Here is a 42,427-nt window from a genome sequence, read left to right on the forward strand (position 1 = left end):
TATTGTACATTATTTTCAGTATAGTCCAGCATATCATTGACTAGAGTCATGCTCTATCAGTTCTGGATCGGCTCTGGGATCCCTTCTGCAACCAGGACGGCAGCGGTCTCGGGTTTTGGTGAAGTAAACCTAGCTTCCGTTCCGGGGTGCCCTGGGCTCGCCTCCAGCTTCGCCCTTGGGCTGGGCAGCGGATCCCGCTTTGCGGGCGCTTTTGCAGCAAACGGTGGCCGGCCCGATGGCCATAGCCAATCCCATGCTGTTTCCTCCGCCCAGGGATCCCTTGCCTTAGAATCAGGCTGGAAGGCCTCCCCAGCAAGGTCTGGTTTCCCCTTGGTTTGGACAGGCTGAGGGGAGTTGCTGTCAACCTCGCTCCTTTCCCCATGCAAGCCTGTACCCTGATTGCCCGCGCCAAGATCAATCTCTACCTAGAAATCCTCGGCTCCCGCCCCGATGGCTATTCCGAGGTGGCCATGATCCTACAGAGCATCACTTTGGCGGATCGCGTGCATCTCCAGCGCCGTCCCCACGGGATCCTCTTGATTTGCGATCACCCGGAAGTGCCGGCAGATGCCCGCAACCTGGCCTACCGCGCGGCTGAGCTGCTGCAAAGGGAATGTCGGGCTGAGCTGGGAGTGGAGATCCAGCTGGAAAAACAGATCCCAGTAGCAGCGGGCTTGGCGGGCGGCTCAGCGGATGCGGCGGCAGTTTTGGTGGGTCTGAACCAGCTTTGGGGCCTGGGCCTGACGGTAGGAGAACTGCAGAGCTTGGCGGCCCGTTTGGGATCCGATATTCCCTTTTGTGTGCAGGGGGGGACGCAGTTGGCTACGGGACGGGGAGAAGTTTTACAGCCGCTGGCCGACTGGGAAGGGATCCCGCTGCTGTTGGCCAAGCCCCGGCATCTAGGGGTTTCCACCGCCTGGGCCTATCAGGCCTTTCGGGCTCGCCACGCCGCTGCCTCGCCTTCTGGCGCGCCCTCCCGGCCCACCTTGCCTCAGGTGCTGGCTGCTCTGGAGCGTCGGGATCTGCTGGGCTTGGCCCGCAGTTTGCGCAACGATCTGGAGCAACCAGTTTTGGCCGAGCACGCTATCGTGGGAAAATTGCGCCAGGCCTTGCTCGAGGCAGGAGCGCTGGGATCCCTGATGTCGGGCTCAGGGCCGACGGTGTTTGGGATCATGGCCAGCCTGGAGAGGGCCGCCCAAGCCCGTGACAGTCTGTGCCACCACTTTCCAGAGGTGGATTTCTGGGTAACCCAGTTTGCTCCCACCGGTATTCTGCTGGAGCCGGATCCCCAGGCCCTCCGTCTCCCCTAGGGCCGGTCAGCTCAACTGGGCTAGCCCGGCCTTGGGAAAGGTGCTTTGCCCGCCCCGACCTCTGACTTGACAAGCTTTGGTAACAAGTAGGACATTGAAGCTCTACGGAAAGCAGCTCAAAACTGGCTTGGCCGCAGGCCGGAGAGGAAGATGAGCGAGAGGACGTTGTTCGACAAAGTCTGGGACGCCCATACGGTGCGGGTTTTGCCCTCGGGGCAGACGCAGTTGTTCATCGGCCTGCACCTCATCCACGAGGTCACCAGCCCCCAGGCTTTTGCCATGCTGCGGGAGCGCCATCTGCCGGTTCTCTTTCCGGAGCGGACGGTGGCTACGGTAGATCACATTATCCCCACCGACAACCGGGCGCGACCTTTTGCGGATCCCTTGGCAGAGGAGATGATCCAGGAGCTGGAGCGCAACTGTCGCCAATATGGCATCCGCTTCTACAACAGCGGCTCCGGCCAGCAGGGGATCGTGCATGTGATTGCGCCGGAGCAGGGGCTGACGCAGCCGGGGATGACCATTGCCTGCGGCGATAGCCACACGTCTACCCATGGGGCCTTTGGGGCCATTGCCTTCGGCATCGGCACCAGCCAGGTGCGGGACGTGCTGGCCACCCAAACTCTGGCCTTGTCCAAGCTCAAAGTGCGCCGCATCGAGGTGCACGGCAGGTTGGGGCCGGGGGTTTACGCCAAGGATGTGATCCTCCACATCATCCGCAAGCTGGGGGTCAAAGGCGGGGTGGGCTACGCCTACGAGTACGGCGGCAGCACTGTCGAGGCGATGAGCATGGAAGAACGCATGACCCTCTGCAACATGTCCATCGAAGGAGGAGCCCGCTGCGGCTACGTCAATCCCGACGCGGTAACCTTTGAGTATCTAAAGGGACGGGAGTTTGCTCCTCAGGGATCCGACTGGGAGGAGGCAGTGGCCTGGTGGCAAAGCCTGGCCAGCGGCCCCGACGCCGTCTACGACGACGTGGTGGTGTTTCAGGCCGCAGAGATCGCCCCCACCGTAACCTGGGGAATCACCCCTGGTCAGAGCATTGGGGTGGACGAGCGGATCCCGGCACCGGAAGAGCTGCCGGAAAGCGAGCGGGAGCTGGCCAAGGAAGCCTATGCCTACATGGGCTTGCGGCCGGGGGATCCCATCGTGGGCACGCCAGTGGATGTCTGCTTCATTGGCAGTTGCACCAACGGCCGCTTGAGCGATTTGCGGGAGGCGGCCAAGATTGCCAAAGGACGGCGAGTAGCGCCTGGAGTGAAGGCGTTTGTCGTGCCCGGCTCGGAGCGGGTCAAGCAGGAGGCGGAACGCGAGGGCCTGCGCGAGATCTTTGAGGCGGCAGGGTTTGAGTGGCGGGATCCCGGCTGCTCCATGTGTTTGGCCATGAACCCAGACCGCCTCGTAGGCCGGCAGATTAGCGCCTCTTCTTCCAACCGCAACTTTAAGGGTCGCCAGGGATCCCCCAGTGGGCGCACCCTGCTCATGAGCCCGGCCATGGTGGCGGCGGCGGCCGTGAGCGGCAAAGTGGTGGACGTGCGGGAACTGCTCTAGCCAGCGGGGCCGTTCAACCTCCCCCGGCAGCCTGAGCGGCTGCCGGCTGCGAAGAAGGGGACTAAGACTGGAGAAGCGGGTAGAAGTGCCCCACCGGCCCTTGTCCTGCGCCGATGGCCAGAGGATGCCGCAGGGCTTCGGTAACATAGGCCTTGGCTGCTAGCGTCGCCGCCAAGGGATCCTTGCCCCAAGCCAGTTGCGCCGCAATGGCTGCCGAGAGGGTACAGCCGGTGCCGTGGGTGTGGCGGGTGGGGATGCGCTCGCTTTTGAGGATCTCCAGCCGCTCGCCGTCAAACCACACATCCACCCCCTGCAGTTCCCCTGGCATACCTCCCCCCTTGACCAAAACCGCCTTACAGCCCAGGGCGTAGATGCGGCGGCCCGCCTCCTCCATATCCGCCAATGACTGCAGCTCCATCCCTGCCAAAATCTGGGCCTCGTAGCGGTTGGGGGTAACGACCTGGGCCAGCGGGATCAGCCGCTCGCGGATGGCCTGGATGGCGTCTTCTGCCAGCAGCTTGGCCCCGGTGCGGGAGACCATCACCGGATCCACCACCAGCGGCTGCAGGGCCCACCGCTCCACTTGGCGGGCCACCTCCCGCACGATCTCGACATTGAGCAACATGCCGGTTTTGATCCCTTGCACCCCGATATCCTGCACCACCGCCTCAATCTGGGCGGCCACCGCCTCCGGCGGCAGCGCATCCACGCGGTTGACCCCGAGGGTGTTTTGGGCAGTTACGCAGGTGAGGGCGGAAGTGCCGTGGACGCGCTGGAAGGCAAAGGTGCGCAGATCCGCTTGAATGCCCGCTCCGCCGCCGCTATCGGATCCGGCAATGGTGAGGGCAACAGGGGGATGCTGCTCGGCCAACATTGGAGCCGACATTGGTTCAGATGTGGGGACAGACATTGGCCAAAGGACAAAAACTGCCGAGGGTACCGCTAGCCATTTCTGTCCTTCAGCGTAGCAACGAAATGATTCCCGCTAGCCTCTGAGGTCTTGGGAAAACTCTTTCAGACCCGATAGGCAACGCAGTTGCGAACGCGCCGGCGGCGCGGGCGCTATCCCCAACTCCCCTCTTCCTAAGGAGAGGGGTGGGCTGTCTTCAATCGGAATGGCCATCGTCGGTAGTAGCTACTACCTCCACCCAAGCCCTATCCCCCTCCACCGCCGTCAGGCTCCAGCGCAGAAGCTGAGCTGGCTGTCCTAGCTCCTGGGCCACCTGCTCGGTAAGGGATCCCTCCAGTCGAGCAGCAGAAACCGGCAGGCTTAGGGGCAGGGAAAGGCGGAGAAAGTGCAGCTTCACAGGCCGTTAGAACTCCTTTGAGTAACCCGCACAGAATTGCCCTCAACGGGGGTGGATATCCAAGCAGGGCTAGGAGCCAAACTGGAGACGATAGACCTCCTCCTCTTGGTCCGTCTCCACCTCTAGATCGGAAGTAGGATAGGCTACACACAGCAGCACAAAGCCCTGAGCCTTGAGTTCCGGCCCGATCCCCATGGCGTCAGGCTGGGCCACGGATCCCGACTTCAGCCTCCCTGCACAGGTGGTACAGACTCCCGCCTGGCAGGAAGAGGGCAGCTCTAGGCCGTGTTCGAGAGCCGCCTGTAAAACTGTCTGATCTGCCGCCGCGGTAAACCGGTAGGTTTGGCCCCGGTGATGAACGGTTACCTGGTAAACCATAGCCGTCATCAGGAACGAACCCGCGAAGGAGTGCGGACCACCGTCAGCGACTGCGGCTGGCGCATTTTCTTTATCTGAGCCTCGATCTTCTCAGCTCCCTCCGCCTTCAGGTCGGCGATGTAGCGACCTTTATGCGCCTCTGCTTCTTTCTCGCTGGCGAAGGGGCCGTAGTAATAGGTGCAGTCGTCGGTGGTGATCTCAACCCAGACTGCTAGGCCCCGCAGCCTATCCAACAGCCAGACCAAAGGGTTGCCCACGGGATCCATCCCCCCTATTAAGCACAAACGATGACTCAGGATCTTTTGCAATCACCTAGATTCTACTGCCTTCGTTGAGGATTTGTTGAGAAATGTTTCGACCTCGGTGGGGGGAGCGCTGCCGGTGGATCTCGTAGAGGGCGATGCCCGCCGCCACCGAAGCATTCAAACTTTCCGTGCGGCCCGCCAAGGGGATCGACAGCAGTTGGTCGCAGTGGCGCTGGGTGAGCAAGCTGATGCCTTCCCCTTCGGATCCCACCACCAAGGCAATAGGTCGGCGAAAGTCGGCGCTGTAGATAGGGGCAGCCCCCTGGCTAGTGGTGCCATAGACCCAAAACCCCTGCCCTTTAAGATATTCCAGGGCGCGATTTAAGTTCACCACCCGCGCCACCGGCAAAGTAGAGAGGGCCCCCGCTGCCACCTTCATCACCGTCGCAGTGACGCCTGCCGCCCGCCGCTGTGGGATCACCATCCCCTGCATGCCAAACGCCTCCACGCTGCGGGCAATAGCCCCCAGGTTGTGGGGATCCTGGATCCCGTCCAGCACCACCAGCACCGGATGGGGGCCGGACTGGCGGCTCTGTTCCACCAGCTCTTCCAGATCCACATAGCGGTAAGGGGTGGCCTGGGCGGCGATCCCCTGGTGGTTGGCTCCAGCGGTGAGAAGGTTTAGCCGCTGGAGAGACACCTCATCGATGACGGTACCCCGTGCTTTGGCTTCTTCCAACAAAGACCAAAATTGGGGGCTGTAGCGCAACCGCGGCAGCACCCACACTCGGTTAAGGGTGGCCTGGCTTCTCAGCGCAGCCAACACGGTTTGGCGACCGTAGATGATCTCTTGTTCAGGTTCGGCTTCGGGATCCCGGTTAACCTGCAGCTCCCCGTCTTCTGGACTGGCAACGGGAGGGCTGGGATTTGGCTGGGGGCGCTCCTGCTCAGCCTTGCGACGAAGCGGCTTTACGGGCGGCTCTTGCGCCGCCGGCTGGAGATGGAGCGGGGAGCCCCCCTCGCGCCGTTTGGTCTGCTTGGGCTTGTTGAAGGGTTGCCCCGCCCCTTGCCGCTGCAGCTTGCTCCGGCGAGACAGCCGTAAGGGAGGTTTGCATTGGGAAGGCTTGGGCATGGGCAGAGAACGGTGCAGAGTAAAAGCCGATCTTAACCTTCCCCCTCGCCTATCGTCTTGGCCAAAACATCGGTGAGAGCGAGAATGTGGCGTAGCCGCTCGGGATCGGTGAGGTAAAGGTAGCCCAAGATGGTTTCCAGGCCACTGGCATTCTGGTAGTCGGCCAAGGGCAAGTGGCGGGGTGGACGACCGCAGCCGTTGCGGCCCCAGCGGACGATCTCCCGCTCTTCAGGGCTGAGATAGGGCAAAAGCGCCAACAACAATCTGGCCTGAGCAGATCCGCGTACCCGCCTTACCACCTGCCGATGGTAAAGCTCTGGCCGAGTGGGAGGAAACAACTGCTGCCGTCGCACGTGCAGTTCGTAAATGGCATCTCCCAGGTAGGCCAGGGCTGCAGGCGACAGGCGACCGATCTCAGCCAAAGAGAAGCTTGCAGAAGTGGGATCGGACAGGAGATCGCTCACGACAGCTTACAAAAACTATTTGGCTATTTGGAAAAATGCCTAGAACCGCTGCCGTCGGTTCATAGCAAATTCGAGACTCCACTGGCTGGCTCAGTCTATGCTAGGGCAAGCTTCCTGCCTTCTGCCAGTCTCACTGCTGCCCTGAACTTTTCCCTCGCCTGCTCAGGTTATTGGATCACAAAGACGCTGCAAGCCTTGAAAAGCCAGCTGAAACCCCGTCAAGAAGCTGGAGAGCAAAATCCAGGGAAGCTGTGGGCAAGCGGGCCGGCATCAACGCGAAAAGCTGGAAAGCAGAGCCCATCTGGCCAAGCCGCCGCTCAGCAGAGGATGGAGAGACTCGCAAGGCCGTCCAAGACAAGGGGATGGATGGAGAGGGGAAGCCGCTTAACCAAAATTGGGAAACAACAGATCTCCATTGAGCAGAAGCAGGTAGGCGACGATTGCCCCGCCCATGCCCCCTACCAAAAAGCCGGCGGCCAGTTCGCTCCAAGATTGGGATCCCTGCACCGGCCCGTCGTTGCGCTGCGGGGAGACGGTGCCGTAGAGAGAGAGAGCTGCCGTCATGATTAAGATCAGGCCACAGGCTCCCAGGAAACCGCTCAGCAGGCCGATGGGCTCGCTGCGCAGCGGCCCCAGCTTGGCAAAAGGCCCCACCAACCAATAGCCGTGGGCCATGCCAATTTCCAAACCCCGCCAAATGGAGCTCAATCCCGGCCGGTTGATGGGCAACCAGTCTATCAACAGACGGACAACAGGCGCGTGGTTGATCGGCGTCCAGAAATCGCCAATCTGCGGATCCCCTTCCGGGACGGCGATATATCCCCTATTAGGAGAAACGGTATCGGCAGTGGGTTCAACCATGTCGGCAACTCTGGTTCCAGTGCAAAAAGGGTTAGAAAAACCTCAAATTCCAAAAAGTCTGGCTTAAAAGACCAGGGATCCCTGTGGGTGTTGCTGGCGCGGCTGGGGATCCCTGGCTTGCGAGTTCAGAACGTCAAAATGTCGGGGAAGAAGCGGTTGATCTCGATGAACAGCGCAAAAACGAAGCTGGAAAACAAGATAAAGGCCACTGGAGCCGTGGTGAGAAACTTGGTGAAATCAGACATACATACCTCTCAAGTTGGATGGGTGAAGCTGAGCCAAAAGCCGAGGAGAAGCCCCTTCTTCAGCGAGGAGAGATGGGCACGGCCTCTTCCGGCTCCTGAATTTCGCCGCTGGCAATTTCCTTGAAAGCAGCGGCAGGCCAGGCCAAAGCCGTGAGGAAACAGCGCAGCGCCAAGGGGACGTCGATGATGCTTTCTTTCATCTCCGGCTCGTCGCTATTCCGGACAGCAATCAGATAGGAGCGCCCAGCCCAGCCCAGCCAGCCGGCGATGTAGAGGAAAAGCAGGCCAGGGATGAGAAACTCGCCTGCATGGCTCCAGCGGCCATCGGTAACCAGGTGGGGCAAGCCTTCTTCGCCACAGAGCAGCTTGCTGTAGCGCTCAAAGCGCTTCTCGGTTTGGGCCAACTTTTGCTGGTAGAGAGGAGCCAGGTTAGGGCTGGCATTGAGGATCTTCTCTTCGAGGCTGCTCAGCCGTTCGTTCATCAGGGCCTGAAAAGCGGGAACTTCGCTGCAAGGCTTCAGACCGATCAAGGGCTCTGCCTGCACAGCCTGGGCGAGGCCAAGCGCCAGGCAAAGGGCTAAAAGGAGACTCAAAAGGGTTCGCATAGCAGGATGTGTCCTTAAGCTAGGGGTCTAGGTCTGTTAAATGTGCAGGAATGCTAAGTGCAGCAACGGGCACTAAACGGTTAGTATCATACTCCCGAGTACCTCGCTCCAACGGATTGCGAGTTTTAGCTCACACAATTCTTAAGGAAACTCCCGCCTTTCCTCTATGCCCCGCCTCCTCGCCATTGAAACCAGTTGTGATGAAACAGCTGTGGCTGTGGTGGAGGCAGATGCGGCCTGGCCGACCTTTGCCCCACGGCAGCTCAGCTCTGTGGTGGCTAGCCAGATCGACCTCCATGCAGCCTACGGGGGCGTGGTGCCGGAGGTGGCTGCCCGCCGCCATGTGGAAACTCTGCCCTTTGTGCTGGAGTCCGCCCTGCAGCAGGCTGGGCTGGGCATGGCCGAGGTGGATGCTGTTGCCGTCACCTGTGCGCCGGGCCTGGTGGGATCCTTACTGGTGGGGCTGATGGCGGCCAAGACCTTGGCGCTGCTCTACAACAAACCTTTGATCGGGGTGCACCACCTGGAGGGCCACCTGTTCAGCGGCTTTTTGGCAGCAGCCGACTTGCGTCCCCCCTGCCTGGGCCTTTTGGTTTCAGGAGGCCACACCAGCCTGATCTGGATGAAGGACTACGGGGAGTACCAGACGATGGGCCGCACCCGCGACGACGCCGCCGGCGAAGCCTTTGACAAGGTGGCGCGGCTGTTGGGGCTGGGCTATCCGGGCGGGCCCCAGATCGACCGCTGGGCGCAACAAGGGGATCCCGATCGCTTCCCTTTGCCCGAGGGCAAACTGGATCACCCCTACGACACCAGCTTCAGCGGCCTGAAGACAGCGGTGCTGCGCCTGGTCCAACAGTTGCAGCAGGAAGGCCAGGAGCTGCCTGTGGCCGATATTGCCGCCAGCTTCCAGGCCTGCCTCACCCGCGTGCTCACAGAAAAAGCCGTGGCCTGTGCCGAGGCGCTGGGCCTCTCGACGCTGCTGGTTACAGGGGGGGTGGCCGCCAACCGGGAGCTGCGCGCTCGCCTGCTGGAAGCGGGCCGCCAAAAGGGCCTGCGGGTGGTGATCCCGCCCCCAAACCTCTGTACCGACAACGCCGCCATGATTGGGGCAGCTGGCCTTTGCCACTGGCTGCGGGGAGAGACCTCGCCCCTGGAGCTGGGGGTGGCCTCGCGCCTGACCCTGGAAGAGATCCCTGCCCTCTACGGCCAGGGGAGCGGCGGCTGCGGTCAGGCCCCGACGGGAGCTGCAGCAGCCGTCTTCTGACGTTGTCTCACCTCTAGGTAGATGAGCAGGGCATTGATGTCGGCGGGGTTGACGCCGCCAATGCGGGCCGCCTGGCCCACGGTCAGAGGCCGGACTGCCGCCAGTTTCTCCCGCGACTCTTTGGAGAGGGTGGGGATGGAGTGGTAGTCCAGATCGGGGGGCAGGGGGCGGTGGTACTGCTTGCTCACCTGCTCGATTTGGCTCTGTTGCCGCTGGATGTAGCCGCTGTATTTGACAGCAATTTCTGCTGCCTCCTGCTCAAAGGGATCCAGCTCCTCATTTCCCAACCCCAGCTCTAGCAGGTCGGCGTAGTGGATCGGGTTGCGGCGCAGGAGCTCGGCCAAGGTGGCGGATCCTTTGATCCCCTGGCCGGTCAGTTGGCTGAGGTGGATCCCGGCGGGGTCGTGGGCCTTGACCCGCTGGGTTTCTAGGCGCTCGATCTCGGCGGCAATGCGGGCCTGCTTGGCCTGGAAGAGGGCCCAGCGGCGGTCGTCGATGAGGCCCCATTCCCGCCCCAGGGGGGTGAGGCGTTGGTCGGCGTTGTCGGCGCGTAGGATAAGGCGGTATTCGGAGCGGCTGGTGAGCATGCGGTAGGGCTCCCGCAGCTCTTTGGTACAAAGGTCGTCGATGAGGGTGCCGATGTAGCTGGACTCCCGCGGCAGGGTTACCAGCGGCTTCCCCTGCACCAGGCGGGCGGCGTTGATCCCGGCGATCAGACCCTGGGCTGCTGCCTCTTCGTAGCCGGTGGTGCCGTTAATTTGGCCGGCACAGAACAGCCCCTGCACCTTCTTGGTCATCAGGGTGGGGTAGAGCTGGGTGGCCGGCAGATAGTCGTATTCCACGGCGTAGGCAGGCCGCAGCATGACGCACCGCTCCAGGCCGGGCAGGGAGCGCAGCATCTGGATCTGGATCTTTTCTGGCATCCCCGTCGAGAACCCCTGGATGTAGAGCTCCGGCAGATCCCGCCCCTCTGGCTCAATAAAAATTTGATGGCTTTCCTTGTCGGCAAAGCGGACGATCTTGTCTTCGATGCTGGGGCAGTAGCGGGGCCCCTTGGCCTCCACCCAGCCGCCGTAGACCGGCGTCTCGTGGAGGTTTTCGCGGATGATGCGGTGGGTCTCCGGCGTGGTGCGGGTGAGATAGCAGTCCATCTGCTCCCGCGGCACCCACACCTCCGGGTCAAAGCTAAACCAGCGCAGGTCGGGATCCCCTGGCTGCCGCTCCATCACGGAAAAATCGACGCTGCGGCGATCCACACGGGCAGGGGTGCCCGTCTTCAGCCGACCTGTCTCAAAGCCCAGTTGGCGCAGGGTGTCGGTCAGGCCTTCGACGGCAAATTCCCCCGCTCTGCCAGCAGGCTGCCAGTGGCGGCCAATCCAGATGCGCCCTCCCAGAAAGGTGCCCGTGGTCAGGATCACCGCCCCACAGCCGAAGACGCTGCCAAAATGGGTAACCACGCCCACCACCTCATCGTTGCGCCCCAGCACCAGGTCGGTGACAGTGCCCTCGCGGATGCTCAGATTGGGCTGGTTTTCCACCACCGAGCGCATTACCCGCGCGTACTCGCGTTTGTCGGTTTGCGCCCGCAAGGCCCATACCGCCGGCCCCCGCGAGCGGTTGAGCACCCGCTTTTGCAAATAGGTGCGGTCGGTAACTTTGCCCATCTCGCCGCCAAGGGCGTCGATTTCGTGCACCAGTTGCGACTTGGCCGGGCCCCCCACAGCGGGGTTACAGGGCTGCCAGGCGATCTTGTCCAGGTTCAACGTCAGCATCAAGGTATTACAGCCCAGCCGCGCTGCCGCCAGGGCCGCTTCACAGCCAGCGTGTCCCCCACCCACGACGATCACGTCGTAGTGGTCGAGAAAGTCCACGTTGTCCCGTCCAACTTTGAGCATAGGATCGCCCCCGCGGAATACCGGGATCCCCTATCCCAATTAGGTTGTTACAGCTTGTTTCTCCAGTCTAGCGACGGATAGAGGGCTATCCCCAAATCTCGGCAAGAGAAAGCCAGACCTCTACCAGTCTGCCGCTCCGAGGTTGCCCAAACCGGCTAGGATCCCGCTCTCCCCAGCCGGATCTAATTCAGACTATTTTAGTCGGGTTTAGTTGACGGGGTCGATCGCGGGTGATAAGATTGCCCTCGACGACGGGTAAACAAGATCCAGCCCTTTCTCCTGTCTGAGGCTTCCTATGACCCAAACCCTTTCCCACCGCCCGCTCAGCCCTGCCGATTTGCCGCCCAGCTCGGCCTTGCGCACCCTCCAGGTGGGCTTTAGGCGCTTGCGCTGTCGGGAATGTGGGGCCGAGTATGAGCCGGTGGCCAAGCACGTGTGCGACCTGTGTTTTGGCCCCCTGGAAGTGGTCTATGACTACGACTGGCTCAAGAGCGTTGTCAGCCGGCAGAGCATCCAGGCCGGGCCGCTCTCCATCTGGCGCTACCGACCTTTCCTGCCGGTCCTTTCGGAGCGGCCCATCGATGTGGGCACCGGCATGACGCCGCTGGTGAAGGCGGAGCGGCTGGGCCGGCGGCTGGGGTTAAAAAACCTCTACCTCAAGAACGACGCCGTCAACATGCCCACCCTCAGCTTTAAGGATCGGGTGGTGTCGGTGGCCCTGACCCGCGCCAAGGAGCTGGGCTTTACCACCGTTTCCTGCGCCAGCACGGGCAACTTGGCCAACTCCACGGCTGCCATCGCCGCCCACGCCGGCCTGGAGTGCACTATCTTCATCCCGGCGGATCTGGAGGCAGGCAAGGTACTAGGGTCCCTCATCTACAGGCCCACCGTCATGGCTGTGGAGGGCAACTACGACCAGGTCAACCGCCTCTGCGCCGAGGTGGCGGATCGCTACGGCTGGGGCTTTGTCAACATCAACCTGCGCCCCTACTACGCAGAAGGCTCGAAAACCCTGGCCTACGAGGTGGCGGAGCAACTGGGGTGGCAACTGCCGGATCAGGTGGTGATCCCGCTGGCGTCGGGATCCCTGTACACCAAGATTTACAAAGGTTTTCAGGAGTTTGTGAAGGTGGGGCTGGTGGCGGAGAAGCCGGTTATCTTCCACGGCGCCCAGGCCCAGGGCTGTGCGCCCATTGCCCAGGCCTTTCGCGAGGGGCGGGATTTTGTTACTCCGGTTAAGCCGAATACCATCGCCAAGTCTATTGCCATCGGCAACCCTGCCGACGGCATCTACGCCCTGGAGATTGCCCGCAAAACCGGCGGCCAGATCGCGACGGCCACGGATCCCGAGATCGTGGCCGGCATCAAGCTCTTGGCCGAGACCGAGGGCATCTTCACCGAGACGGCTGGCGGCACCACCATTGCCGTGCTCAAACGCCTGGCCGAATCGGGCCAGCTTGATCCTGAGGCGGTTACGGTAGCCTATATTACCGGCAATGGCTTGAAAACCCAGGAGGCGGTGCAGGCGCACGTGGGCCATCCGCTGGTGATCTCGCCCAAGCTGGAGAGCTTTGAACAGGCATTGGAGCGCGCCCGCACTCTGGAGCGGCTGGACTGGCAGGAGGCTTCGGTTTGAAGCGAGAGGGATCCCCCTGGGCTCTTAACGGCGTCTTAATGAAGAACTGTTACGATCCCTGGCACAGACCCACTCGCTCAGGAGCTCTGCACCATGCCTATCCTCCGTTCTGTCCGTCACTTTGCGCGTCGCTGCTTGCCGGTGGCAGTGGCGGTGTTGACCCCCCTTGCTTTGGCTCCCACGGCTCGGCCTCAGGGGCTGAACACCATTGCCGTTGAGCTGGAAACTTTGCCCAGCAGCTACTCGACGTTGGCGACGGCTTTGCGGGCGGCGGGGCTGAACACGGCGTTGGCAGGGCCGGGGCCGTTCACGGTCTTTGCCCCTTCCGATGTGGCCTTTGGGCAACTGCCGCCGGGCACCGTGGAGACGTTGTTGCAGCCGGCCAATCGGGATCAGCTCACCCGCATCCTCACCTATCATGTGGTGCCGGGGCGGATTACCTCGTTTGACCTGCGGCCTGGCCAATCGGCCACTCTGACCACCTTGGCGGGGCTGCCGCTGCGGGTGCAGGTGGGAGCCGATGGCAGCATCCGGGTCAACGGGGCCAATGTGAACTTGGCGGATATTCCGGTTTCCAACGGGGTGATTCACGGCATTGACGGGGTGCTGCTACCCTAGTCTTCTAAGGTTGGTCGCTGGACGAAGCATTGGCTTATGGCAGTCAAGGTGTTAATTCCCACCACGCTGCGGGTGCTCACCCGGGATCAGGAGGTGGTAAGTTGCGAGGGATCCACCGTTCGGGAATTGCTGGAGGCCTTGGAGCAGACCTATCCGGGCATCAAGGCGCGGCTGTGCGATGAAAAGGGGGAATTGCGCCGCTTTGTCAATCTCTATGTCAACAGCGAAGACATTCGCTTCCTCCAGGGATCGGACACGCCTCTACAGGATGGGGATGAGGTGAGCATCGTCCCTGCTGTTGCCGGGGGATGAAAGTTGCCGAGCCGGCTGTGGCTGCTTGGGAGTGGTTAAGCAAGCCGGCGCCGCTGGTGGCGCCTACGTTGCTGGGCATGGTGCTGGTGCGGCAATTTGCCGATGGGCTGCAGGTGCGGGCGCAGATTGTGGAAACGGAAGCCTACACCGCCGGCGATCCGGCATGCCACGCCTATCGCCGCAAGACCCGCCGCAACCAGGTGATGTTCGGGCCGCCCGGCCATCTCTACGTCTATCGCATCTACGGCCTCTACCACTGTCTCAACATCGTCACCGAGGCGGAAGGGATCGCGTCAGCGGTTTTGATCCGGGCAGCCCAGTTGGATTGCCTGCCGGAGTGGATCCCGGCCAACAAGCGCATGAAACCGGCGCGGGTGGCGGCGGGGCCAGGCCTGCTCTGTCAGGCGTTGCGCATTGACGGATCCCACAACGGCTGGCGGCTGGAGCCGGTGGCTGTCGGCCAGGAAGGCATTTGGCTGGAGGGATCCCCTGCTTGGGAGGCACAGTTCCCCATTGTCCAAACTACCCGCATCGGCATTACCCGCGGGGTAGAGCTTCCCTGGCGCTGGTACATTAAGGGGCATCCGGCGGTGTCGCACTATTAGTGGGGGCAAGCCGACAATGCTGCCGCAAGGCAAAGACTCCTGGCAAAGGCTGTCTGGGCTGGTCAGCGGCGTTGTGCTGCTCCTGCCCGCGTTGGCCCAGCCGGTTGCAACTTCTCCAGGACTCTTGACAATGCAAGCCCAGCGCCACTCCCCCTATCGCACCAGGTTGCAGCGCTGGCATGCCCCCCAAGGTTTTCAGGGCTGGTCAGCCCGCGGGATCCGGCTGAACGCCCAAGGGCAATTGGTCTTAGATCCAGAGAGCTGGCGGCAAGAAGTCAGCCTTGAGGAGCCGCAGTCGCCATTGCGCGGACGTCCTTTTCATCCCCCCGGCAGCTATTGGGTGGGAGAAGCCATCAGCCCGGAAGTTCCCGCCAGCTTTCCTCTGGTGGAAGCAATCGTCTCCTGGAATGCCACCACCCCTCCCGGCACCTGGCTAGAAGTGGAGATCCGGGCCAAGCTTGCGGGGCGCTGGACGAAGTGGTATCACGCCGGCGTGTGGGCTGCCGATCCGCCCACCCTGGCCAGCCACTCCGTGCGCGGGCAGGAAGACGCAGATGGCAACCTGCACACGGACTTGTTGGTGCTCAAGGATACCCACAACGGGGCAGAGGCTTTCCAAGTCAGGGTGCGCCTGTTCACGCAAGAGGCGGGCCGCTCTCCCCTGGTGGATCAGGTGGCGGTTGCCTTTTCCAACCAGCCGGCCCAGCCCGACCGCCTCTCCCCTGGGGATCCCAGCCGCTGGGGCCAGGTCTTGGAGCTGCCCTTGTGTTCCCAAATGGTCTATGCCGACGGGGGAGCAGCTTGGTGCAGCCCCACTGCCTTGGCGATGGTGATGGCCTACTGGCAGCGGGATCCCCCCCCCTGTGAGCCGTTGGTGCGCGCCGCGGCGGCCGGGGTGTACGACCGGGTTTACCAGGGCCACGGCAACTGGGCCTTCAACGTGGCTCATGCCGCCGAGCGGGGTTTGGCCGGCGTGGTGGCGCGGCTGCAGAGCCTGGCCCAGGCAGAAGCCTGGATCGCGGCCGGCGTGCCGGCTATCCTCAGCTATGCCTGGGGCGAGGGCGAGCTGGAGGGGGCGCCGATCCCCAAAAGCAACGGCCATCTGGCGGTGCTGGTGGGGTTCGACCGCCAAGGGGATCCCATCCTCCACGATCCGGCGGCCAAGACCAACGAAGAAGTTCGCCGCACCTACCGCCGCGACCAGCTAGAGCCTTTGTGGTTGGCCCACTCCGGGGGTACCGTCTATTTGATCTATCCGCGAGGGTGGCCAATTCCGGACCCATAGGTTAGCCCCGGCCTTCCACCGGGCTGGAGGCTTCTGCTCGAAGGGGCTGGGATATCGAGCGGACAAAAACGAACATGGCTTGGCGAGCATCCGATTGCCATCTGGCTTTTCGACGGGGATTTGAGTAAGGATATTAAGAAGTGAGGAGTGCAACTCACCCTTGGGTGAGACGGCTTAAGCATGGATAGGGTTAGGGTTCAAGGCCTGCGAGGCTGGCTGAGGGGTTTCCCTATGCCGAGCAGGCGGTGGGGCGCGGCTGTCCGCAGAAAAAGTAGCGGGGCAATTTCTGCCGGCTTTTACGTGAGTTGCTATCGACATGGAGGTTTGGGTTCCCGCCGCTTCCCAGTTTGTGGGAGAGGATGAGCTGCATCATGCCACGACGGGCTTCCCCTGCACCGCTATCTTTGCCGGCGCTGAGTGCTCTGGTGCTGGCCCTCTCGGCCTGCGGCGAGCTCTCTTCCTCTAATTTGTCTCCCAGCGTCGTTTCCCCTTCTGCCCTGCAGCCGGTTTCCACCCCAACTCCCCTCGCCCCCGCCGCTCTCACACTCGAACAGGCCCGCCAATCGGGTTTGGCGGTGCCCAACAACCGCATCGTCCTGCTCCTCCAGGAACAAGGATCCGATCTGGTGGCCCAGCTCCCTGCCTCCGACGTGGATCGCTGGCTGGCTCGTACCCCCACCTGGCCGGGGGTGGAGGGGATCGATCTCAGCATTACCCTGGGCAGCTATCGCCAGACCGCCAACGCGCCCCTGCGCCTAGGGCAGCCGGCCACCTTCACTTTTACCAACCCACCTGCCGGGGAAGCGGAGCTCAGCGCCATTGCCTACCGGGGATCCACCACCTTGGCGCAAGGGAAGGGATCCCTGACTCTTTCTGCCCGCTCTGGAAGCGCTGACAGCAGCAGTCGCCGCCTGAGCCTGCTGGTGCTCTCCGAGGTGGGAGTGCCGCTGCTGCACGCAGGGGCAGGGGTGCCGGCGCCTGGCCAGCCGTTGTTGCTGTCGGGGGAAAATCTGGAGCGGGTGGAAAGCGTTCTTTTTGCCTCAGCCGCCAATCCGGAGCGCATCCTGAGGGGGGAAATTCGCTCGCGCAGCCGCAACAGTCTGACGGTGATGCCGCCAGCCTCTCTTTCCGGCACGGTCTGGGTGGCGGTGGCCGACGCTGAAGGACAAGGACTGGGAACCTGGATTTACGAGTGGCCCACTCCCACTCCTACAGCGGCCTCGGGCTGGCGAGTGGAGACCCTCCTCGATGGCCGCACCGCTGCGGCAGCCAAGCCGGAGGGCAGCAGCTCCGATAACGAGGGGGAGGCCAGGATCTCCCTGCAGCAGATCGGCGGCATTGCCGCAGACCCCGAGGGGTTCTTTTACTTAGCCGACCCGGCCCAGCACCGCATTTTCCGGCTTTCCCCCGAAGGGGAACTGGAGGTGTGGGCGGGCAGCGGCAAGGCCGGCCACCGGGATGGGGTGGCGGAGCAGGCCCAGTTTCACTCCCCCCAAGGGCTACTTTGGGATCCCAAGGGGGGGTTGTGGGTGGCCGACAGCGGCAACCATTGCCTGCGCTACATCAGCCGACAGCGGCGGGTGAGCACCTTTGCCGGCACCTGTTCAGCCGGCCACCGAGATGGAGAGCGCGACGAGGCGCAGTTTCGCGAACCCTTTGGCCTGGCCCTGGGTCTGGACGGCAGCCTTTACGTGGCCGATCGCGCCAACCGCCGCATCCGCCGCATCACTCCCACGGGCAAAGTGACGACGGCCGCTGGCACCGGCCAGCCGGGATCCGCCGATGGGCCGGCAGAGCAAGCCCAGCTTCTGGAGCCGACAGCTCTGGCAGTGGACAAGGCGGGTAACCTCTGGATTGCCGATAGGCATCGCCTGCGCCGGCTCTCTGCCAACGGACACCTGACCACCCTCTCCCAGGCGGAAGCAGGCTACCGCGATGGCCCTCTGGCGGAGTCCCGTTTTCAAACCCTTGCAGGGCTGGCCTTCGACAGTGCGGGGGTCCTCTGGCTGGCCGACCAAGACAACCGCCGCATTCGCCGTCTTCAGCCCAGCGGGCAGGTCTCTACCCTGGCCGGGGGGGATGAGCCGGGCTGGCAGGATGGCCCGGTGGTCTCAGCTCGCTTCCAGCGGCCTGGCTCTCTACTTGCCTTGCCAGACGGCAGCTTGGTGGTGGTGGATGCTGGCCTGCCTGGCTTGCGGCGTCTTAGCCGCGTCGTCCCCCAGCCCGCCACTCCCGTTTCGAGGGGATCCCCCTAGCCGCGGCGGTAGCGGGCCAGGGCCGCTTCGTAAGCCCGCCGACTGGCCTGCAGGGACTTTTCCAGATCCACCACGGGGCGGGGATAGTCTACCCCCAGCCGCACGCCAAACTGCTTTTGCTCAGCGGCGCTGAGGCGATAGGGCTCGTGGATCTTGTCCCCGGGGATCCCGGCCAGTTCCGGCAGCCAGTGGCGCAGGTAGTGGCCCTGGGGATCGTAGTCGCGGGATTGCTTGGGAATGTGGAAGTAGCGGAAGCCGCGGGCATCGTTCCCTACGCCGGCGGTGTAGTTCCAGTTGCCGTAGTTGCTGGCCACGTCGTAGTCAATCAGCAGCGATTCAAACCATTCCGCCCCCAGACGCCAGTCGATCCCCAGGTTTTTGGTGAGGAAGCTGGCCACATTCTGCCGCCCGCGGTTGGACATGAAGCCGGTGGCTGCCAGCTCCCGCATGTTGGCGTCCACCAGGGGGTAGCCGGTCTCGCCGCGGCACCAAGCCTGGAAGCGATCCCCGTCCTGCTGCCAAGGGATGGGGATCCCCTGGATCCCTGCGGGGCGAAACAGCTTGGCCCCATGCTTGGCCAAGATGAAGCGAAAGTAGTCCCGCCACAGCAGCTCAAACACCAGCCAGTAGGTGGATTCGTTGCGCACCCGCTCCTCCTCGTAGCGCTTGACTTCGGCGTAGACAACGCGAGGGGAGATGCAGCCCAACGCCAACCAGGCAGAAAGGCGCGAGCTGTCGTTGGGATCCAGCATGCCGTTGCGGGTTTCTTTGTAGACGCGCAGCCGGTCCAGATCCCAGATATAGGTCTGCAGGCGGGCCTGGGCGGCGGTGCTGCCGCCGGCATAGACAAAGCGGGCGCGGGGATCCGGCGGCGGCAAGCTCAACCCCAGCGCCGCCAGGGTGGGCAGGGGGCCAGGATCTAGCCCCGGCGGCAGGGGCGGCAGGGAAGGGATGGGCAGGGGAGCGCGAACCTCGGCCTTGGCTTCCACCTGCTGGCGAAAGCGGGTAAACACCTCCGGCAGGTCTGCCAGGGCAAAGGGGAGATCTTCGGGGTGGTAGAGGGTGTGACCCCAGTCCAGATGGAGCCGGATCCCCAAGGGCTGCAGCGCTTGCTGCAGGGCCTCAGCAACCGCCTCCTCCTCGGTGCCCACCTCTTCGTGGGCATAGACGGCCTCCACCCCCCACTCCCGCGCCAGGGCCGGGATCACCTGCTCCGGCTGGCCTTGGCGAATGACTAGGTCAGAGCCGCGGGCCCGGAGCTGCTGCCGCAGGTCGGCCAGGCTCTCCAGCAGGAACTGGGCGCGGAAAGAGCCGGTCTTGGGAAAGCCAAAGGCCGTCTGTCCAAAGTGGCGCGGATCTAGGCAATAGAGGGGAATGAGGAGAGATCCCTGCTGGCAAGCCCGCGTCAGCGGCTGGTGATCTAGCAGGCGCAAATCGGTGCGAAACCAGAGCAAAACGGCCATTCTAGACGGATGCCAGCGCTTCCGCTTCTTCTTGGGGATCCCTCCTGGGTCGCCCCAGTTCCGGGCTGGGGACGAAATGGGGCACCTGGGCAGCGGGGATGTGGATGGGGGCCTTGGTGCGCGGGTGATAGGTTTGCCGGGCCGGGCGGTAGCGCAACGAGAAGGTGCCAAAGCGCGCCAGCCGCACCGATCCTCCTTCCGCCAGACATTGGCTGATGCTGTCTAGCATTGCCTCCAGAGCAGCGGCAGCCATTTTGACGGTCAGGCCATCCACCTGGGCGGCCATCTGGCGGGCCAGCAAACGACGATTCAAATGGGGAAGAGAAGCCACGACCACTTATCCAGACAACGGCAACGGGACAACAGCGGCCCTGAGCTTGATGCTCCCAACCTGATATGGCGAGAACTCCATCGGAAAAGAGAACGGCATCTCCCAGGCCGGCTACCTGAAGCTGAAATGTAGGCTTGAGGAAACTGAGAGCTGGGGCGGCCACCTTGCGGCAACTTACACGCAGAGAGGATCCGACACCGCAACTGCCACTAATCCACTGTCTAGCCGGTAGCCAGACTGCTCAACTCGGCTCATCCTTGGCGTGGCCGGAATCGACCACTTCCAGCTCGCTCTCGAAAAACCAGTGCCGGGAGCGATCGGGAAATTCCAAAATGTAGCCGATGCCACTGCCATCGACCACCCGCCGTGCCAGCACCACAGCCTCCTTGCCCACCAGCGCGCTCACCTCTTCTTGTCCGCGATCCTGAATAGAGCGCACCCTAACCTTATCCCCAACTTTGATCACCATAGTCGATCAGGGTAACCGCGAAGAGCTTTACCACTCAAGATGGTACGCCAAAAAGGATCCCTGCCGGAATCTGGCCCGACCGGGCTGAGGCCAACGGGGATTGGCTAGGATGGAAAAAGAGCGTTGTGCCCCCGACTGCCCCTGTGATTGCCCTCTCCCTCAAGCCAGCCCACTGCTCCTGGAGCGTTATCAGCTTTCCCTCCACCCTCTATACCCAGCCGGTTCTGGATTTGTTGATTGCCAAAGTTCCCCCCCCCTGGAGGGCGGAGGTGCGTTTGGGCCTGCAAGAGGCGATCATCAATGCCGTTCGCCACGGCAATGGCCTGGATCCCAACAAGAGGGTGATCGTCGAATACGCCAGCTCCGAGCCGTTTTATCAGTGGCTGGTGCGGGATCAGGGATCCGGCTTTCGTCCCCAGGAGGAGCTAAACCGCTGCCGCTGCGGCATCCTGGAAACGGAAGAGTCAGGGCGGGGAATGCTCCTGCTCACCCAAATTTTCGACTTTGTGCAGTGGAACGAGACGGGCAACCAGCTCTACTTGGGCAAGTACATTCACCCCGGCTGCCGGGATCCCTGGATAGTTTGACGGGCTCCACTCAGTACCACTGCCAAAATAGCTTGCCCCTCTGGAGGAGCCAGTGCCCCCGATCCGGATAGGGAGCCTCGGACAGCGTCAGGGCAGTGGTGGCGAAGGCCAGGCGCGTGGACGACCAGCGGGATCCCTGCAGTTGGGGCAGCCAAGTTTCCGGTAGAACCCCCAGGGATCCGTACCCATAGCCCAGGTTGCGGTGGGGCAGGGGGGCCACCAGGCTGCGCCAGGCGCGGCTGGCGCTCAAGGGAGGATCCGCCAGGGCCGCTTCCAAAGCCGCCAAAGAAGAAGCCAGGTAGGAGTAGCCTTCCCGGTCGGTGTGGTACACCTGGGCCGAGAGAGGCGATGCTTCCGGGATAGCGGGCAGGGCTTGGGGAAGAGCCTCTGCCGCCTGCACCCGGGGAGAGCCTCCCCTGCCGCTGACCTGCAGCAGCCCACCGGCCAAGAGGGGGATGTCTTCTCGCGGCGTGGAGTGGCTTGGCTGGGGTTGCGGCTGGGCCGCCGGCTTGCTCCAGACAGTGGCGGTGCCATGCTTAGTTGCAATCGACACCACCTGCCAGCCCTGGGCGATTGCCCGCTCATCCAGCGTTGGCGCATCCGGCCTCTTGCCAACCCACAGCCAGGCCAGTTCCCCATCCGTGGGCAAAAAGGCAAGGGCGAACTCTCCCCTTTCCGGCAACAAGTGCTGCCAGTCCAGCTCCACCTGCAATTGCAACTGCTGCAGCCATTGGCCGGGATCCAGCCGCAGGCCGAAGAGGCTCAGGGGTTGCATCCGCCCCAAGCTCTGCCAAAGGTTGGCCCAGTTCTGTCCGGAAATTAGCGCTAGCGTCTCGTCGGGCAGATGCCGAATAACCTGCGGATGAAAAGCTTCTACCGTCGGCAAAGCGAACTCAGCAGGCGTATGCCAAAGGGCGGCAGTTTCGGCCACCAACCCCCGAAAGTTGACCCCCAGCCCCAGCCCCACTGCCTGCAACGCCAGAGCGTCGGGAGAGGGCGATTCCGGATTTTGCCAGAAAGCCCAACCCACATGCGCCTCCTGTAGCGGCTGGATCACCTGCCGAAACTGCGGCTTGCTCACCAACGACAACTGCGGCAACTGCCACGCATCGATGGCGGCGCGAATGGCAGCAGCCTGTTCTGCCAGCAGCACATAGCGCTCGCCGAAAAGGGCTGCCGTGAACCCCTGCAACTCCGGAAGCGGGCTGGACACCACCTGAATGCCCTTGTAGGTATCCACCTGCACTGGCAAGCCGGCCAAGCTCTGCCGCTCCCACAACAGGTTCAGCTCGAATTGGGCAAGCGCCGCGTCGCGAGTTTCCAAGGCAACCAAGGTGCCCCACTCCGGCAAGCTGGCCAAGAGGGTGCTTTTCCCCAGCCAGGGCTGCACCTCCCGCTCGAAATCCAGGGCTCCCCCGGCCAGCATGGCTCCCAACCAGCCCGGGCCTGCGCCGGAGAAAAACTTCCGCCACTGCTGACGAGTGGCGCGTCGCTGGGAAGCGGGGGTTGCCGCTTGCCAAAATGCCTGCAAATCCTCGAGAGGGGCGGCCAGCAGCAACAGCGCCTGGGTGGAACGGGGAGCTAGGCCCACAATCGGCGGCAGCGCCGGGCGAGATAGCAACAAAGCCAGAGGGCTTTGGGTGAGCAGCCAGGTGATAGCCCACACCACCAGGGCAGCCAGAAGGCCCAGACCGATCAGGATCCCGCGCAAGAGTTGCCGTTGTCCCATACCCACATCCACAGCCTGAAAGACGCGCCGTCTTGCCTCGATGCCAGTACCTCGGCACGGCGTAACCATCTTACCTGCGAGGGGAAGTTTGCGCGCCTTGCTTGCCTTTGGCCCGAACTCGGAGTGAGCGATAATGGGTGCGGCGTTTGCAGCGATGGCTCAGCGATGCGCATTTCCTTGAAGTGGCTGCGGGAATTGGTGGACTTTGAGCTTTCCCCGGAAGAATTGGCAGAAGCCCTCACTCTGGTGGGGTTTGAGGTGGAGGAGATTGAAGATCGCCGCAGTTGGGCAGAAGGGGTGGTGCTGGGCAGGATCCTAGCCGCCGAGCCCCATCCCAATGCTGACAAGCTGCGCGTTTGCCAGGTGGACTTGGGATCTGAGCAACCGGCCACCATCGTCTGCGGAGCGGCCAACGCCCGCGCCGGCTTGCTGGTTCCTGTGGCCACGCCGGGCACTCATCTGCCCGCTGTGAACCTGACCATTGCCAAAGCGGAGAAACGGGGAGTGCTCTCGGAAGGCATGATCTGCTCTTTGGCCGAGCTGGGGCTGGAGAGGGCTTCGGAAGGGATCCACGAATTTCCGCCTGATTTGGATCTCAAGGCCCACCCGCTGGGGTCTGACGCCCGCCCGCTGCTAGGCCTGGACGATGTGGTGTTGGATCTCACTTCCACCGCCAACCGCGCCGATGCTCTGAGCATGGTGGGGATCGCCCGCGAGGTGGCCGCCCTCACCCGCAACCCGCTGCGCCTGCCGCCGGTTCAGCCCCTACAGGCCAAGCCCATCCCCAACTTCAACCTGCGCATTGCCGACGCCAAGGCCTGCCCCGCCTACAGTGGCGTGTTGATCGAGGGAGTGAAGGTCGGCCCTTCTCCCGACTGGCTCAAGCATCGCCTGGCCGCCGCTGGCATGCGCTCCATCAACAATGTTGTCGATGTTACCAACTTGATCTTGCTGGAATGGGGCCAGCCCCTGCACGCCTTCGATTGGGATCGCCTGCTGCAGGTCATGGGCAAGAAGAAGCCCACTATTGAGGTGCGCTTTGCCCAGGCGGGAGAAACCCTGAAAACCCTGGACGGCCAAACCCGCACCTTGCACCCTGAAAGCCATCTCATCGTGGCCGGCGGCCAGCCGGTAGCCCTAGCAGGTGTGATGGGGGGAGAAGAGACAGAAGTGAGCTCGGCCACCACCAGCATTTTTTTGGAGGCCGCCCTCTTCGACCCGGTGGTGACGCGCCGCTCGGCCCGCTCGCAGGGACTGCGCACGGAAGCCTCGGCCCGCTATGAGCGGGGGGTTAATTTTGCCACCCTCGACCTGGCGCGGGATCGGGCGGTGCAGTTGATTTTGGAGCTGGCGGGAGGATCGGTGGTTGGCCTCACCACCTTTGACCAACGGCCACCGCTGGAGCGGACGCTGAAGCTGCGGCTGTCGCGCCTCATCGACGTGTTGGGGGAAGAGGTGCGGCCAGAGGATGTGGAGGAGATCTTGCCGGCCTTGGGCTTTCAGCTTTCCCGCTGTCAGGCAGTTGCCCCGGAGGCTCCCCCCCTCCCTGCTACGGAGACAGCAGGCGTGGCCGGCTGCGTTTGGCAGGTGTCTGTTCCCCCCTACCGCCTGCGGGATGTCGAACGGGAGATCGACTTGATTGAGGAATTTGCCCGTCTCTACGGCTACGACCGCTTCTCGGAAACCCTGCCCACGGAGCCGCAGGTGGGATCCCTCTCTGCACGGGAAACTTTGACCCGGCAAATTCGCGAGGTGATGCGGGGCATTGGCCTGACGGAGGTGTACCACATCTCCCTCTGTCCGGCAGAGGAGGACAGCTCCTTGGTCAAAATCGCCAATCCGCTTTCCCCCGAGTACTCCGCTGTGCGCAAGGCGCTGTTGCCGGGCTTGGTGGAGGCTTTTCGCTTCAACTGGGATCAGGGCAACGGCCCGCTGCAGGCTTTTGAGATTGGCCACGTCTTTGCCTATGCCCCTCCCTCCAGCCCTGAGCCCTATCAGGAGGCGGAGCACTTGGGCGGCATCCTGGGCGGGGACCTCAACCCCAATGACTGGCGGCACCACAGCCGGCCCATGGACTGGTTTGAGGCTAAGGGGCTCTTGGTCTCGGCGCTGGAGCGGCTGGGGTTTACTTCTGAGTTTCGCCCCGATCCCCCCGAGGCGCAATCGCCGCTGTTGCACCCCGGTCGCCAGGCCGGCATCTGGATCGAGGGATCCCGCATTGGCCTATTTGGGCAGTTGCACCCCCGCCTTTGCCAGGAGAAGGATTTGCCGGAGGAGGTCTATGGGTTTGAGGTGGATCTGGATCCCTTGTTGGCCAGCCTGGAGAAGCGGGGCCTAGTGCAATTTTCCCCCTTTTCGCCTTTTCCGGCCTCGGATCGGGATATCGCCTTCTTTGCGCCGCTGGAGCTGTCGGTGGCAGACATCGAGAAAGTAATCCGCCAGGCGGCAGGCCCTCTGCTGCAGTCGGTACAGCTTTTCGACGAGTACCGCGGCCAAGGGGTACCGCCGGGGCAGCGCAGCCTCGCCTTCCGACTGGTGTACCGCGCTCCGGATCGCACCCTCACCGATGCCGAGGTGGAAGCTGCGCAAAACCAGGTGAGGGCGCAGCTAGAAAAACACTTTCCCGTTACCCTGCGCAGCTAATGGCTTGCTGTTTTTGGCAGTGGCCGGCGAGCGCCTTGCTGTTTGGCAAAGAGAGGGGCTGCCGCTTGCAAAAAACCTAACCCGGAGCCCGACGTTTGTCTGCAGGCAATATTACGATCTTCTGGGTCAAGGTTTCGTGTTGTGAGGGACGTCCGGCAGTGCAGACCAACGCTTCTCTTCCCGCGGCGACCGGTTCGCAGGCTGTGGCCTGTGATCCCCTGACGCGGGCGCAGATCCTCATCGAGGCTCTGCCCTACATCCAGCAGTACCAGGGCCGTGTCATTGTCATCAAGTACGGGGGCGCCGCCATGGTGCACCAGGAGCGGCGGGCCGAGGTGCTGCGGGATATTGTTTTTCTGGCCTGTGTCGGCATTCGGCCGGTGCTGGTGCACGGCGGGGGGCCGGAGATCAACAGTTGGCTCCAGAAGCTGGACATCCCCTTCAAGTTTGTGGACGGCCTGCGGGTGACCGATGCGGCCACCATGGAGGTGGTGGAGATGGTGCTGGTGGGCAAAGTCAACAAACAGATCGTGCAGCTCATCAGCCTGGCCGGCGGCTCGGCGGTGGGGCTGTGCGGGCGGGACGGCAATTTGATTCGAGCCCGCTCCCAGGGCCGGGCGGAAATCGGCTTTGTGGGGGAAGTCAGCAGCATCAACCCCCAGTTGGTGCAAACTCTGTTGGAGGGCGGCCAGATCCCGGTGATCTCCAGCGTGGCCGCCGACGAGACAGGCCAAGCCTACAACATCAACGCCGATACTGTGGCGGGAGAGCTGGCGGCCTCTCTGGGGGCAGAAAAGCTGATCCTTCTCACCGACACCCCTGGCATTCTCAGAGACCCTGAGGATCCCAGCTCCCTGATTACGCTCCTGGATATCGAGACGGCCCGCCAGCTTATCCAGACAGGGGTGGTCAGAGGGGGCATGATCCCCAAGGTGCAGTGTTGCATTCGCGCTCTAGCGCAGGGGGTGCGGGCTGCCCACATTCTGGACGGGGGATCCCCCCACTCTTTGTTGTTGGAGCTACTGACCGATGCCGGGGTGGGCACCAAGCTGATCCCCTCTCAGTTTTCTGCCCAGTTGCGGGAGCAGAGCAACGGCTTCCGCTAAGGCTTGTCTTCTAGGCCTCTTTGAAACCTGCCCCGGCAGGCCCTGAAACCGCCGGTTTTCCATCTGTCCCCCAGCAACAAGCGGCGCCCCCAACCCCCCTCTCCCAGAGGGAGAGGGGACGGGGGTGAGGGCCAAGCCTCATCAGGGAGAGAGCTTAGAGTAGATCAGGGCTCTCCATGAGTCGTCTTCATCTTTTTGGGTGTAAGTCCGTGAGCCTTGCCACCTCTTCCCCCGATGCCGATTTGAGTAGGGATCCCCGCAGCGACTGGCGGCTGCTGCGGCTGCTCTGGCCCTATGCCCGTCGGCACCTGAAGCTGTTGTTGGCGGCCTTGGCCTTTTTGCCGCCCCTGGCCCTAGCCGATGCGGTGCAGCCGTTGATCCTGCAGCGGGCCCTGGACGGCCCCATCGCCCAAGCGCTTGCCCAAGGCGACAGTGGGATCCTCGCCGGCCTCTGGCCCTACGCGGGCCTGTTGATCCTCACCCTGCTGGCCCGCTGGGTTTTTCAGGCCCTGGAAGGGTATAGCAGCCAGAAGCTGGGGCAGTTGATGACCCGCGACATCCGCAACGATCTCTTCGCCCACGTGCTGGCCCTGCCGGCCCAATTTTTCGATCGCACCCCGGTGGGCAAGTTGATCACCCGCATCACCAGCGATGTGGAGGCCTTGGGAGATGTGTTTTCCACCGGCGCGGTCGGCATCGTCAGCGACCTCTTTACCCTGCTGGTAATCGGGGTGGTGATGCTCAGCCAGCGCTGGGATCTGGGCCTGCTGCTGATCCTCATCGTCCTGCCAGCCAGCGCTGTAGTGGTCGAGCTGCAGCGCCGCTTTCGCGATGCCAACTTTCGCGTGCGGGAAGAGCTCTCTAAGCTCAACGCCTGGATCCAGGAAAACGTCTTGGGCATTGCCGTGGTGCAACTGTTTCGGCGGGAGCGGCTCAACAGCGAGATTTTTCAAACCATCAACCGCCGCTACATCCAAGAGGTGGATCAGACCATCCTCTACGACGCTGCCCTTTCCGCCGTTTTGGAGTGGGTTGCCTGGCTGGCGGTGGCCGCTCTCCTCTGGGTGGGCGGGCAGCAGGTGCTGGCAGCCGGCAGGGGGGAGTGGCTGGGATCCCTGCCCCGAGAACCTCTCACCTTCGGCAGCCTCTACGCCTTCATCCTCTTTTCCCAGCGCTTTTTCAACCCGCTGCGCCAGTTGGCGGAAAAGTTTACCGCCCTGCAGGCGGGGTTCACCGCCGTGGAACGCATCGACCACATCCTCCGCCTGCCCGTCGCCATCCGGGATCCCGTCAGCCCCCGCCACCTGCCCCCAACCGCCAAAGGAGAGGTGCAGTTCGAGCATGTTTGGTTTGCCTACAACCCCGGCGAGTGGGTGCTCAAAGACCTCAGCTTCACCATCCGCCCCGGCGAAAAGGTCGCCCTCGTGGGGCCCACCGGCGCTGGCAAAAGCTCCATCATTCGCCTACTTTGCCGCCTTTACGAAGTAACTCGCGGCTGCATCCGCATCGACGGCGTGGACATTCGCCACCTGCCTCAGGCCGAGCTGCACCGTCACCTGGGCGTGATCCTGCAAGATGGATTCTTGTTCTCTGGAGATATCCAGCAAAACATCACTCTAGGAGAGGAGGGCGAGCTGGCAGAAGTGGAGCGGGTGGCCCGTCAACTCCACCTGCACGAGCTCATCCGCGATCTGCCCCAGGGCTACGCCACCCCCGTGCGGGAGCGGGGCAGCAACCTCTCCAGCGGCCAAAAACAGCTCATCAGCTTTGTGCGGGCCCTGTGGCGGGATCCGAAAATCTTGGTCTTGGACGAGGCCACCGCCAGCCTAGATGTGGGCACCGAGGCCCTGATCCAATCCGCCCTGGAAACCCTGCTGCGGGATCGCACCGCCCTGATCATCGCCCACCGCCTCTCCACCATCCGCCACGTGGATCGCATCCTCGTGCTGCAGCGAGGGGAACTGAAAGAACAGGGATCCCACGCCGAGCTCATGGCCCTCAACGGGCTCTACGCCCACCTCTACCGGCTGCAAGATTTGGGCAGCTAGCGACCAGAACCAAAGCGAGACCGAAGCGCCCGCAGGGTGGTGAAGCTGGCATCCGCAAGCGCGATGCGGGCTTTGCAGAGGAGCAGATTGCCATTATCTAAAGCCGTGTCTTTCAGGCTGGCCAAACCGTCGCCGGCCTGCACCAGAAACCGACGGCTCCAGGTGGAGAAGTTTTTGCTGAAGGTGTTGATCAGGCGTTCCATGGGGACTGCTCGTTCCGCTTTGAGTCTCCTACTTAGCCTACTCCGCCGGCAAGCGATCTCCGCAAGCCTGAGCAATTCCCGAGAAAATTGTTACAGATTATTAAAAACTTGCTGTCAAGGCGGCAGACTAGCTATCATGAACCGCAAGTCCGGCATACAACGAGAAACAGTTAGCCATGAGTCAGCGGCCAGAGGTTGTGGAAGGCGCAGAGGCCAAGCAAAAGGTGACGTTGTATCTCCCACCCGAGTTGCACCGGAATCTGAAGATTCGGGCTGCCGTGGAGCGGGAGCCGATGTCGGCAGTAGCGGAGAAGGCCCTCACCTTCTACCTGCTTCACCCGGAGGTCATCGAAGGGGTGCAAGGCAGCGCCTACCGCGTCCACCGCTGCCCTGAGTGCGGCCATCCGTTTGTCATCCGCAATGGGGAGGTGGTTTCGCTTCACCAGCAGTCCGCTTCTGAAGCCATCCTCGAAGAGGTGGAGCCGGAATACTGGGGAGCGGCCTCGGCCTCCGAAGAGCAACGACAAGACGAGCTGGTGCCCTGCTAAGGCTTTTTGCGCTGTTTCAAAGGTATGCCTCTTTGTGAGCTTGAGCAGACAGGAGGGGTATAAAACAAGGGTTAGTAAAGAGCAAGTCAGGATATCTCAAGTACTTTGAAGACAGGCAAACTCCAGACGCCGTTTTCCTTCCTTTCTGTCGGTTTCGCTTAGATTTCCCTCCGCGCAGTTGGTGTTTCCCATGCAAGAGCTCAGCATTCTCATCCAAGCTCAATACCCACTGCTCTACCTGGTCACTCCAGAGGAAGAACGGGCGGAGGCAGCTCTGGCGGCGATCGCTCGCACCCTCAAGCCGCAGCGGCGCCTGTTTGTCTGGACGGTTACCCACGGCATTGTTGAATACGGCAACCCCCGCAGCCTCACCCAGCACAACACCCAATCCCCCCAGCCGGCTATTCAGTGGGTGATGGAGCAAAAAGATCCCGCCATCTGCGTCTTCAAAGATCTGCACGACTTTTTGGACAACACCGAAGTCAAACGCTGGCTGCGCGATGCCATCGCCAGCTTGAAGGGATCCCACAAAACCATCTTGCTGATGTCGCCGGTGCAGGTAATTCCCGTCGAGCTGGAAAAAGACATTTGCGTGGTGGACTTTCCCTTGCCGGACATGGCCACCCTGGAGCGCACCCTCAACCGGCAGTTGGAGCAGCTTCCCCGCGGCGGATCCCTGAGCCCTGAGGCGCGGGAAAAGCTGGTCAAGGCAGCCCTTGGCCTAACGCAAGACGAGGCGGAAAAAGTTTACCGCAAGGCGGTGGTGATGCACGGCCGCCTCAGCGAGGCAGAGGTGGATATCATCCTCTCTGAGAAAAAGCAGCTGATCCGGCGCAACGGCATCCTCGAATTCATCGAAGAAGACGAGACCATCGACGCCGTCGGCGGCCTAGAGGAGTTAAAGCGCTGGCTGCTGCAGCGCTCTGAGGCCTTTACCGAGCGGGCCCGCGCCTATGGCTTGCCTCAGCCCAAGGGACTCTTGATTCTGGGCGTACCTGGCTGTGGTAAGTCCTTGATCGCCAAGACCACCGCCCGCCTCTGGGGCCTGCCGCTGCTGCGCCTGGATATGGGCCGGGTCTACGATGGCTCTATGGTCGGCAAGTCGGAGGCCAACCTGCGCAGCGCCCTGCGCACTGCTGAATCGCTGGCGCCGGCCATCCTTTTTATCGACGAGCTGGACAAAGCCTTCGCCGGAGCGGCAGGTTCCAGCGACTCCGACGGCGGCACCTCCAGTCGTATCTTTGGCTCCTTTCTCACTTGGATGCAGGAGAAGCGCTCGCCGGTGTTTGTCATGGCCACGGCCAACCGCGTGGATCGCCTGCCGGGCGAATTCCTGCGCAAAGGCCGTTTTGACGAGATTTTCTTCGTGGATCTGCCCAACATTAACGAGCGCATGGAGATTTTCCGGATCCACCTGAAGAAGCGGCGGCGCGACATCAGCCGCTTTGATCTGCGCCAGCTAGCCGCCGCCTGCGAGGGCTTCTCCGGCGCGGAGATCGAACAAGTTTTGATTGCTGCCATGTACGAAGCGTTTGCCCAGAACCGCGAATTTACCCAACTGGACATTTTGGCAGCAACGAAAGCAACTCAACCGCTATCTCGCACCATGACGGAGCAAGTGGTAGCGTTGAGGGAATGGGCCCAGCAGCGGGCTCGGCCTGCAGCAGCCTCTGTAGCCGAGTACCAGCGGCTGGAGTTCTAGCAGGGGGGTGAAAGGCCAGAATCGCCTTGGCAGAGGCAGAGACGGCTAAAGCTCAACCTTCCCCGCTAGGCGTTGCCCATTGTTTGTGTTGATGTTCCAACCCCTACACATACACAAAGGAGAGAAACACCATGTCTCATTTTAGCACCTTGCGCACCAAGATCACCGATGGCCAGATCCTGGTTAACTCCCTGCGCGATCTCGGCTACACCGTTAAGCTGAACGCCGATGTGCGTGGCTACAACGGCCAGCGTGTTCGTGCCGACATCGTGGCCCAGTTGGAGGGCGACTACGATCTGGGCTGGTCCAAGAACCCCGACGGTTCCTACGACCTGATCGCCGATCTGTGGGGCGTGGCCAAGAAGCACAACCAAACCGAGTTGATCAACTCCATCAACCAGAAGTACGCCGTCAACAAGACCTTGGCCGAGGTGAAGCGCCCTGGCTTGAACAACGCCAACGTTAAAGTGGTGATGCACTAAGCCGGATCCCGTCTCGCCATTGCTGCGGCCATCTGCGCCGAGCAGATTAAAAGAGGGGCTGAACTCAGCCCCTACTTTTTTGCTTTTTGCTGCTTTTGGGTTAATGAGCCGAGCTACCCTACGCTTCGCTAAGGGCGGCGATGCCGGGCAGCTCTTTGCCTTCCAGCAGCTCCAGGCTGGCGCCGCCGCCGGTGGAAATGTGGGTCATTTTGTCGGCTAGGCCCACTTTTTCCACAGCCGCCACCGAGTCGCCGCCGCCGATAATAGTGATGGCACCGGCCTGGGTGAGGTCGGCCAGGGTGCGGGCAATGGCTTCTGTGCCAGCGGCAAAGCGGTCGAACTCAAACACACCCATCGGCCCGTTCCAGACTACGGTTTTGCACCCCTGTAGGGCAGCCTGGAAGGCTTTGACCGATTCGGGGCCGATGTCCAGGCCCATCCAGTCTTCCGGAATGGCGTGGATGGAAACCGTCTGGGCGTTGGCGTCTTTGTCAAACCTATCGGCGACCACCACGTCCACCGGCAGCAGCAGCTCCACGCCCCGCGCTTTGGCCTTCTCCATCAGGGAGCGGGCCAGATCCAGCTTGTCGGTTTCCACCAAAGACTTGCCGGTTGGGATCCCTTGGGCTTGGTAGAAGGTGAAGATCATGCCGCCGCCCAGCAGAAGCTTGTCCACTTTTTCCAGCAGGCGCTCGATGACGCCAATCTTAGTAGAGACTTTGGAGCCGCCGATGATGGCCGCTAGCGGTCGCTGGGGGTTCTCGATGGCGCCTGATAAAAATTGCAGCTCCTTTTCCACCAGGTAGCCGGCCACAGCGGGCTGGAGGTAGGCGGTGACGCCGGCAGTGGAGGCGTGGGCGCGGTGGGCGCTGCCAAAGGCGTCGTTGACAAACAAGTCGGCCAGGGAGGCCAGCTTGCGGGCAAATTCTGGATCGTTGGCTTCCTCTTCGGGGTGGAAGCGGACGTTTTCCAGCAGGGCCACCTGGCCGTTTTCCAGAGAGCTGACCACGGCTTCGGCCTCAGGGCCAATGCAATCGGGGGCAAAGGCCACCGGCTGGCCCAGGAGCTGGGCAAGGCGGACGGCCACAGGGGCGAGGCTATTGCCCTCGCGGGCGATCTGGATGGCGCCGGTCGCCTTGTCTTTCTGGATGGGGCGGCCCAGGTGGCTGGTGAGGATGACCTTGGCGCCCGCCTGGGCCAAGGCTTGGATGGTGGGCAGGGAGGCGCGAATGCGGGTGTCGTCGGTGATGTTGCCCTGGGGATCCAGAGGGACGTTGAAGTCGGCCCGCACCAGCACACGCTTGCCCTTGAGATCAAAGCCGGATGACAGCAGGGATCCCAGTGTTTGTTTGGCCATCGTCGTCCCTCCCCCTGGAGCCAAGAGAATTTTTTTCTAGTTTTTCTCCCGTATCCTACCAGGGATCGGATCCCGGCGGGAAACCCGGGCTCTGGAAATCCTCTCCTCCCTGCCTGCGGCCTGAGCGATTGTAACGGTTTGCAAATAGAATGAAAGTGTTGCTTGATCGTCATCATCATGCGTGTTGCCATTGCTGGGGGAGGGCTGGCGGGGCTGGCCTGTGCCAAGTATCTCTGTGATGCCGGGCATCAGCCGCTGCTGTTTGAGCGGCGGGAGGTGCTGGGGGGGCTAGTGGCCGCCTGGAAAGATGCCGACGGGGACTGGATCGAGACGGGGCTGCACAACTTTTTCGGCGCCTACCCCAACACCCTGCAACTGTTCCGGGAGCTGGGCATCTCCGACCGCCTGCAGTGGAAGGAACACAGCTTGATCTTCAACCAGCCGGACAAGCCGGGCACCTACTCCCGCTTTGACCTGCCGGACATTCCCGCTCCCTTTAACGCCATTGTCGGCATCCTGCGCAACAACGACATGCTCACCTGGAGCGAAAAGGTGAAATTTGCCCTGGGGCTGGTGCCGGCCATGGTGCGCGGCCAGCGCTACGTGGAGCAGATGGATCGCTACAGCCTCTTAGAATGGCTGCGCCGGCAGGGCATCGATGAGCGGGTCAACACGGATATTTTCATTGCCGTCTCCAAGGCGTTGGCGTTCATCAACCCGGACGAGATCTCGGCCATGGTGCCCCTGACGGCTCTGAACCGCTTTTTGCGGCAAAAGGACGGCTCTAAGATTGCCTATCTGGATGGCGCCCCGCCGGAGCGGCTTTGCCAGCCGATGGTGGACTCCATCGTGGCCCGCGGCGGCCAGGTGCATTTGAATGCGGCATTGCAGGCCATCGACCTCAACCCCGATGGCAGCGTGGCTGGCTTCCGCTTCGCCACCCCTGCCGGGCCCTTGCAGGTCACTGCCGACGCCTACGTGTCGGCCCTTTCGGTGGATGCGCTCAAGGAGCTGCTGCCGGCTCGGTGGTGGGGGATCCCCTTTTTCCAAAAGCTGCGCGAGCTGGAAGGGGTGCCGGTGATCAGCCTACAGATTTGGTTTGACCGCAAGATTACTCACATTGACCACTCCCTGTTTTCCCGCTCGCCGCTCTTGAGCGTGTATGCCGACATGAGCAACACCTGCCGCGCCTATGCCGATCCCCACCGATCCATGCTGGAGCTGGTGCTGGCCCCGGCTGCCGAGTGGATCGAGCGCAGCGATGAGGAGATCTTTGCCGCCACGCTGGAGGAGCTGAAAAAACTCTTCCCCCAGCACCTCACCGGCCCCAACCCCGCGCGGGTGCGCAAATGGGTGGTGGTGAAAACGCCGCGCTCGGTCTACAAAGCCACGCCAGGTCGGCAGCAATACCGCCCCACCCAAGTCACCCCCATTCCCAACTTCTTCCTGGCCGGCAGCTACACCTTGCAGCCCTTTCTGGGCAGCATGGAGGGGGCTATCCTCTCCGGCAAGTGGGCGGCTGAGGCCATCAGCAAAGGGATCCCGTCTCAGCCAGCTTCTGCTTCGCCTGCGAGCTTGGCGACAGCAGGGGTTTAATGCCGCCGAAAGGCAATTTCCTGGAACTTGAGCGTCTGGGCTATCCAGCCTGTCCGCTTTCCCGTAGTGTTGAGATGTGCCCTCGCTGTCCCCATCTGGCCCCGCGCCCCTGGAGATAAGCCCGATGAGTCCGCTGGAGCAATCTTTTGCCCTCTGTCGCCAGATTACGGCCAAGCACGCCAAGACGTTCTATTTGGGATCCCTGCTCCTGCCCCGACCTAAGCGGCGGGCCATCTGGGCTATCTATGCTTGGCTGCGACAGACGGACGAGCTGCTGGACGGGCTGGAGGCCAGCCAGGCTGAGGTGGAGGTCACCCGCAGCAAGCTGGAGCAGTGGGGATCCCACCTGGAATCTTTGTTCCAGGGGGGGGAGCCGCAAGTTCCCACCGACCTGGCCCTCATCCACACCATCCGCACCTACCGCCTCTCGATTGAGCCCTTCCGCGAGATGCTGCGGGGGCAGAGCATGGATCTGGACATTCGGCGCTATGCCACTTGGGAAGAGCTGCGGGTCTACTGCTACCGGGTGGCCGGGGTAGTGGGCCTGATGTGCTCGGAGATCATGGGGTTTGTGCCGGGCCGGGATGGCCGCGAGGAGGCGGTGGCGCTGGGGATTGCCATGCAACTGACCAACATCTTGCGCGATGTGGGGGAAGATGCCCGCCGCGGGCGGATCTACCTCCCTCTAGAGGATCTGCGCCGCTTCAACTACTCGGAGCGGGATCTGTTTAACTACGTCATCGACGAGCGCTGGATGGCCCTGATGGACTACGAGATCCGGCGGGCTCGAGAGCTCTATGCCCAAGCGGAACGGGGGATCCCCACGCTGCAGCCGGACTCCCGCTGGCCGGTGGCGGCATCTCTGATGCTCTACCGGCAGATCCTCAACGCCATTGAGCGCAACCACTACCAGGTGTTTCGCACCCGCGCCTATGTGTCTACCCTGAGCAAGGCGCTGGCGCTGCCGGTGGCCTGGTGGCGGTCGTGGCGCTCCAACTACTACGGCTACTAGCTGCGCTGGCAAGAGGAAGATCTATGCTGAACCAGGCCTTGCACCGACCCTATCGGCAAATCTGGGAAGACAGTTTAACCATCTTCTGGCGCGACTGGCTGGATCTGCGCGGGCGGGTCTGGCAGGTGGTGGCTTCGGGGCTGGTGGCCCCCCTCATCTACATCGTCGCCTTTGGGGTCGGGCTGGGCGGATCCCTGCGGGCCGAGGCTTTGGCCGACGTGGCCGGAACCACCGCAGCCGGTTCTTACTTGCGCTTCATTTTGCCGGGGATGGTGGCTCTTTCGGCCATGACCATCAGCTTTGCCGGCACCACCTTCTCCATTTGCGGATCGCGGCTGTTTACCAAAAGCTTTGAGGAATTGCTGTTGCTGCCGGTACACCCGCTGGCGCTGCATTTGGGCAAGGTGCTGGCGGGCATTGTCCGCGGCTTGCTCACGGCTTTGGGGGTGTTGGCGGTGGGGGTGCTGGGCACCGGTGCTTGGGGCCTGCTCCATCCCCTGTCGCTGCTGGTGCTGCTTTTGGATTGCGCCGTCTTTGCCGGCATTGGGGTAATCGCCGGCTTGAAGGTGCCCAGCCTGGAGAGTGTGGGGGTGCTGACTAACTTTCTGATTACGCCCATGTCCTTTCTGGGGGCCACGTTTTTTGATCCCAGTCAGTTGCCAAGTTACCTGCAGGTCTTGGTCTATTGCCTGCCCCTTTCCTACGCCAGCATCGGCATGCGGGCAGCCGCCTACCAGCCCCTGGCGGAGTTCCCTTGGTACACCGTGGCGGTGCTGGCAGGGCTGGCGGCCATCCTGGCCCTGGTGGGAGCTTACCTGTTTTCCCACCAGCAGGATTAGTTGCCCTTGCCAAACACCTCTGGGTAGCGAGCCAGTTGCTCCCGCAGGTCTTGGTCGTAGCGCAGGGCAATTACTCGGTAGCCGTGCCCCAAAAGCTGAGAGCGCAGTTGGCGATCCTGGGCAGCCTGGGCGGGATCGTCGTGCACTGCGCCGTCGCAGAAGATGCAGATGTTGGGATCGTAGAAGAAGTCGGCCACGCAGCGGGGCTCGGCGAGGGCTTTCTGGGCCTCATCGGGAAGGCGATAGCCCCCTTCGGCCAGCAGCTCCAGGAAGCGGCGCTCCAATTCGGAGCGAGGGTCGAGGAGCTGGCGCAGCCACTCCAGTTGCTCTTGGCGGGAGCGGCCCAGGGGACGCAGCTCGGTGCGGCTATGGGCCAGCTCCCCCAGAAGATCTCGAATCTTGTATCGGTCGAGTTCCAACGCCTCCCTTTGGTTGGCATAGCTGAGCAGGCACTCGTAGCAGGCTGCCCGGCACTCCGGTCGCCGATCTTGGATCCCCTCTTCCGAAAGCTGGAAGTGGCAGATCTCCAGAGCCACTTGGGCCACCTCGGCAAGGGCATGGGGCTCTTCCACCAGCCGCCGCAGAACGCCAGCTCCCCCTTCGGCGGTCTCGTAGAGGAGGATGGCGCGATGGGATCCCTGGCCAATAGACTCGGCCGCCAGCTCCGTCTCCTCCAGCTCAAAGGTCTCCTCGATTCCCCGCTTGAGGGCATAGCGCAGGGTCGTTTCTAGCGCCTGCAGGTTCCCCCCGCTGGGCTGAACCAGCCGCACCAGCAAGAGGTTTTGGGTAGCGCGCACTGCCAGGCGGATGGGCTGCAAGGACATCTGGCTAGACGAGCTGGCTCTATGGCCCTCCAGCTGAGCTCGAGAAGGGACTTCGCCGTTGTCAAAGTTGACCAGGAAACCTCGCCCCCCACTGCCCCGCCAGCCGGAGTTGATGCGCAGTAGCGTGGCGGCTGGGGCATAGCGCAACTGCAGCAAGGGAGTTTCGCCCCTTAGCACGTCGGCTTCCTGGACGCGGTAGCCCGAACTTTCGGGAGCAAACTGAAAGAAAGTCTGCAGCTCGTATCCCTGTCGCCGCCGCTCTTCTTCGTCGGCAGTAATGCGATCCCGGCGCCGCATGCGCACATTAGGCATTTCCAGAAGCTGCGCTAAAAGGCTATTTTGCCCATCGAAGCGGGTACCGCAGACGGGGCAGCAATCCAAGGAGGGATCCCCAAAGGCCCCACAGCTAAAGCAGAGCTTGTGGCTGCTTTTGCGCTCCTCCAGGCCGCCGGGCGGAGCCTGAAAGGCCACCGATTCCCACTGGCAGCCCTCGTGGTAGAGGAAGTTGTGGGGGGCAAACTCGCGAATGGCCAAAAACCGGGGCCGGGCGATAAACTCCCCTTCGCTGCCGCGGGGCACCCAGGCGCGCACGGGCAAGGCAGGGAAGTTGTAGCCGGGCAGGAACCCCTCGCTGGCTAAGTAGCGGTAGGGGTAGAAGTCGCTTTCCTCCCGCTGGGTATCGATTTGCAACAGTAGGTTCCACTGGCGCAGAGCCTCCTGCTGGCGGCGCCTGGCTTCCTGCTGGTCTTCCCGGCGGCGAGCCGTCTGCAGTTGCTGGTTGGCGGCTTCTAGCTGTTGCGTGGCGGCCCGATAGAGCTCCCGCCAGCGGTCAAAAGCGCGGTCAAAGGCGCGGGGGGCCTCTTCAATAACCTGCTGGATCCAGCGCCGGCTAAACCAGCCGCTGCGCTCTAGCACTTCCCGGTCAGCAGCCAAGAGCGCTTCCACCCGCTCCGCCACCTCTTGGCGCGCCGCCTCCCCTAGCTGAATGGAGGCAACTACCTCTTCCCGCAGGGGCAGCTCTGGCCGAGCTGAGTCGATGACCGTTTCGATGGAGTTGCCCAAGGGCAAGCGCACCTGGGCTAGCCAGACGGCGTGGATGTGGGCCCGCAGCAGCGACTCATTGGCCAGGTCCAGGCGGGGAGGTCGCACCCGTCCAGCCACCATTTCGGCCCGGCGGCGAAAGTAGTACTGGTCGTGGCTGTTGAAGGCGCCGCAGTAGCTGAGGATGAGCCCCGGCTGCCCCTGGCGACCGGCCCGACCGCTGCGCTGGGCGTAGTTGGCTGGCGTTGGGGGAACGTTGCGCAGGTGCACCAGATCCAGATCGGCAATGTCGACCCCCAGCTCTAGGGTGGGAGAGCAAATGAGGTAGGGAAGGCGGCGCTCCCCGGGCTCATTGCGGAAGCGTCTCTCTCGCCGCTCCCGCTCCCCCGGCTGGACCACCTGGGCGGTGTGCTCTCTGGCTTCCAGGGATCCTAGCCCTGCTGCCCCGGCTCGGTAGAGCTCCTGAAAGAAGGGGTTGATGGGACGGCGGACAGAGGTGTAGCCCTCCTGCTGGGCGCTGCGGGAATACAGAGGATCCGGCGGCGGCAGGCCATCCCCCAGACACCAGCGCAGACAGCCGGCGTCTAGCTGGTAGGCTACCTGGCCATTTTCCACGTGGCGCCGTAGCAGGCCCTGTCTGACCAGGAGAGACAGCAGGGACTCCAAAAACCTGTCGTAGGCTTCTTGGTTCAGATCAAGGCACCTGCGGAGGAAGCGACCAATGGTGCTGCGGCGGCCCAGGCTGAGCATTTGCCCGTTTTCCCGGGAAGGGTTCTGGCGCACAAAGAAGCGAGCCGTCCGCAACTCCTCATGCTCTTCCAGGCCCCAAAACTCATTGAGATATTGCTGGGCGCGCCGGCGCAGCCTTCTCTGGGGCTCTGCCTTGAGCACGGGCACATCGATGGCCAATTGGCGCCGAAACTGATCCAACAGAGCCCGCAGCAGTTGCTCTTGCTCCTCAGGGCTGGCTTGGGCAAACCAGGGGTGAAGGGAAGCCAGGGCTGAATTTTGGCAGAGCTCCCCGAGGCCGCGGTACTCGATTTTCAGCAGGCCCACCTGTTCCAAGTTGGGGTGGGTAACCCGCCAGCCGCGCCGCAGATCTTCATAGAGCCGGTATTCGGTTAGCTCGCTAAAGGTCTGCCACACTTCCTCGGCACTGGGCGAGTCGGGATCCAAAGCCGGGTTTTGGGCAATGTCGGCAAGCTCCAGGCCAGAAGCCCGCACCACTTCCTGGGCCACCTCGTCAAAGCCCAGCTCTTTTTTCTTGAGGAGGGCAGCATAGAGCGAGGCCCGCAGAAGGGCCACATGCACAAAATCGTTGAAGTGGCCGGCCTGCAGGGAGGCGTCCTGGCGGTTGTCGGTAAAAGTCAGCAGCTTGCTGCAAGCGGCCTGGGTTTGCTCGGCATGGCGCAGCAGGGAGGTGGCAAGGATGGTGGTGGCGCTGGAGCGGCCTTCGCTAGAGAGGGAAGCCAGCTTGACAAACTCCCGCTCGCGGCCACTGTAGTACTCGCCGCAGGCCAGGCACAGGGAAAAGGGGTGGGGCTGCCACCACATCTTCTGCGCCTCCGCCTGGGGGTACTCGGAAAAGGATCCATCTGGGCGCACCCAGACCGCTTGGGGGACGCGCTTTCCCCAGTCGGACCTGAGTCTGCCCTCAGGGGTGTACCAGTCTTCGGGGATCTGCTCCAGCGACCACTCGTTGTCAAGAGGATCCCAGCTCAGGTAACCGGCTTGCTGGTCTTCGTCCTGCTCCACCTCTTCTCCCACGGGATAGGGGAGAAACTGATCCTTGGACCTGAGGACGTGGTAGTAGTCCTGCCCACACTGGCGGCAGAACTTGACGGGGAAAAAGAGCTTGCCCTCCCCCGCCTGCATCTGCCCTTCTAGGGAAAATTGCCGCTTTTCCCGACTCTCCAGGGTGGCGTAGAGGGTGCGGCCCTGGGAGATAAACTGGTGCAGCTTGAAGGCCACTCCTCGGCTGTGGTCGTCTTTGAGGCTGCTGGCGTGGGCAAGGAACTGGCGCAGCGTTGCCGCACAGTTTTCGCTAGCGGTGCCGGTCAGTTGGGCCAGTTGGGCGGCCACCTCGGAGAGCTCCCTGGGCACGCGGCGCTTGATGCCGTCGGGACTTAACTCTAGGCCCAGCTCGTACTCTAGCCAGCGCATCAAGGGGTGGCGGCGCAGGCTAGCTAGGTCGGTGGGCCAGGGGGGATCGAGGGCGGGCTTGAGCTCTTCAGGTGAAGGCGGGCCGCCTTCGCTCAAGGGGGCCAGGGTCTCCTCGATAATCTGCTCCGGTGTGAAGGGATGGCCAAAGAAGCGGCTGGCGAAGTCGGCCACGGTCTGGCGGCGCTCCTGGGCACTGGCCTCGGGGCGAGAGATCATGGTGGCGCTGGTGCCAATGTGCCCCAGGTTCTTGGCGGCGCAGCGTCCCTTGAGGCGGCGAACCAGCATGGCCACGTCGGCCCCCTGCCGACCCCGGTAGGTGTGCAGCTCGTCAAAGACCAGAAAGCGCAGGCCGTTGGGGCTGAGGAAGCGCTGATCTTCGGGGCGCACCAACAGTAGCTCGGCCATCACGTAGTTGGTCAGCAGGAGCTGGGGTGGATCCCGGCGCAGATCTTCCCGGTCGCTTTCTGCAGTTTCCCCGGTGTACTTGGCAAAGCGCAGCGGAAAAGGGCGATGGTAGGCGCGCTCGTAGCGCTCGCGCAGAGTTTGTAAAGACTGGTATTGGGAGTTCACCAGGGCGTTCATGGGATAGACCACTAGGGCCGTCACCTGGCCCAGGGATCCCCCCTGGCGAATCCAGTTGTCAATGATGGGCAAGAAGTAGCAAAGGCTTTTGCCAGAGCCGGTGCCGCTGGTAACGACAAAACTCTTGCCTGCTAGGGCCTTGGCAACAGCTTCCTCCTGGTGGCGGTAGAGGCGGAAGGGTCTGCCATCCTCAAAGCGGAAAATGCGGGCTGTTTCTTGGGCAATGCGCCCCGCCTCGGCCAACTCGTCAACGGTTGGACCAGATACATAACTAGGGCTGAGCTGGAGGAGGGGTTCTGGCCAGAGGTGGATCCCTTCCTCTAGCGCTTGCTCTACAAACGCCTGGGCTTGGGGATCGGCAATGAGAAAAAAGGAGCGGACAAAATTGGCGTAGTCCTTTAGAACCCTCTCGTGCAGGTCAAAAATGGTGGCCATCGGGGCTCTCCAAAGCCATTTTGGCTAGGTTAAGCCTAGCAGGTGTTCTAGCGACTGCAAGAGGATCGCCCTGAGGCTTGGGCTGGGAGATCTTAGGGAGAGGAGAGGCGTTGCTCGTGCAGATCTCCCTCCCATTTCAACTTGCCGCGTAAGTTGCGGATCTCGGCTTGCTCGTAGAGCCGAATGAGGGTGCGCAGCGCTTCGTGAATTATCTCGCGCTTGGTCTTGAGGCCGGTTAGCTGGCGAGCCCGCTCGATCAACTCGATCAGCTCGTCATCCAAGACAACGTTAGTCCGCATGGGAAGCTCCCCTGTTTACGCATAATGAAATTAGTGTTGCGCCAGCTTCTCCCATGCCTCTAGCACCAGCCGCCGGGTGCGGTATTCGCCGTATTGACGTATCTCCTTCTCCTTCAGCACGCGAAAGGTTTCGCCGGGGAAGGTGCTAGCAGCAGCGCGGGTAGCGTAGCCAGCCGGGTCGAGCCGGTCTGCCACCTCTTCCCGCGGGTCGAGTATGTCTTCCAGTTCGCGTTCGGTGAGGTCTGCCGGGTCGAGGATGTAGCGCAGTTGCTTGCGGGTGAGGCCGTAGAGCCGGGCGTAGTACGCATCCAGTTCAGCGCGGAGGATGGCGCGGCGTTCCTCGTTCCAGGTGAACGGCGGGAAGGGGAAGCCCTCACCCAGTGCTGCGGGCGAGGGGGTCGGGGGGTGAGGTCTAATCACAGCCCGCAATCCTTCGTCTGCCTCTCGCCATACGTCGTCGGCGAAGGGTTTCATGTCCCAGGAGGTGTAGACCAGCTCCAGCACGCGCGGGACGATGAAGCGCAAATCCTCGGGGGTGTAGGCATCCGGCGGCAGGACGGGGAGTTGTTTGACGTAGAAGAAATTCATAGTTGTTCCACCAAGCTTTTGACGCACCACATAGTCAAATGGGATCGAACAGGCATTTGCCAGCAAACACATCTGAATGATCGATCCGGCCGCTTCAAAGAGGAGAACTGGAATTTTATTCCCTACCCCAACTCTGGGCAGCAGGCTGAAGATGGCAGTGCGCTCATCCGTAGAACGTGCCACATCCCGGAAGCCCAACAGCCAGCCGCGTCGCCACTCCTCCAGGCGGGCTTGCACTTCTTCGGCGGGCACCCAGTACCAGGGCTGGACAACAAAGTGCGGGTCGGCGTGCTGGCGCTCATCGGGGGTGGGCAGTTGGGTGCTGGAGCGGTCGCGCACGCCCTCGTACGTGCCGTAGCGGTGGTCATAGTGCCAGATCATCTTGGCTTCGTAGAGGGGGAGGTAG

Annotated in this window: 37 protein-coding genes and 1 pseudogene; 19 read left to right on the forward strand and 19 right to left on the reverse strand. The window is 62.6% G+C overall.

Features of this window, described 5'->3' with window-relative positions; translation table 11 throughout:
- Positions 1 to 380 precede the first annotated feature (380 nt).
- Positions 381 to 1,310 carry a 4-(cytidine 5'-diphospho)-2-C-methyl-D-erythritol kinase gene (gene ispE, locus NW848_RS13910; protein ID WP_099812544.1) on the forward strand — a complete coding sequence of 310 codons (930 nt, stop codon included), beginning with the start codon at positions 381 to 383 and terminating at the stop codon, positions 1,308 to 1,310.
- Between the two features lie 150 nt (positions 1,311 to 1,460).
- On the forward strand, positions 1,461 to 2,864 hold the full coding sequence (gene leuC, locus NW848_RS13915) for a 3-isopropylmalate dehydratase large subunit (protein WP_414508753.1): 1,404 nt from the start codon (positions 1,461 to 1,463) through the stop codon (positions 2,862 to 2,864).
- 61 nt (positions 2,865 to 2,925) lie between these two features.
- Here the strand turns inward: leuC and thiD are convergent, their stop codons facing one another.
- The 9 genes from thiD to NW848_RS13960 all read right to left on the reverse strand — a co-directional run bounded on the left by thiD (position 2,926) and on the right by NW848_RS13960 (position 8,101).
- The gene (gene thiD / locus NW848_RS13920) at positions 2,926 to 3,750 is read right to left on the reverse strand and encodes a bifunctional hydroxymethylpyrimidine kinase/phosphomethylpyrimidine kinase (protein ID WP_228375400.1); all 825 of its coding nucleotides are present in this window, start codon (positions 3,748 to 3,750) and stop codon (positions 2,926 to 2,928) included.
- Between the two features lie 220 nt (positions 3,751 to 3,970).
- Positions 3,971 to 4,171, reverse strand: a complete 201-nt coding sequence (locus NW848_RS13925; protein ID WP_011429198.1) for a hypothetical protein — start codon at positions 4,169 to 4,171, stop codon at positions 3,971 to 3,973.
- Positions 4,172 to 4,240: 69 nt separating this feature from the next.
- Positions 4,241 to 4,558 (reverse strand): 2Fe-2S iron-sulfur cluster-binding protein, encoded by a 318-nt coding sequence (locus NW848_RS13930; RefSeq protein WP_168173317.1) that lies wholly within the window; start codon positions 4,556 to 4,558, stop codon positions 4,241 to 4,243.
- Positions 4,558 to 4,815, reverse strand: a complete 258-nt coding sequence (locus NW848_RS13935) for a DUF1816 domain-containing protein (protein WP_414508754.1) — start codon at positions 4,813 to 4,815, stop codon at positions 4,558 to 4,560. The genes NW848_RS13930 and NW848_RS13935 overlap by 1 nt, the downstream gene beginning before the upstream one ends.
- A 46-nt stretch (positions 4,816 to 4,861) precedes the next feature.
- A complete protein-coding gene (gene rlmB / locus NW848_RS13940) occupies positions 4,862 to 5,926 on the reverse strand; it encodes a 23S rRNA (guanosine(2251)-2'-O)-methyltransferase RlmB (RefSeq protein ID WP_011429201.1) in 1,065 nt (354 codons plus the stop codon).
- A gap of 32 nt (positions 5,927 to 5,958) precedes the next feature.
- Positions 5,959 to 6,390 carry a ribonuclease III domain-containing protein gene (locus NW848_RS13945; protein ID WP_011429202.1) on the reverse strand — a complete coding sequence of 144 codons (432 nt, stop codon included), beginning with the start codon at positions 6,388 to 6,390 and terminating at the stop codon, positions 5,959 to 5,961.
- 384 nt (positions 6,391 to 6,774) lie between these two features.
- Positions 6,775 to 7,251, reverse strand: a complete 477-nt coding sequence (locus NW848_RS13950) for a photosystem I reaction center protein subunit XI (protein WP_011429203.1) — start codon at positions 7,249 to 7,251, stop codon at positions 6,775 to 6,777.
- A gap of 125 nt (positions 7,252 to 7,376) precedes the next feature.
- Positions 7,377 to 7,496, reverse strand: a complete 120-nt coding sequence (locus tag NW848_RS13955) for a photosystem I reaction center subunit IX (RefSeq protein WP_011429204.1) — start codon at positions 7,494 to 7,496, stop codon at positions 7,377 to 7,379.
- Positions 7,497 to 7,555: 59 nt separating this feature from the next.
- A complete protein-coding gene (locus tag NW848_RS13960) occupies positions 7,556 to 8,101 on the reverse strand; it encodes a photosystem I reaction center subunit III (protein ID WP_011429205.1) in 546 nt (181 codons plus the stop codon).
- A gap of 166 nt (positions 8,102 to 8,267) precedes the next feature.
- Between NW848_RS13960 and tsaD the strand changes: the two genes are divergently transcribed.
- Positions 8,268 to 9,368 carry a tRNA (adenosine(37)-N6)-threonylcarbamoyltransferase complex transferase subunit TsaD gene (gene tsaD, locus NW848_RS13965; protein WP_099834686.1) on the forward strand — a complete coding sequence of 367 codons (1,101 nt, stop codon included), beginning with the start codon at positions 8,268 to 8,270 and terminating at the stop codon, positions 9,366 to 9,368.
- On the opposite strand, the gene mnmG is transcribed toward tsaD, so the two are convergent.
- Complete coding sequence (mnmG, locus tag NW848_RS13970) at positions 9,332 to 11,263, reverse strand: tRNA uridine-5-carboxymethylaminomethyl(34) synthesis enzyme MnmG (protein WP_414401911.1); 1,932 nt, start codon at positions 11,261 to 11,263, stop codon at positions 9,332 to 9,334. The genes tsaD and mnmG overlap by 37 nt on opposite strands.
- A gap of 295 nt (positions 11,264 to 11,558) precedes the next feature.
- Between mnmG and thrC the strand changes: the two genes are divergently transcribed.
- The 6 genes from thrC to NW848_RS14000 all read left to right on the forward strand — a co-directional run bounded on the left by thrC (position 11,559) and on the right by NW848_RS14000 (position 17,974).
- The gene (thrC, locus tag NW848_RS13975) at positions 11,559 to 12,899 is read left to right on the forward strand and encodes a threonine synthase (protein ID WP_414402593.1); all 1,341 of its coding nucleotides are present in this window, start codon (positions 11,559 to 11,561) and stop codon (positions 12,897 to 12,899) included.
- 93 nt (positions 12,900 to 12,992) lie between these two features.
- The gene (locus NW848_RS13980; protein WP_099812536.1) at positions 12,993 to 13,517 is read left to right on the forward strand and encodes a fasciclin domain-containing protein; all 525 of its coding nucleotides are present in this window, start codon (positions 12,993 to 12,995) and stop codon (positions 13,515 to 13,517) included.
- Positions 13,518 to 13,553: 36 nt separating this feature from the next.
- Positions 13,554 to 13,829, forward strand: coding sequence for a ubiquitin-like small modifier protein 1 (locus NW848_RS13985; protein WP_011429210.1), 276 nt, complete (start codon positions 13,554 to 13,556; stop codon positions 13,827 to 13,829).
- Positions 13,826 to 14,434, forward strand: coding sequence for a DNA-3-methyladenine glycosylase (locus NW848_RS13990; RefSeq protein WP_414508755.1), 609 nt, complete (start codon positions 13,826 to 13,828; stop codon positions 14,432 to 14,434). The genes NW848_RS13985 and NW848_RS13990 overlap by 4 nt, the downstream gene beginning before the upstream one ends.
- Positions 14,435 to 14,450: 16 nt before the next feature.
- Entirely contained in the window at positions 14,451 to 15,719 is a 1,269-nt protein-coding gene (locus NW848_RS13995; RefSeq protein WP_011429212.1) for a peptidase C39 family protein, read from the forward strand.
- 371 nt (positions 15,720 to 16,090) lie between these two features.
- Positions 16,091 to 17,974 carry a hypothetical protein gene (locus NW848_RS14000; protein ID WP_414508756.1) on the forward strand — a complete coding sequence of 628 codons (1,884 nt, stop codon included), beginning with the start codon at positions 16,091 to 16,093 and terminating at the stop codon, positions 17,972 to 17,974.
- Here the strand turns inward: NW848_RS14000 and NW848_RS14005 are convergent.
- The 3 genes from NW848_RS14005 to NW848_RS14015 all read right to left on the reverse strand — a co-directional run bounded on the left by NW848_RS14005 (position 17,971) and on the right by NW848_RS14015 (position 20,237).
- Positions 17,971 to 19,437, reverse strand: coding sequence for a DASH family cryptochrome (locus tag NW848_RS14005; RefSeq protein WP_414402030.1), 1,467 nt, complete (start codon positions 19,435 to 19,437; stop codon positions 17,971 to 17,973). The genes NW848_RS14000 and NW848_RS14005 overlap by 4 nt on opposite strands.
- A gap of 1 nt (position 19,438) precedes the next feature.
- The gene (locus tag NW848_RS14010; protein WP_240527754.1) at positions 19,439 to 19,768 is read right to left on the reverse strand and encodes an HU family DNA-binding protein; all 330 of its coding nucleotides are present in this window, start codon (positions 19,766 to 19,768) and stop codon (positions 19,439 to 19,441) included.
- A 241-nt stretch (positions 19,769 to 20,009) separates the two neighbouring features.
- Positions 20,010 to 20,237 (reverse strand): cytochrome b6f subunit family protein, encoded by a 228-nt coding sequence (locus tag NW848_RS14015; protein ID WP_240527287.1) that lies wholly within the window; start codon positions 20,235 to 20,237, stop codon positions 20,010 to 20,012.
- A 125-nt stretch (positions 20,238 to 20,362) separates the two neighbouring features.
- Between NW848_RS14015 and NW848_RS14020 the strand changes: the two genes are divergently transcribed.
- Positions 20,363 to 20,824, forward strand: coding sequence for an ATP-binding protein (locus tag NW848_RS14020; RefSeq protein ID WP_276307391.1), 462 nt, complete (start codon positions 20,363 to 20,365; stop codon positions 20,822 to 20,824).
- A 10-nt stretch (positions 20,825 to 20,834) separates the two neighbouring features.
- Here the strand turns inward: NW848_RS14020 and NW848_RS14025 are convergent, their stop codons facing one another.
- Positions 20,835 to 22,622, reverse strand: a complete 1,788-nt coding sequence (locus tag NW848_RS14025) for a DUF3352 domain-containing protein (protein ID WP_240530349.1) — start codon at positions 22,620 to 22,622, stop codon at positions 20,835 to 20,837.
- 96 nt (positions 22,623 to 22,718) lie between these two features.
- On the opposite strand from NW848_RS14025, the gene pheT reads away from it, so the two are divergent.
- The 3 genes from pheT (at position 22,719) to NW848_RS14040 (ending at position 28,350) form a co-directional block, all read left to right on the forward strand.
- Complete coding sequence (gene pheT, locus NW848_RS14030) at positions 22,719 to 25,196, forward strand: phenylalanine--tRNA ligase subunit beta (protein WP_011429219.1); 2,478 nt, start codon at positions 22,719 to 22,721, stop codon at positions 25,194 to 25,196.
- Positions 25,197 to 25,399: 203 nt separating this feature from the next.
- Positions 25,400 to 26,302, forward strand: a complete 903-nt coding sequence (gene argB / locus NW848_RS14035; protein WP_011429220.1) for an acetylglutamate kinase — start codon at positions 25,400 to 25,402, stop codon at positions 26,300 to 26,302.
- Between the two features lie 209 nt (positions 26,303 to 26,511).
- Positions 26,512 to 28,350 (forward strand): ABC transporter ATP-binding protein, encoded by a 1,839-nt coding sequence (locus NW848_RS14040; RefSeq protein WP_011429221.1) that lies wholly within the window; start codon positions 26,512 to 26,514, stop codon positions 28,348 to 28,350.
- Here NW848_RS14040 and NW848_RS14045 read toward each other — a convergent pair.
- Positions 28,347 to 28,553 (reverse strand): hypothetical protein, encoded by a 207-nt coding sequence (locus NW848_RS14045; RefSeq protein WP_041438058.1) that lies wholly within the window; start codon positions 28,551 to 28,553, stop codon positions 28,347 to 28,349. The genes NW848_RS14040 and NW848_RS14045 overlap by 4 nt on opposite strands.
- Before the next feature lie 176 nt (positions 28,554 to 28,729).
- Here NW848_RS14045 and NW848_RS14050 point away from each other — a divergent pair, with 176 nt between their 5' ends.
- The 3 genes from NW848_RS14050 (at position 28,730) to NW848_RS14060 (ending at position 31,285) form a co-directional block, all read left to right on the forward strand.
- Entirely contained in the window at positions 28,730 to 29,101 is a 372-nt protein-coding gene (locus NW848_RS14050) for a hypothetical protein (protein ID WP_099812529.1), read from the forward strand.
- A 190-nt stretch (positions 29,102 to 29,291) separates the two neighbouring features.
- Complete coding sequence (locus NW848_RS14055) at positions 29,292 to 30,803, forward strand: AAA family ATPase (RefSeq protein WP_011429223.1); 1,512 nt, start codon at positions 29,292 to 29,294, stop codon at positions 30,801 to 30,803.
- Positions 30,804 to 30,934: 131 nt separating this feature from the next.
- Positions 30,935 to 31,285: a DUF1257 domain-containing protein gene (locus tag NW848_RS14060; RefSeq protein ID WP_011429224.1), complete on the forward strand. Its 351-nt coding sequence runs from the start codon at positions 30,935 to 30,937 to the stop codon at positions 31,283 to 31,285.
- Between the two features lie 118 nt (positions 31,286 to 31,403).
- Here NW848_RS14060 and NW848_RS14065 read toward each other — a convergent pair whose 3' ends face one another.
- Complete coding sequence (locus NW848_RS14065; RefSeq protein WP_011429225.1) at positions 31,404 to 32,642, reverse strand: phosphoglycerate kinase; 1,239 nt, start codon at positions 32,640 to 32,642, stop codon at positions 31,404 to 31,406.
- A gap of 177 nt (positions 32,643 to 32,819) precedes the next feature.
- On the opposite strand from NW848_RS14065, the gene pds reads away from it, so the two are divergent.
- The 3 genes from pds to NW848_RS14080 all read left to right on the forward strand — a co-directional run bounded on the left by pds (position 32,820) and on the right by NW848_RS14080 (position 36,089).
- The gene (gene pds, locus NW848_RS14070; protein ID WP_414508757.1) at positions 32,820 to 34,238 is read left to right on the forward strand and encodes a 15-cis-phytoene desaturase; all 1,419 of its coding nucleotides are present in this window, start codon (positions 32,820 to 32,822) and stop codon (positions 34,236 to 34,238) included.
- Positions 34,239 to 34,362: 124 nt separating this feature from the next.
- Positions 34,363 to 35,250: a phytoene synthase gene (locus NW848_RS14075; protein WP_041438059.1), complete on the forward strand. Its 888-nt coding sequence runs from the start codon at positions 34,363 to 34,365 to the stop codon at positions 35,248 to 35,250.
- 23 nt (positions 35,251 to 35,273) lie between these two features.
- A complete protein-coding gene (locus NW848_RS14080; RefSeq protein WP_011429228.1) occupies positions 35,274 to 36,089 on the forward strand; it encodes an ABC transporter permease in 816 nt (271 codons plus the stop codon).
- On the opposite strand, the gene NW848_RS14085 is transcribed toward NW848_RS14080, so the two are convergent.
- From NW848_RS14085 to NW848_RS14095, 3 genes and pseudogenes are all read right to left on the reverse strand, one after another.
- A complete protein-coding gene (locus NW848_RS14085; protein ID WP_414508758.1) occupies positions 36,086 to 41,134 on the reverse strand; it encodes a DEAD/DEAH box helicase in 5,049 nt (1,682 codons plus the stop codon). The genes NW848_RS14080 and NW848_RS14085 overlap by 4 nt on opposite strands.
- Before the next feature lie 92 nt (positions 41,135 to 41,226).
- On the reverse strand, positions 41,227 to 41,433 hold the full coding sequence (locus NW848_RS14090) for a type II toxin-antitoxin system VapB family antitoxin (protein WP_011429230.1): 207 nt from the start codon (positions 41,431 to 41,433) through the stop codon (positions 41,227 to 41,229).
- Positions 41,434 to 41,463: 30 nt separating this feature from the next.
- Positions 41,464 to 42,427 (reverse strand): annotated as a pseudogene (locus NW848_RS14095) (hypothetical protein); the annotation flags it as partial.

Source organism: Synechococcus sp. RC10A2, assembly GCF_047502605.1.

Coding starts and splice junctions, on each gene's coding strand:
- NW848_RS14060 (WP_011429224.1), top strand. CDS start 30,935: ATGTCTCATTTTAGCACCTTGCGCACCAAGATCACCGATGGCCAGATC.
- NW848_RS14015 (WP_240527287.1), bottom strand. CDS start 20,237: ATGGTGATCAAAGTTGGGGATAAGGTTAGGGTGCGCTCTATTCAGGAT.
- NW848_RS13990 (WP_414508755.1), top strand. CDS start 13,826: ATGAAAGTTGCCGAGCCGGCTGTGGCTGCTTGGGAGTGGTTAAGCAAG.
- rlmB (WP_011429201.1), bottom strand. CDS start 5,926: ATGCCCAAGCCTTCCCAATGCAAACCTCCCTTACGGCTGTCTCGCCGG.
- NW848_RS14090 (WP_011429230.1), bottom strand. CDS start 41,433: ATGCGGACTAACGTTGTCTTGGATGACGAGCTGATCGAGTTGATCGAG.
- tsaD (WP_099834686.1), top strand. CDS start 8,268: ATGCCCCGCCTCCTCGCCATTGAAACCAGTTGTGATGAAACAGCTGTG.
- pds (WP_414508757.1), top strand. CDS start 32,820: ATGCGTGTTGCCATTGCTGGGGGAGGGCTGGCGGGGCTGGCCTGTGCC.
- NW848_RS13995 (WP_011429212.1), top strand. CDS start 14,451: ATGCTGCCGCAAGGCAAAGACTCCTGGCAAAGGCTGTCTGGGCTGGTC.
- NW848_RS14085 (WP_414508758.1), bottom strand. CDS start 41,134: ATGGCCACCATTTTTGACCTGCACGAGAGGGTTCTAAAGGACTACGCC.
- NW848_RS14025 (WP_240530349.1), bottom strand. CDS start 22,622: ATGGTTACGCCGTGCCGAGGTACTGGCATCGAGGCAAGACGGCGCGTC.
- NW848_RS14065 (WP_011429225.1), bottom strand. CDS start 32,642: ATGGCCAAACAAACACTGGGATCCCTGCTGTCATCCGGCTTTGATCTC.
- NW848_RS13955 (WP_011429204.1), bottom strand. CDS start 7,496: ATGTCTGATTTCACCAAGTTTCTCACCACGGCTCCAGTGGCCTTTATC.
- ispE (WP_099812544.1), top strand. CDS start 381: ATGCAAGCCTGTACCCTGATTGCCCGCGCCAAGATCAATCTCTACCTA.
- NW848_RS14075 (WP_041438059.1), top strand. CDS start 34,363: ATGAGTCCGCTGGAGCAATCTTTTGCCCTCTGTCGCCAGATTACGGCC.
- NW848_RS14080 (WP_011429228.1), top strand. CDS start 35,274: ATGCTGAACCAGGCCTTGCACCGACCCTATCGGCAAATCTGGGAAGAC.
- NW848_RS14000 (WP_414508756.1), top strand. CDS start 16,091: ATGCCACGACGGGCTTCCCCTGCACCGCTATCTTTGCCGGCGCTGAGT.
- pheT (WP_011429219.1), top strand. CDS start 22,719: ATGCGCATTTCCTTGAAGTGGCTGCGGGAATTGGTGGACTTTGAGCTT.
- leuC (WP_414508753.1), top strand. CDS start 1,461: ATGAGCGAGAGGACGTTGTTCGACAAAGTCTGGGACGCCCATACGGTG.
- NW848_RS13960 (WP_011429205.1), bottom strand. CDS start 8,101: ATGCGAACCCTTTTGAGTCTCCTTTTAGCCCTTTGCCTGGCGCTTGGC.
- NW848_RS14005 (WP_414402030.1), bottom strand. CDS start 19,437: ATGGCCGTTTTGCTCTGGTTTCGCACCGATTTGCGCCTGCTAGATCAC.
- NW848_RS13935 (WP_414508754.1), bottom strand. CDS start 4,815: ATGGATCCCGTGGGCAACCCTTTGGTCTGGCTGTTGGATAGGCTGCGG.
- NW848_RS13980 (WP_099812536.1), top strand. CDS start 12,993: ATGCCTATCCTCCGTTCTGTCCGTCACTTTGCGCGTCGCTGCTTGCCG.
- NW848_RS13950 (WP_011429203.1), bottom strand. CDS start 7,251: ATGGTTGAACCCACTGCCGATACCGTTTCTCCTAATAGGGGATATATC.
- NW848_RS13930 (WP_168173317.1), bottom strand. CDS start 4,558: ATGACGGCTATGGTTTACCAGGTAACCGTTCATCACCGGGGCCAAACC.
- NW848_RS14055 (WP_011429223.1), top strand. CDS start 29,292: ATGCAAGAGCTCAGCATTCTCATCCAAGCTCAATACCCACTGCTCTAC.
- NW848_RS13985 (WP_011429210.1), top strand. CDS start 13,554: ATGGCAGTCAAGGTGTTAATTCCCACCACGCTGCGGGTGCTCACCCGG.
- thrC (WP_414402593.1), top strand. CDS start 11,559: ATGACCCAAACCCTTTCCCACCGCCCGCTCAGCCCTGCCGATTTGCCG.
- mnmG (WP_414401911.1), bottom strand. CDS start 11,263: ATGCTCAAAGTTGGACGGGACAACGTGGACTTTCTCGACCACTACGAC.
- NW848_RS14045 (WP_041438058.1), bottom strand. CDS start 28,553: ATGGAACGCCTGATCAACACCTTCAGCAAAAACTTCTCCACCTGGAGC.
- NW848_RS14050 (WP_099812529.1), top strand. CDS start 28,730: ATGAGTCAGCGGCCAGAGGTTGTGGAAGGCGCAGAGGCCAAGCAAAAG.
- thiD (WP_228375400.1), bottom strand. CDS start 3,750: ATGTCGGCTCCAATGTTGGCCGAGCAGCATCCCCCTGTTGCCCTCACC.